Here is a 56232-nt window from a genome sequence, read left to right as displayed (position 1 = left end):
CAGGCCGGTCAGGCGCTCGCCCTTCTTGATGTTGGGAAAGGCCGCTTTCATCGTGGCCAGCCACTGTGCGCCCTGGGCCTCGCTGAAGCCGCCGACCCGCTTCATCTCGCTGAGCGAGCGGTCGGCGATGTCGGCGCCTGCAAAGTCACGCTGGTACTCCAGCTCCAGCGCAAACGGCTGGGCCGTCAGCTCGGCGGGCTTGAACTGCGGTGACACCCACAGCCGGGCGGTGTAGACCGCAAAGCCGAAGTAACGGAACAGGCGCTCGCCGCTGAGCTTGGCCTCGGGCACCACACTGGCCACGGCCGGCGGGGTGGTCTGGGCCTGCGCCGTGGCCAGGCCCAGCGCCAGTGCGCAGGCCAGGGTCAGCGCTTGCGCAGCGTGTACTGAACCACGTCGGTGCTCGATTTGGCGAAAGCCGCTTCGCAGTAGGCCAGGTAGAACTCCCATATGCGCATGAACCTTTCGTCGAAACCCACTTGCAGAACCCGTTGCTTCTCGGCCATGAACTTCACGCGCCAGCGCTTCAGCGTTTCAGCATAGTCCAGGCCGAACGAGAATTCGTCCACCACATCCAGTCCGGCGGCGTTGGCCTGCTTGCGGAACTCGCTGGGGCAGGGCAGGCAGCCACCGGGGAAGATGTACTGCTGGATGAAGTCGGTCGATGCGATGTACTGGTCAAAGTGCTTGTCGTCGATGACGATGCTCTGGATGCAGGCCTTGCCACCGGTCTTCAGCAGCCGGGCGATGGTCTGGAAATAGGTGGGCCAGTACTCGCGGCCCACGGCCTCGACCATCTCGATGGAGCACACCGCGTCATACGGGCCGTCGTTGATGTCGCGGTAGTCCTGCAATCTCAGGTCGGCCTTCTGGGCCACACCGAACTTCGCCATGCGCTGGTTGGCAAAGGCCAGCTGCTCGTGGCTCAGCGTCACGCCGGCGATGCGGGCATTGAATTCGGTGGTGGCCATCTCGGCCAGCGCGCCCCAGCCGCAGCCGATCTCCAGCACCCGCTCGCCCGGCTTCAGGTCCACCATGCGCAGCGCGCGCCGCACCTTGGCGTGCTGGGCCTCGCGCAGCGGTTTGTCCAGGTCGCCCTCGAACCAGGCCGACGAGTAGTTCATGGTGTCGTCCAGCCACAGCTCGTAAAAGCTGTTGCCCAGGTCGTAATGGGCCTGGATGTTCTTCTGGCTGTTGGCCTTGGTGTTGCGGTTCAGCAAATGCTTGATGCGGTAGATGAAACGGCCGATCCAGGTGCCGTAAATCATCTCCTCGATTTCGCTGCGGTTGCCCAGAAACACCTTCAGCAGATCGGTCAGGTTGGGGGTGGTCCAGTCGCCGGCGATGTAGGTTTCGGCAAATCCGATGTCACCCGATTTCAGCGCCGCGCCGCAGACGTTCCAGTTGTGCAGTGTGATGCTGGCCGCTGGGTGGTCGCCCGACAGGTCGGCCTGGCCGAAGCGGTAATGGGCCCCGTTGGGAAAGTGCACAGTGAGGCTGCCATGGCGCAGCCGCTGCAGCAGCTTGATGGTGGCCCGGGCCGCGGCCGGCGCACCCTGGGGCAGGGCGAAGGGGGAGGCGCTGGTGGTCGTGTTCATGGCAGTGGGGCCTTGTCGGAGGAAGGGGCGGGTTAGCGGGTGACAAACTGTTCGGGCGGCTGCGGCTTGCTGAAAAAGCGCACCCGCTTTTTCCACAGCTTGAAGGCCTGCCAATGGATACGGGCCATCACGCCCAGCGTCATGGCCGGGTGGGTCCACAGCGCGCGGCGCAGCACCGGCCGGGTGAGCGGCGCCAGCGTGCCACTGACGCTGGTCTGGATCAGCAGGCCGTCGTTGTCGTGGTAGTCGATGCGGGCCACGGTGCGGGCCACACCAGCCTGTTGTGTGCACATGAAGCGAAAGCGGTACTGGCCTTCGACATTGCAGAAAGGCGAGACATGGAAGACCTTGTCGGCCTGCAACTCTTTGCCGTAAGCCGGCTCGTTGAGCAGATAGCAGTGACGTTCGCCAAAGGTGTTGTTCACTTCGACGACGATGGTGCGCAACGTGCCGTCGGGGCGGTGGCAGTACCAGAAGCTCACCGGCTTGAAGGTGTAGCCCAGCACCCGGGGATAGCAGTGCAGCCAGACCTCGCCGGTGGCGTCCAGCACGCCTTCCCGCCGCAGCAGTTCGTCCAGCCAGGCCAACGCACCCCCGGCCGCCGCCTCGCGGCCGTCGCCATGGTCGCGGTCGAAAAAGCTCAGCCAGCCGGCCCGGTTCCAGGCCAAGGCGCCGGCGCCTTCGCGGGCGATCTGCCGCATCGGCAGCAGCAGAAAGTAGGTCGGGTAGGCAAAGGCGTTGCGTGCCGGCCGCACCCGGGTGTGGCGCACCTGGCCAAAACCCACCAGGGGCTGGGGCTGGGCGATCCACGGGGTGAGGACGGGCGCGGCGGCTTGCATGGGGTTCAGGCGCGTTGCTCGATGTCGACCAGCAACCGGCGGGCCGCGGCCAGGCCAGACTTGAGGCCGTCTTCGTGGAAGCCGTAACCCAGCCAGGCGCCACAGAAATGGGTGTGCTGCTGGCCTTGCAGCTCGGCGATCTGGCCCTGGGCGCGGATGGCGGCGAGGTCGAACACCGGGTGGGCGTACTCGAAGTCGCCCAGCACATGCCGCTTCGGAATCTCGCGCAGCGGGTTCAGCGACACCACCACCGGCTGCTCGAAGGGAATCGGCTGCAGCATGTTGATCAGGTAGTGCAAACACACCCGGGCCGATTCGCGGTCGGTGTTCTGGGCGCGCTCGTAGTTCCAGGCCGCCCAGGCCATGCGCTTGCTCGGCAGCACCGAGGCGTCGGTGTGCAGCACCGCGCGGTTGGGGTGGTAGCGGATGGCGCCCAGGGCCGCCTGCTCGGCGTCGCTGGGCTGGCGCAACAAGGCCAGGGCCTGGTCGGAATGGGTGGCCAGCACCAGCTTGTCGAAGCGCTCGGCGCGGCCTTCGGTGATGACGCGCACGCCCTCGCTGTCGCGCTCGATCAGCTGCACCGGGGTGTTGAGCCGCTTGTCGGCGATGCCGGCGACGATCTTGTCCACGTAGTGCTTGGCCCCACCGCGCACGGTGAACCAGCGCGGCCGATTGCTGACCTGGATCAGCCCGTGGTTGTGGCAGAAGCGGATCATGGTGGCGATCGGGAACCGCAGCATCTGGTCGGTTGGGCAGCTCCAGATGCAGCCGATCATGGGCAGGAAATACCAGTCGCGGAATTCGTTACTGAAGCGGTAATCACCAAGGAAGTCGCCCAGCGGTTGGGCCAGCTCGGCCTCCTGGCCGCTCTCGGCCAGCCGGGTGGCCAGCTTGTTGAAACGCATCAGGTCGGCCAGCATGCGCAGAAAGCGCGGGTTCAGCAAGTTGCCGCGCTGGGCAAACACGGTGTTGAGGCTGGAACCGCTCCATTCCAGCGTGCGCCCGCCCAGGGCCTGCGGCACTTTCACCGAGAACGACATGTCCGACAGCGCGGTGTCGACCTGCAGTTCGGCAAACAGGTTGATCAGATGGGGGTAGGTGCGCTCGTTGAAGACCAGAAAGCCGGTGTCCACCCCGTGGGTGATGTTGCCGCGCGTCGTGGGCAGCGTGATGTCCACCGTGTGGGTGTGGCCGCCGAAATAGTCGCCGGCTTCGAACAGCGTGATGTCGGCGCGGTCTTTGAGGGTGTGGGCCGCGGCCAGGCCGGAAATGCCCGAGCCGATGATCGCGATTTTCAGGGGGGCGCTCATGCCGCAGCCCTGGAGAAGAAAAAGGTTGCGAAGCGCCCCGACGCGAATGAAGGAGGGAGGGAGGAGGAGACACGCCCCGGGATTGCATCCAGGCAACTGTGGCCAGGAAGGCTTCGCAACACAGAAAACGCAGGCAAGGCCATCACACCCTTGCCCTTGCATGGGAGCGCCGCCGCGCGTGAAAAGTTCCGCCCCCGGTGCGGAACCGCAGGGGCTGACAACAAACGAACCGCGGGATGCGCCATGAGATTCCAGAAAATTACTGATTAGTCACATTATGACTGATTAGTAATTTATTGGGCAAGCAAGCGGTTCTCGATCTCGGCGAGGAAGCGTTTGTCCAGCGGTTCCACCGCGCTGGGGAAGCTGGTCACGCTGCTGCCATCGCGGGCAATCAGGTATTTGTGGAAGTTCCAGCCCGGGCGCTGGCCGGTCTTGGCGGCGAGCTGCTGGTACAGCGGGTTGGGGTTGTTGCCGCTGACCGTGCTCTTGGCCAGCATGGGGAATTTCACGCCAAAGGTGTTCTCACAGAAGTCGGCAATCTTTTTGTTGTCGCCCGGCTCCTGGCCGCCAAAGTCGTTGGACGGAAAGCCCAGCACCACCAGGCCGCGGTCCTTGTACTTGCTGTACAGCGCCTCCAGGCCCTGGTACTGCTGGGTGTAGCCGCAGTAGCTGGCGGTGTTGACCACCACCACCACCTTGCCGGCGTACTGGCACAGGTTCTGTGGTTTTTCGTCCTGCAGCCGGGGGAAGCTGTGCTGCATCAGCGCCGGGCAGGCGGCCGGCGTGGCGGCGGGGGCGGCCTGGGCCACGCGGGCAGCGGGCAGGGCCAGCAGGCCGGTCAGCAGGGCGGTGGTGGCAAAGGTGGCGGCAATCCGTTGGACAGACATGGAGGGCTCCTGGGGTGTGTGAAGGGCAATGCAAGGCCGGACCCGCGTCCTGGGGCCATGCGCCATCGCAAAGGATACGCAGCCCGGAGCGGCTTGGAGTCAAACCGGCCGCCGAATCCAGCGCCGTGGCCGGTGCGTAAAACAAAAGCGGAGTGAAAAAAGTGAGCAGATGCAAGCCTGCTTGACCCGGGCGTCACCCGCATGACATGTGAATTGCTTAAAATCTCAGCAGTTTCGAAAGAACCCGATGCTGTACCCAGAACTCTTCAAACAACTCGAGTCCGTCCGTTGGGACATGGACAAAGACATTCCCTGGTCGTCGTTCGACCCCTCCAAGCTCAGCGACGAGCAGGCGCAAACCATCAAGATGAACGCCATCACCGAGTGGTCGGCCCTGCCCGCCACCGAGATGTTTTTGCGTGACAACAAGGACGACAGCGACTTTTCCGCCTTCATGTCGATCTGGTTCTTCGAAGAGCAGAAGCACTCGCTGGTGCTGATGGAGTACCTCAAGCGCTTCCGTCCCGACCTCGCCCCCACCGAGCAGGAATTGCACGACGTGCGCTTCGAGTTCGAGCCCGCGCCGCCGCTGGAAACCCTGATGCTGCATTTCTGCGGCGAAATCCGGCTCAACCACTGGTACCGCCGCGCCAGCGAATGGCACACCGAGCCGGTCATCAAGCACATCTATACCACGCTCTCCCAGGACGAGGCCCGCCACGGCGGCGCCTACCTGCGCTACATGAAGCGCGCCATTGGCAAGTTCGGCAACGAAGCCAAGGCCGCCTTCACCAAGGTCGGTGTGCTGATGGCCAGCGCCCGTCGCACCGCGCAGGCCCTGCACCCCACCAATTTGCACGTCAACAAAAACCTGTTCCCGCGCGACACCATCCAGAGCCGGCTGCCCAACCCCGAGTGGCTGGAGCATTGGCTGGACACGCAGATCAAGTTCGACGCCGTGTGGGAGACCAAGGTGGTTGAGCGCATTCTGCACAACATGAGCTTGCTGATGGAGCGCAGCTTCGGCACCGTGCAGGAGCTCAACCGCTACCGCAAGGAACTGGTCAAAGACCTGGCCACGCTGTCGGGCCCGGCCGCTGGCGCGCAGCCGGCGTGACGCTGCCCGCCTTCTTCGCCAAGCTCAGCGCCCGCGCCGAGCTGCCCGCCCGGGCGGCGCTGTTGCCCCGGCCACTGGTTTTCACCAACGGCGTGTTCGACGTGTTGCACCGCGGCCATGTGAGCTATTTGGCCCAGGCCCGCGCCCTGGGCGGCAGCCTGGTGGTGGCCTTGAACACCGATGCCTCGGCCAAGCGCCTGGGCAAGGGACCAGACCGCCCGCTGAACAACGCCGACGACCGCGCGGTGGTGATGGCCGCGCTGGGTGCGGTGGACCTGGTGACCTGGTTCGACGAAGACACGCCGCTGGAACTGATCACCGAGCTGCGCCCCGACATCCTGGTCAAGGGCGGCGACTACGACATGCAAACCCTGGCCGAAACACGGGTGGTCGAGTCCTACGGCGGCCATGCGCTGGCCATTCCCTTTGTGGACGGTTACTCCACCACCGCGCTGGTGGCCAAGATCCGCGCCCACCAGCCCTGAGTCGGCCGCCGCTGTCGCGGTCGGTGCCTCACACCCCCATGGCCGCGTGCCACAAGGCCTGGATGGCCGCCCGCTGGCTGGCCACCGAGTCCGGCGCCACCTCGGCAGGCGCCTCGTTGAGCCGGGCCGCGTGCTGCATGCGCCGCAGGTCGCGGTAGGCGTCGGCCGCCGCCTGGCCCACCCCGGTGGGCAGCAGCCCACATTGCTCGGCCCGCTGCATCAGCGCGATGTTGCCCACGTTCGGCAGCAGCGCCGGGTGCTGAGCGGCGCTGGACAGCAACAGAAACTGCACCGCAAACTCCGCGTCCACCATGCCGCCGGGGCTGTACTTCACGTCGAACTGCTGGCCCCTGACCGGGTGGGCCGCCAGTACCTTGTCGCGCATGGCGACGATCTCGGTGGCCAGCGCGGACCGCTCGCGCGGCGCGGTGATGACGTTCTCGCGCACCGCATCGAAGCGTTCGCGCAGGGTGTCGCTGCCCAGCACGAAACGGGCGCGCGTCATGGCCTGGTGTTCCCAGGTCCAGGCGGTGTTGCTGCCGCGCCGCTGCTGGTAGTTGGCATAGGCCTGGAAGGTGGTGACCAGCAGGCCCGAGCTGCCGTTGGGCCGCAGCGCGGTGTCGATTTCGTACAGGTCGCCCTCGGCGGTTTTCACGCTCAGCCAGTTGATCAGTTTGCGCACCAGTGCCGCATAGGCCTCGGGCGCACGCTCGTCCTCGTCTTCGTAAACAAACACGATGTCGAGGTCGCTGCCGTAGCCCAGCTCCTTGCCGCCCAGCTTGCCGTAGCCAATGATGGCAAACGGCGGCTCAAAGCCCGGCTCGGTGCGGTGCTTGTTGCGCAGCCGCTGCCAGCACCAGCGGGTGGTGGTGCGCAGAATGCTGTCGGCCAGCGCACTCAGGTCGTCGGCCACCTGCTCCACCGTGATGCGGCCTTCGACGTCGCGCGCCAGGGTGCGGAAGACCTCGGCGTGGTGGGCCCGGCGCAGCAGATTCATCAGGGTCTCTTCGTCGTCCTCGTTGGTCGACTGCAGCGCGGCCAGCCGGCGCGCCAGCTCGCCCTCGAAGTCGCTGGCGCTGAAGCGCTCGGACAGCATGTCGGCGCTGGCCAGCTCGTCGATCACCCCGGGGTGCTGCATCAGGTAGCGTGCCGGCCATTTGGCCGCGCCCAGCAGCCGCAGCAGCCGCTCGTGCACCGAGGGGCGCTCCAGCAGCAAAGCCAAATAGCTTTCGCGGCGCAGCAGCGGCTCTATCCAGTCGGCGATGCGCACCGCCGCGGCCTCACTGACCTTGCCCTCGCGCAGCCACTGGCCGGTGCGTTGCACCAGCCGCACCAGCCGTTGCCTGGTCTCCTCGCGCAGCGCCAGCACCCGGGGGTGGGCGCTCCACAAGGCCACCCGTTCGCGAAAACCATCGGGCAGCTGGGCCAGCAGGTCGGCCAGCTCGGGCAGGGCGGCGCTGCCGTCTTTTTTGCAGCCCTTGCATTCCGGCTTGCCGGCGCCGGCCAGCAGGCGGTCGAACTCCTGGGCGACCAGCTCGCGGTGGGCATCAAGCTCGGTCAGAAAGGGGCAGCAGCTGGCATAGCCCATGGTCTGGGCGATCCAGTGCAGGTCGTCGTCGCGGGTGGGCAGCACATGGGTCTGCTGGTCGTCCAGGTACTGGATGCGGTGCTCGACCCGGCGCAAAAACACATAGGCCCGGGCCAGGGCCTCGGCGGTCTCGACCGGCATCAGCCCGGCCCGGCTGACCCGCTGCAGCGCGTCCAGCGTGGGCCGGGTGCGCAGCTCGGGGAACTGGCCGCCGCGCACCACCTGCAGCAGCTGCACGGTGAACTCGATTTCGCGGATGCCGCCACGCGACAGCTTCACGTCGTTGGCCCGTTCCGGGTGGCCGGCGGCCCTCTGGGCGGCCTGGCTGCGGATCTGCTGGTGCAGGCTGCGCAGCGAATCGAAAACGCTGTAGTCCAGGTAGCGGCGGAACACAAAGGGCAGCACCACGCCGCGCAAGGCCGTGGCGGTGGCCTCGTCGATGGGCCCGCCCGAGGCCACGACCCGGCTCTTGAGCCAGGCAAAACGCTCCCATTCGCGGCCCTGGACCAGGAAATACTCTTCCAGCGCGTCCAGCGACACCGCCGGTGGGCCGGAGTTGCCATTGGGCCGCAGCGCCAGGTCGACGCGGAACACAAAGCCGTGCTCGGTGGTGTCGCCCACCAGCGCATGGAGCTGCCGCACCATCTTGCCGAAGTACTCGTGGTTGCTGATGCGGCCGCGGCCCTCGGCGCTGCCAGTGGTCTCACCGTCCTCGTCGTAGACGTAGATCAGATCGATGTCGCTGGACACGTTGAGCTCGCGTGCGCCCAGCTTGCCCATGCCCACCACCCACAGCTGGGCGCGCTGGCCGTCGGCCCGCAGCGGCCTGCCGTGCACCGCGTCGAGCTCGCGCTGCGACTCGGCGCAGGCTTCCTGCAGGGCCAGCTCGGCCAGCTCGGTCACGCCGCGGGTGATGACGGCCAGCTCGGCCTGCTCGTCACAGTCCAGCGTGGCCAGCCGTTCCATCACCAGCTGGCGCAGCACCCGCAGCGCGGTGCCCAGCGCGGGATGGTCGGTGCGCAGCGTGGCCAGCGCGGCCTGCATGGTGGCCAGCACCGGCGGGCCCGGCGGCAGGGCGGCAAAGTGGTCGGCGTAGCGGCGCCGCAGGCGCTGCACAAAGCGGGCATGGGCCGACGGCGGCGACGCCAGCGTCAGCGGAGTGGAAAGCGAGGGGGTGGGTGCCATGCCGGAATGGGTTCTTGTCACAATGCTTCACCGTCGGGAGACGCGTCCGCGGGGTCGCTGCGGGTCATAATTCGCGCCACATTCCGGCTTTGATGAACGTCTTCTCAACACTGTTGTCCCGTCACCTCAAGCCCCTTTCGCGGGCGGTGCAGATTCTGGCCGGTTTGGTGCTGACCGCATGGGGGGTGTTGGCGCTCGGCTGGATCGTGCTTCACCAAGTGATTGTGCCGCGAATCGGCGAATTCCGTCCGCTGCTCGAAGCGCGCGCCACCCAGGTGCTGGGCGTGCCGGTGCGCATCGGTGCGGTGGTGGCCCAGTCCACCGGCCTGCTGCCCACCATCGAGCTGCGCGACGTGGCCTTGATCGACGAGCAGGGCCGCACCGCGCTGGCCCTGCCGCGGGTGCTGGCGGTGTTGTCCCCTCGGGCCTTGTGGAATTACGGCTTTGAGCAGGTGGTGATCGAGCAGCCCGGGCTGGACATCCGCCGCAACGCGGCCGGCCACATCACCGTGGCCGGGCTGGACATGGCCCGCGGTGCCGAGGCCGACGCCGGCGCCGCCGACTGGTTTTTCTCCCAGACCGAGTTCATCATCCGCGGCGGCACGGTGCGCTGGACCGACGAGCTGCGCCGCGACGCCCCCACCGTCACGCTGGACCAGGTGGACTTCGTCATGCGCAACACCCTGCGCCGCCACCAGCTGCGGCTGGACGCCACACCGCCGCCGGCCTGGGGTGAGCGTTTCAGCGTGCGTGGCGCCTTCTCCGAGCCGCTGTGGCTGGTCAGCCCCGACCGCTGGCGCGGCTGGCGCGGCCAGGCCTATGTGGAATTCCCCAAGGTCGATGTGGCCCAGCTGCGCCGCCATGCCGACCTCGGCCTGGACCTGGTGTCCGGCCAGGGCACGCTGCGGGCCTGGGTGGACCTGGACCAGGCCCGCATCACCGGCGGCGTGGCCGACCTGGCGCTGGCCGACGTCGACGCCCGGCTGGGCCGGCACCTGCCGGCGCTGGCCTTGCGCTCGGTCACCGGCCGGCTGGGCGGCCGGCTGCAGACCGACGGCTTTGAGCTGTTCACCCAGGGCCTGCAGTTCCGCACCAGCGACGGCCTGGTCTGGCCCGGCGGCAACGCCAGCCTGCGCTACAGCGAGGCCAGCGGCAACCGGTCGGCGCAAGGCCAGTTCAGCGGCGACACCCTCGATCTGGCGGCCTTGGCCGACATCGGCCAGCGCCTGCCGTTGGGCAAGGAGGCCCATGCCGCCCTCACCGCCTACGCGCCCACCGGCGTGGTCGAGACGGTGCAGGCCCAATGGCAGGGCAGCCTGCCCCAGCTCAAGCAGCTGCAGGCCAGTGGCAAGGTGCGTGGCCTGGGCCTGGCGCCCGAGGTGCTGCCAGCGTCGGCGTCTCCCTCCACCTCGCCGGTGCTGGGCCGGCCGGGCCTGCAGGGTGCCCAACTGAGTTTCGAGCTGACCCACACCGGCGGCCAGGCCAGCCTGCGCATGGACGGCGGCTGGCTGGACTTTCCCGGCGTGTTTGAAGAAGCCCGCGTGCCTTTCGACCGGCTCGCTGCCGATGTCAACTGGCGGCTGGACGGCCCCCGCATTGCGCTGCAGGTGGCGCAGCTGAACTTCGCCAACGCCGACACCGAGGGCCAGGCCCAGGCCCGTTGGCAGACCGGCGAGGGCGCTCAGCCGCGTTTCCCCGGCGTGCTGGACCTGCAGGGCAGCCTGAGCCGGGCCGACGCCACCCGGGTCCACCGCTACCTGCCGCTGGGCATTCCCAAGCCGGTGCGCGACTATGTGCGCGAGGCCATCAGCCAAGGCCGCGCCAGCGCGGTGAGCTTCAAGGCCCGCGGCGCCATCCACGACATGCCGGCCCGCGACGACGCCGCCGGCGAATTCCGCATCGCCGCCCAGCTGCAGGACGTGGTCTACGACTACGTGCCGCCGTCGCTGGCCGGTGCCGACGGCGCGCGCTGGCCGGCGCTGACCCAGCTTCGCGGCGAGCTGGTGTTTGACCATGCCAGCATGGCCGTCAACAAGGCCCGCGCCCGTTTTGCCGGTGCCCCCAACCTGGAGCTGCAGGGCATCGAGGCGCGGATTCCCGACCTCGGCCACCAGCCGGTGGTGGCGGTCAGCACCGGTGCCCGCGGTTCGGTGGGTGAGCTGCTGGGCCTGGTTAAAACCTCGCCGCTGAACCGCATGACCAGCCAGGCCCTGGCCCGCGCCACCGCCTCGGGCAATGCCGACTACAAACTGAAGCTGACGCTGCCGCTGAACAGCCTGCAGGAGTCCAAAGTCCAGGGCAGCGTGGTGCTGGCCGGCAGCGAATTGCAGGTCACGCCGGACACGCCGGTGTTGTCCAAACTGCAGGGGGTGCTGAACTTCAGCGACACCGGCTTCACCGTGCCACAAGCCCAGGCCCGCATGCTGGGCGGCGACATCCGTTTCGAAGGCGGCCTGACCCAGCCCGCCAACCGGCCGGCCGCGCCCGAGGCCGTGCTGCAGTTCCGCGGCCAGGGCACGGTCAGCGCCGAGGGCCTGCGCCAGGCCAGCGAGCTGGGCCCGCTGGCCAAGCTGGCCCAGCAGCTCAGCGGCAGCACCAGCTACAGCGCGGTGTTCGGTGTGCGCCGCGGCCGGCCCGAGCTCAACATCACCAGCAACCTGCAAGGCCTGGCCAGCAACCTGCCACCGCCTTTCACCAAGCCGGCAGAGAGCAGCTTGCCCGTGCGGTTTGACAGCGCGCTGCAGCGCGAGTCCATGGCGCCCGGCCAGCTGCTGCGCGACCAGTTGAGCCTGGAGATCGGCTCGCTCGCCTCGGCCCGCTACCTGCGTGATGTGTCGGGGCCTGAGCCGGTGGTGATGCGCGGCAGCCTGGGGGTGGGCCTGGCGGCGGGCGAGCTGCCGTTGGCCGAGGACGGCACGGTGGCGGCCAAGCTGCAGCTCGACACGCTGGACGTCGCGGCCTGGGAGCGGCTGGCGACCTCGGTGGCCGGCCCCGCCACGGCGTCGGCCGGCAGCGAGGGCGCGGCCTATGTGCCGGAGACGGTGGCGCTGCGCGCCAAGACCTTGCTGCTGGAGGGCCAGCGGCTCAACAACCTGGTGGTGGGCGGCTCGCGCGAGGGCGGCGTCTGGCGCGCCAATGTGGACGCGGCCGAACTGAACGGCTATGTCGAATACCGGCCCTCGGGCGGCCGGGCGGCCGGCCGGGTCTATGCGCGGCTGGCGCGGCTGAAGATGGCGTCGGCCGTGGCCAGCGAGGTGGAACAAATCCTGGACCGCCAGCCCCGCAGCATCCCTGCGCTGGACGTCGTGGTGGACGACCTGGAGCTGCAGGGCCGCAAGCTGGGCCGGGTGCAGGTCGATGCGGTCAATGTGGTGCGCGACAGCGGCGGCCGGGAGTGGCAGCTGCGCGAACTGAGCATCGCCGTGCCCGAGGCCACCCTCACCGCCCGCGGCAGCTGGGCGGCCAGTGGGCCCCGCAGCGGCGCGGCCCGGGCCGACCGGCGCGAGACCCGCATGGTCTTCACGCTGGACGTGGCCGATGCCGGCGAGCTGCTCAAGCGCTTCGGCATGCCCGGGGTGTTGCAGCGTGGCAAGGGCCAGCTGGAGGGCCAGGTGGCCTGGATGGGTTCACCGCAGTCCATCGACTACCCCAGCCTGGGCGGCGAGTTGAACCTGCGCATGGAATCCGGCCAGTTTCTGAAGGCCGACCCCGGCCTGGCCAAGCTGCTGGGGGTGCTCAGCCTGCAGTCGCTGCCGCGCCGGCTGACGCTGGATTTCCGCGACGTCTTCAGCGACGGTTTTGCCTACGACTTCATCCGTGGCGACGTGCGCATCAACCAGGGCGTGGCCACCACCAACAACCTGCAGATGAAGGGCGTCAACGCCGCCGTGCTGATGGAAGGCACGGCCGACATCGACAAGGAAACCCAGGACATCAAGGCGGTGGTGGTTCCGGAGATCAACGCCGGCACCGCCTCGCTGGTGGCCGCCGTCATCAACCCGGCGGTGGGCATAGGCACTTTCCTGGCCCAGGTGTTTCTGCGCCAGCCGGTCATCGAGGCGGCGACGCAGGAGTTCCACATCGAAGGCCGTTGGGACGACCCCAAGATCACCAAGGTCGACCGCAAACCCCGGGTGGCGCCATGAGGGTCGCGGCCTTGCAGATGGTGTCGGGCACCGGCCTGCAGGCCAACCTGGCAGCGGCTGGCGCGCTCTTGGCCGAGGCCGCTGCGGCCGGCGCCGAGCTGGCCTTGCTGCCCGAGCACTTTGCGCTGCTGGGCCAGCGCGACACCGACAAGCTGGCGATTGCCGAGCCCTATGCACCCACCCGGTCGGCCGACGGCAGTGCCATCCAGGCCTTTTTGCAGAACGCAGCCCAGGCCCACGGCCTGTGGCTGGTGGGCGGCTCCATCCCGCTGACCACCAGCGAGCCGGACAAGGCCCACAACACCACGCTGGTCTACAACCCGCAAGGGGCTTGTGTGGCGCGCTACGACAAGGTGCATTTGTTCAACTTCGACAACGGCCGCGAGCGCCACGACGAGGCCCGCACGCTGGTGGCCGGCCGCGAGCCGGTGGCGTTTGATTTGCCGTCGCGCGACGGCCAGGTCTGGCGGGTCGGCTTGAGCATTTGCTACGACCTGCGTTTTCCCGAGCTGTACCGGGCCCTGGCGGCCGACCTGCTGCTGGTGCCCAGCGCCTTCACCCACACCACCGGCCAGGCCCATTGGGAGGTGCTGCTGCGCGCCCGCGCCATCGAGAACCAGGCCTATGTGTTGGCGGCCGCCCAAGGCGGCCGCCACGAGAACGGCCGCCACACCTGGGGCCACAGCCTGCTGGCCGACCCCTGGGGCGTGTTGGTGGCGCAGCGGCCCGAGGGCCCGGGCGTGGTGCTGGGCGATTGCGAGCCGCAGCGTCTGGCCGAGGTGCGACGCCAGCTGCCGGCCTTGCGCCACCGGGTGTTCTGATGCCCAGCGCCCGCCCGGCCGACCGTCCCGCCCCGCGCTGGGGTTTGTGGGTCTGGCTGGTGGGTTTGGTGGCGGTGGTGTTGGCCACGCTGATCTGGCTGGCCGGGCGCTACGAGATCGCCCGCGAACAGGCCCGGCTGGAAGACGACCTGAGCCAGGTGGTGTCGGAATTGCACAGCCTGCTGGCGCGCGACCTGCAAGGCCTGCAGGCCTTGCATTTCGGCCAGCCCACGGCCGGTGCCTGGGGCCAGGACGCGGCCGAGATGCTGCGCCAGCACCGCGAGCTGTGGCGGCTGGATTGGCGCGACGCCGCGCTGGCCCCGCTGGCCGCGGTCGATTCCCCCTACCGCGCGCCCCTGTCCGACAAGCCCTGGCCCACCGCGCTGCCGGCCGAGGCCGAGCAGGCCTGCGCCGCGGCCCGCCGGCTGGGCAGCCCGGTCTACGGCGCCAGCCATTTCGTGGCCCAGGCCGATGGCCTGGGGGTGGAGGTGATGGCCTTGTGTGTGCCGCTGCTGCGCCATGGCCAGCTGAGTGGCCACCTGGTGGCCACGTTGGGCCTGCAAAGCCTGCTGGCCGAGCTGCCCACGCTGCCGCAAACGGCCGGGCGCTGGCTGTCTTTCCTGGAGCCTGACGGTTCCCGACTGGCCGTCACCGGCCAGCCGCTGCGCAGCGGCCGGGCCTACACCGCGCAGAGCCTGTTCGACCTGCCGGGCAACACCCTGGTGCTGCGGCTGGACAGCTGGCGCGGGGCACCCGCACTGCTGCCCAATGTGCTGACCGCGATGGCCGTGGCTTTGTCGCTGGCCCTGCTGGCGGTGCTGGCGCTGCTGGCCCGCGACACGCGCCGGCGCCAGGCGGCCGAGCAGGGCCTGGCCGACGCGCTGGCCTTTCGCAAGGCCATGGAGGATTCGCTGGTCACCGGCCTGCGAGCCCGCGACCTGCAAGGCCGCATCACCTACGTCAACCCGGCCTTTTGCGTCATGGTGGGCTTCGAGCCTGCCGAGCTGCTGGGCAGCCTGGCGCCGGCGCCCTACTGGCCGGTGGAGCAGGTGGCGGCCTACCAGCAGCGCCAGGCGGTGCGGCTGGCCGGCCAGCTGCCGCCGCGCGAGGGCTTCGAGTCGGTCTTCATGCACAAGGACGGCCGGCGTTTCCCGGTGCTGGTGATCGAGGCACCGCTGATCGACGCCCAGGGCCAGCAAACCGGCTGGATGAGTGCCTGTGTGGACCTGAGCGAGCAGCGCCGCGCCGAGGCCTTGTCGCGCGCCAGCCAGGAGCGGCTGCAGGCCACCGCCCGGCTGGCCACGCTGGGTGAGATGGCTTCGCTGCTGAGCCATGAGCTGAACCAGCCGCTGGCGGCGATTGCCAGCTACGCCAGCGGCTCGCTGAACCTGCTGCAATCGCCCGCGCCGCCGCCCGACCGGCAAGGCTTTCTGAGCGAGGCCATGGTGCGCATCGCCGAGCAGGCCGAGCGGGCCGGCCGCACCATCAAGAGCGTGCACGACTTCGTGCGCCGCAGCACGCCGGTGCGCGAGGCGGTGGCGCCGCGCAGCCTGTTCGACGCGGTGCTGCCGCTGGTGGGCCTGCAGGCCCGCCAGCACGGCGTGGCGGTGCAGGTGGACTGCGCGACCGAGCTGCCGCCGGTGCTGTGCGACCGCACGCTGGTGGAGCAGGTGCTGCTCAACCTCAGCCGCAACGGCCTGCAGGCCATGGCCGAGCCCACGCCCGGGCTGGCGATGGTGCTGAGTCTGGCCGCGGCGCTGGAATCTGGTGCCGAGGGCGCAGCGCCTCGGGTGGTGTTCAGCGTGGCCGACCTGGGGCCCGGCATTTCCGATGCGGTGGCGGCCCAGCTGTTCACCCCCTTCTTCACCACCCGGCCCGATGGCATGGGGCTGGGCCTGAGCCTGTGCCGCACGGTGGTGGAGCAGCATGGCGGCACGCTCAGCCATGGGCCCCAAGCGCCGCGCGGTACGATCTTCCGGTTCTCTTTGCCCACCGTGCCATGAAGCCTGCCTCCGCCGCCACCGTGTTCATCGTCGACGACGATGGCGGCGCCCGCGATGCGCTGGCCTGGTTGCTGCGCACCCGCAGCGTGGCCAGCGAGGCCTTCGACAGCGCCGAGGCGTTTCAGCGCCTGGTGCTGCCGCGGCTGACCGGGGCCGGCCCCCGGCTGACCGGCCCCTGCTGCGCGGTGCTTGACGTGCGCATGCCGGGCCTCAGCGGGCTGGCGTTGTTTGACCATTTGCTGGCCGCCGGCGTGCTGGCCGAGATGCCGGTGATCTTTCTCAGCGGCCATGCCGACCTGCCCACCGCGGTGGACGCGGTGCGGCGCGGTGCCTTTGATTTTTGCGAAAAGCCGTTTTCCGACAACGCCCTGGTCGACCGCATTGAGCAGGCCTTGTCGGCGTCCGCACAGGCCCAGGCCCGGCGGCAGCAGCGCGAGGCGGTGTTGGCCCGGGTGGCCGAGCTGACCGAGCGCGAACGCGACGTGATGCGCTGCGTGGCCGAGGGCCTGTTGAACAAGCTGATCGCCGACCAGCTGGGCATCAGCGTGCGCACGGTGGAGGTGCACCGCTCCCGGGTCTTCGAGAAGCTGGGCGTGCGCTCGGCGGTGGAGCTGGTGAATTTGCTGCAGGGCCTGGGCTGAGGCCCAGGCCAGCGGTGGCGCTTCAGGCCGGCGGGTCTTGCGGGTCTTTGGAGGGGGTGCCGGCCGATGGCGGCTCACCGTTCTTGCGGCCCGAGAACATGGTCCACCAGACGATCAGCACCAGCAGGGCGCCGGCGGCCAGGGCTTCAAGCAAAATCAAGGTCATGAGCAACTTTCTCTGGCGGCCAATCGGCGCCCTGCTGTGGCGAGCGCTGATTGTAGGAACGCTGGCCGGCTGTGCCAGCGCGCCGCCCCCAGCGCCTGTGCGGCCTTTGCCACCTGCGCCCGCGGTGGCCGCGCCGCGTCCCGCGCCGGCCGACCCCGGTTTGGGTGAGCTGCCGCCGGTCTCGGGCAGCCCCATGGTGCGTGGCAAGAGCCGCTGGGTGCCGGTGCCCTGGACGGATTTGCCCGGCCTGGCCGACGACAACTACTTCGAGGCCTGGAACGCCTGGATCAAAAGCTGCGAACGCCCCGGCCCGACCTTTGCGCCGCTGTGCAGCGAGGTGCGCCAGCTCAGCATCGCCGACGAGGGCGCCCAGCGCCGCTGGATGCTGAACCGCCTGCAGCCCTACCGGGTCGAGGCCATGGACGGCAACGCCGAGGGCCTGCTGACCAGCTACTACGAACCGCTGCTGGTGGCGCGGCGCCAGCGCAGCGCCGAGTTCAGCATCCCGCTGTACCGGCCGCCGGCCGGGCTGGCCACCCGCAAGCCCTGGTACAGCCGGCAGGAAATCGACACCCAGGATGCGCCGCAGGCGGCGCTGCGAGGCCGCGAGATCGCCTGGCTGGCCGACCCGGTGGATGCCCTGCTGCTGCAGATCCAGGGTTCGGGCCGGCTGCAGCTGACCGAGGCCGACGGCCAGTCGCAGCTGGTGCGGCTGGCCTATGCGGCCACCAACGAGCAGCCTTACAAAAGCGTGGCCCGCTGGCTGATGGACCGCGGCGAGGTGCGCGAGGGTTCGTGGCGGGCCATCCGCGACTGGGCGGCGCGCAACCCGCAGCGGGTGCAGGAGCTGCTGTGGAGCAACCCCCGGGTGGTGTTTTTCCGCGAAGAGGCCTTGCCGGCCTTCGAGTCGGCCTTCGGCCCGCGCGGCGCCCAGGGCGTGGCGCTGACGCCGGGCCGCTCGATCGCGGTGGACCGCGACAGCATTCCCTATGGCACGCCGGTGTGGCTGGCCTCGCCCGGGCCGGTGCTGCGGCTGAACCGGTTGGTGTTGGCGCAGGACACCGGCGGCGCCATCGTCGGCGCGGTGCGGGCCGATTACTTCGCCGGCTGGGGCGACGAGGCCGGCGAGCTGGCGGCGCGGGTCAAGCAGCCGCTGCGGCTGTGGGCCCTGTGGCCACGCTGACGCCGCCAAGGGCCATCCGACCCGGGGCCAGCGCGGCGCGGCGGCTGGTCTTATAGTGCGGGCTCACTGCGGCCACGCCGTCTTCTTTCCGCCCTGAACACAAGGTCCACCGATGAAAACCAAAGCCGCCGTTGCCTGGCAAGCGGGCCAGCCCCTGACGATTGAAACCGTGGACCTGCAAGGCCCCAAGCTGGGCGAGGTGCTGGTGGAGATCAAGGCCACCGGCATCTGCCACACCGATTACTACACGCTCTCCGGCGCCGACCCCGAAGGCATCTTCCCAGCCATCCTGGGCCACGAGGGCGCGGGCGTGGTGGTCGACGTCGGCCCCGGCGTGACCAGCCTGAAAAAGGGCGACCATGTCATTCCGCTGTACACGCCGGAATGCCGCCAGTGCAAGTTCTGCCTGAGCCGCAAAACCAATCTGTGCCAGCTGATCCGCGGCACCCAGGGCAAGGGCCTGATGCCCGACGCCACCAGCCGCTTCAGCCTGGACGGCAAGCCGATCTTCCACTACATGGGCACCAGCACCTTCAGCAACTACACGGTGGCGCCGGAGATCTCGCTGGCCAAGATCCGCAGCGACGCACCGTTTGACAAGGTCTGTTACATCGGCTGCGGCGTCACCACCGGCATTGGCGCGGTGCTGTTCACCGCCAAGGTGGAGGCGGGCGCCAACGTGGTGGTGTTCGGCCTGGGCGGCATCGGCCTGAACGTGATCCAGGGCGCCAAGATGGTGGGCGCCGACAAGATCATCGGCGTCGACATCAACCCGGCCCGCGAGGCCATGGCGCGCCAGTTCGGCATGACGCATTTCCTGAACCCGAAGGACATCGAGGCCGCGGGCGGCAACATCGTCGACGCCATCGTTCAGCTCACCGACGGCGGTGCCGACTACAGCTTCGAGTGCATCGGCAACACCCAGATCATGCGCCAGGCGCTGGAATGCACCCACAAGGGCTGGGGCCGCAGCATCATCATCGGCGTGGCCGAGGCGGGGGCCGAAATCAGCACGCGGCCGTTCCAGCTCGTCACCGGTCGCAAATGGGAAGGCTCGGCCTTTGGCGGCGCACGTGGCCGCACCGACGTGCCCAAGATCGTTGACTGGTACATGGAAGGCAAGATCAACATCGATGATCTGATCACCCACACCATGCCGCTGGAAGACATCAACAAGGGCTTCGATCTGATGAAGCGCGGCGAGAGCATTCGCGGCGTGGTTCTGTTCTGAGCTGGAGAGGGCAGTGTTCATCAACTTGCTCAGCCAGCACGCCTGCTTCGGCGGTGTGCAGCGCTTCTACCAGCACGAGTCGCGCGAGATCGGTTTGCCGATGCGCTTCGGCGTGTTTCTGCCGCCGGCCGACAAGATCGCCGCCGCCGGTGGCCGGGTGCCGGCGCTGGTCTTCCTGGCTGGCCTGACCTGCAACGAGGAAACCTTTGCCATCAAGGCCGGCGCCCAGCGCTGGGCGGCCGAGGCCGGGCTGGCGCTGCTGATGCCCGACACCAGCCCGCGCGGCGCCCAGGCGCCGGGCGAGGCCGACAGCTGGGACTTTGGCCTGGCCGCTGGCTTTTACCTCGACGCCACCCAGGCCCCCTGGTCCACCCATTACCGGATGGACAGCTATGTCGTCCGCGAGCTGCTGGGGCTGATCGAACCCGAGTGTGAAGAGCTGCCCATCGACCCCGAGCGCATCGGCCTGATGGGCCATTCCATGGGTGGCCATGGCGCGCTGACGCTGGCGTTGCGGCACCCGGGCCGCTTCCAATCGCTGTCGGCGCTGGCGCCGATCTGTGCGCCCATGGACTGCCCTTGGGGCCAGAAGGCGTTTGCCGGCTACCTGGGGCCCGACCGCACGGCCTGGGCGGCGCACGACGCCAGCCGCTTGATGGCAGCGCAGGTCCGCGCCCCCTACCCGGGCGGCATCCTGATCGACCAGGGTCTGGACGACAAATTCCTGGCCGAGCAGCTGTACCCGCAGCGGCTCGAGGCGGCCTGTGCCCAGGTGGGCCAGCCGCTCACGCTGCGCCGCCATGCCGGTTACGACCACGGCTACTACTTCATCCAGAGCGTGATGGCCGACCACATCGCCCACCACGCGCGGCAGCTGGCGGCCTGAGCCACCCGGCCATGAAAAAAGCGGCGGGCCCTTCCGGGCGCCGCCGCTTTTGTTGGGGGCTGGGCTTTTACAGGCCGATGATGCCGCCGTCGTTTTTGGTGATCATCACCGTGGCTGAGCGCGGACGGGCGCTGGCACCGCCCGCACCGTAGGCCGCCACGCCGCCGCCGTTGCCGGGCCAGTGGCTCTCGTACTTGGTCGGGTCGCCGATGTTGGCCACGGCGGTGTTTTCACCCGGGTGCTGGATGTTGATGAACAGGGTCTTGCCGTCCGGCGTTTCGGCCACGCCGGTGACCTCGGCGCCCTTGGGTGCAACCAGGAAGCGGCGCAGCTTGGTGTCGCCCAGCTTCTTGCCCATGCGGGTGGCCACGCTGACGTCGGTGGTCACGGCCGCGTTGGGGCTGCCGTTGGCCTTGTTGACCACGGTCACTGCGCCGCCATCACCCAGCGTGCCGGGCAGGGCGGCCAGCAGCATGCAGTTGGTGACGTCGGTGTAGGTGTTGTCGTCGGTCTCTATCCACAGAATGCCGCTGGCGCGCGAGAACCAGCAGCCGTCGGGCTTGGACAGGTCGTTGGCATCCGTCAGGCCGGACAGGTTGACGTTGGCCTGGTAGTTGACGTCGTCCAGGCCGGTGTCGGCCTTGGCCTGGGCGCCGAACAAAAAGATGTCCCAGGCGAAGCTGGTGGCGGCGGCATCGTCGCCGGTTTCACGCAGCCGCATGATGTGGCCGTTGATGTTGCCCTTTTGTGGCGTGCTGCCCTTGTTGTCCAGCCAGTAGCGCGGGTTGGCCGCATCCGCCGCCGGGTTGGGGTTGTTGTTGCTGCTGGTGCCGGTGTTGCCGCGGTCCGGGTTCTCGGTGCAGGTGATGTAGACCTCGCCGGTCAGCGGGTTCACCGCGGTCCATTCCGGGCGGTCCATCTTGGTGGCGCCGGCGGCGTCGGCGGCGATGCGGGTGTGAACCAGCACCTCGGCCAGGCTGGCAAAGCCGAAGCTGGCACCGGCCACCGCGGCGTTGCTCAGGTCCAGCTTGAGCCAGCTGCCGGTGCCGTCGGCGTTGAACTTGGCGGCGTACAGCGTGCCGGTGTTCAGGTATTTGTCGCCGGCGTTCAGGCCGCCGGTGGAATCGGCGGCGCTCCAGTTGGCGGTGGAGACGAACTTGTAGATGTACTCGCCGCGCGAGTCGTCGCCCATGTAGAAGGCCAGCGGCTTGCCCACCACCGGGTTGCTGGGCCAGGCGCCTTCGTGGGCGAAGCGGCCCAGTGCTGTGCGCTTGCGCGGCACCGACAACGGGTCCAGCGGGTCGATCTCCACCACCCAGCCGAAGGTGTGGGCGGCGTTGCGGAAGTCGTCCGTGCCGTCGGTGGAGACACCGGTCTTGCTGGTGTTCCAGCGGCTGAACTCGGTGCTGCTGGGGTCGGCCGGCACCACGCTGGTCCAGCGGTTGTTGCCGGCGTTGCCCGGGCGCAGGCCCACGCGCAGAAAGCCGGCGTTTTCCTTGGCGGTGCGCACCGTGTCGTCACCGGTCACGCGCTGGAAATAGCCGGCCCAGTTTTCTTCGCAGGTCAGGTAGGTGCCCCAGGGTGTGTAGCCGTTGGCGCAGTTGTTGACGGTGCCGCGGGTCAGGCTGCCGGTGGGCGAGTAAACGGTTTTCACCAGGTCGGTGCCGTTCACCGGGCCGGTGATCGCCATCGGTGTGCGGGCGGTGATGCGGCGGTTGTAGCGCGAGCCCTTGTTGAGCGCGAAGGCGCCAGCGGTTTTCTGCAGCTCCACCACCGAGACGCCATGGGCCTCGATTTCTTTGAGGGCTTCGGCTTCGGGGCGGGCGCCGCTGCCGGCGTTGGTCTGGCCTGCGGGGTGCATGAAGACCACCGTGCCGGCGATGTTCTCGTGGTTCATCACCACCAGCGCGCGGTCGCTGCTGGTCGGGTCGTAGCGGGTGCCGTCTGCGCTCAGGCCGTAGTACTGGATGCCGTCGTGGTGGTCGCCGCTGCGGCGGGCGAAGTTGTCGTCTGTGCCGTCGTTCTTGTAGTCGGTCACGGCCGGGTCGATGCTGTCGCCGGTGGCGTACAGCACGGTGGCGGTGTAGCCGGCGGGCACGGTCACCTGGTCGGTCAGGGCCTTGGAGACGGCGGCAAAGCCCAGGGTCTTCTCGGGGGCCACCGGCGGAGCGGTGGGCGCGGGGGTGGCCGAGCCGCCACCGCCACAGGCCGACAAGGCCACGGCACTGAAGCCGGCGGTGGCCAGTGCACCCACGCCGCCCTTGAGCAGGTGGCGGCGGTGCAGGCGGGCGGCCATCACCTCGTGGATGGAGGCGTTGGCGCTGGCGTTGTTGTCCAGGTCATCGGGATCGATGAACGGGGCGTGAGGGGGCAGGGGGGAATGCGACATGGAAACTCCACAGTGGTGAACCCAGTGAAGTTAGGGGTGCGGCATGACAGGGGTGCGACGGCCCCGTGACAGTCTGGTGACGTGCCGGCGGGCGGCCTTCAGCGCCCAGGCGTCAAATGCCCCAGCGGCAGCGCGCTGCTGGCCTTGACCTCGCCCAGCGAAAAGCTGGTGTGGATGTCTTTGACCTTGGGCAGGTTGATCAGCACCTCGCGCGCAAACCGGCTGAAGGTGTTGAGGTCGCGGCTCACCACCTGCAGCTCGAAGGTGCCCGTGCCGCTGATGTAGTGGCAGGACACGATTTCCGGGATCTTGCGGATCGCCTCTTCCAGCTCGCGGGTCACGTCGCCGGTGTTGCGCTCGGCGTCCAGCCGCACAAAGGCCAGCACGTCCAGACCGATCTTGTGCCTGTTGATCTCGGCCCGGTAGCCGGTGATGAAACCGGCCTCCTCCAGCGCCCGCACCCGCCGCCAGCAGGGGGCGGCGCTCAGGCCCACACGGCTGGCCAGCTCGGTGTTGGTGAGCCGGGCGTCGGTTTGCAGTTCATGCAGGATGGCCAGATCAAACTTGTCGATTGTTTCCACAATGGCTATTTGACAGCAATATTCTTTCGTTTGGTTCGGTTTTACAGGAAAAGAACGCAAAGACTTATCGGCCAGGGAGGCCTACACTTTCCGGCATCAGGAGACGCCCACCATGAACGCCCCTTTGCCCGAGCACATCCGCCAAGCGCTGGAGACCGTCACGCTGGACGACAAGTACAGCCTGGACCATGGCCGCGCCTTCATGAGCGGCGTGCAGGCCCTTGTCAAGCTGCCCATGCTGCAGCGCCAGCGCGACGCGCTGGTGGGCAAAAACACGGCCGGCTTCGTCAGCGGTTACCGGGGCTCGCCGCTGGGCGGTTACGACCAGGCGCTGTGGAAAGCCGCACCTTTCCTGAAGGCGCAGCACATCGTGTTCCAGCCCGGCGTCAACGAGGAGCTGGCGGCCACCGCGCTGTGGGGCACGCAGCAACTGGGTTTTGCGCCGCCGGGCAGCCACAAATTCGACGGTGTGTTCGGCATCTGGTACGGCAAGGGGCCGGGGGTGGACCGCTGCGCCGACGTCTTCAAACATGCCAACATGGCCGGCACCACGCCCTGGGGTGGCGTGATCGCGGTGGCCGGTGACGACCATGTGGCCAAGAGCAGCACCGCAGCCCACCAGAGCGACCACATCTTCAAGGCCTGTGGCCTGCCGGTGTTCTTCCCGGCCAGCGTGCAGGAGATCCTTGATTTGGGCCTGCACGCCTGGGCCATGAGCCGCTTCTCCGGCGTCTGGGCCGGCATGAAAACCATTCAAGAGATTGTGGAGTCCAGCGCCACCGCGATGATCGACCCGGAGCGGGTCAACATTGTGTTGCCCGAGTTCACCATGCCACCGGGCGGGGTGCACATCCGCTGGCCCGACAACGCGCTGGACCAGGAGGCGCGGCTGTTCGACTTCAAGTGGTATGCCGCACTGGCCTACATCCGCGCCAACCGGCTGAACTACAACGCCATCGAAGGCGCCAACGACCGCTTTGGCCTGATCGCCAGTGGCAAGGCCTACAACGACACCCGCCAGGCCCTGCTCGACCTGGGCCTGGACGACGCGGCCTGCCGCCAGCTCGGTATCCGACTGCACAAGGTGGGGGTGGTCTGGCCGCTGGAGGCCCAGGGCACACGCGAGTTCGCCACCGGTCTGCGGGAAATTCTGGTGGTGGAGGAAAAGCGCCAGGTCATCGAGTACCAGCTGAAGGAAGAGCTGTACAACTGGCGCGCCGACGTGCGGCCCAACGTGGTGGGCAAGTTCAACGAGGTCGAGGGCGATTTTTCCGGCGGCGAATGGAGCATGCCCAACCCCAGCGCCAACACCCTGCTGCGCGCCAACGCCGACCTGTCGCCGGCCATCATCGCCCGGGCGATTGCCCAGCGGCTGAAAAAGCTGGGTGTGGACGGCGACATGGCCGCCCGCATCGACGCCCAGCTGGCGATTCTGGACGCCAAGGAGCGCGCCATGCAGGTGCTGGAACTGGGCGGCAAGGGCGCCGACCGTCCGCCCTGGTTCTGCTCGGGCTGCCCGCACAACACCAGCACCAAAGTGCCCGAGGGCTCGCGCGCCATGGCCGGCATCGGCTGCCATTTCATGGCGCTGTGGATGGACCGCAGCACCACCGGCTTCACCCAGATGGGTGGCGAGGGCGTGCCCTGGGTGGGCCAGCAGCCCTTCAGCCACGAGCGCCACATGTTCGCCAACCTGGGCGACGGCACCTATTTCCACAGCGGCATCCTGGCCATCCGCCAGAGCATCGTGGCCGGCGTCAACATCACCTACAAGCTGCTCTACAACGACGCCGTGGCCATGACCGGCGGCCAGCCGGTGGGTGAACGACCGGAAGGGCATTCGGTCGTGCAGATCGCCCAGAGCATGCGGGCCGAGAGCGCGGCCAAGATCACCATCGTCACCGACGAGCCGGAGAAGTACGAGGGCGTGGTCGGCCTGCCCGAGGGCATCGCCATCCAGCACCGCGACACGCTGGACGCGGTGCAGCGCGAATTCCGCGAGATCGCCGGCACCACCGTCATCATCTACGACCAGACCTGTGCCACCGAGAAGCGGCGCCGCCGCAAACGCGGCACGCTGGTCGATCCGGCGGTGCGGGTGGTCATCAACGAGCTGGTGTGCGAGGGCTGCGGCGACTGCAGCACCCAGAGCAACTGCCTCAGCGTCGAGCCGCTGGAAACCCCGTTGGGCCGCAAGCGCACCATCAACCAGAGCACCTGCAACAAGGACATGAGCTGTGTGAAGGGCTTCTGCCCCAGCTTTGTCACCGTGGAAGGCGGCCAGCTGAAAAAGCGGGCCAAGACCGCCACGGCGCTGTCGCCTCATGACGATGCGCTGTTTGGCCGCCCACTGCCCGAGCCGGCGATTCCCAGCCTGGACGCCCGCAAAGAAGGGGCTTGGGGCATTGTGGTGGCCGGTGTCGGCGGCACTGGCGTCATCACCATCGGGCAATTGCTGGGCGTGGCCGCCCACCTGGAAGGCAAGGGTATCGTCACCCAGGACGCCGGTGGCCTGGCGCAAAAGGGCGGCGCCACCTGGAGCCATGTGCTGATCGCCGCCCACCCGGACGACATCCGCACCACCCGCGTGAGCATGGCCGGGGCCGACCTGGTGATTGGCTGCGACCCCATCGTCGCCGCCGGCAAGGAAACCGCGCTGCGCATGCGGGCCGGCCGCACCCATGTGGCGCTGAACAGCCATGGCACGCCCACCGCCGCCTTTGTGAAAAACGCCAACTGGGCCAACCCGGCCGAGGACTGCGCCCAGGCCATTGCCCAGGCCGTGGGCCCGGAGGCGGTGGCCCGTTTCGACGCCGACGCGGCCGCCGTGGCCTTGATGGGCGACAGCCTGTACACCAACCCCATGCTGCTGGGCTATGCCTGGCAAAAGGGCTGGGTGCCACTGGCGCTGGCTTCGCTGCAGCGCGCCATCGAACTCAACGCGGTGGCGGTGGACGCCAACAAGGCGGCCTTTGCTTGGGGCCGCCGCGCCGCGGTGGACGAGGCCAGCGTGGCCCGGCTGCTGCAACCTGCCCAGACCGTCACGCTGCACAAGCGCGAGGGCCTGGCCGACCTGGTCGATCGCCGGGTGGATTTCCTCACCGCCTACCAGAACGCCGCCTACGCCGCGCGCTACCGCGCCTTCGTCGAGCAGGTGCGCCAGGCCGAGGCGCCGCTGGGCAAGACCACGGTGGCCGAGGCGGTGGCGCGCAATTTGTTCAAGCTGATGGCCTACAAGGACGAGTACGAAGTGGCCCGGCTGCACACCGACAGCGCGTTCCATGCCCGCATCGCGGCCCAGTTCGAGGGTGATTTCAAGCTGCGCCATCACCTGGCCCCGCCGCTGCTGGCCAACAAGAACGCGCAAGGCGAGTTGCAGAAAAAGCCCTATGGCCCCTGGGTGTCGACCGCCTTCCGGCTGCTGGCGCCACTGAAGGTGCTGCGTGGCACGGTGTTCGACCCCTTTGGCCACACCGAGGAGCGGCGCACCGAGCGGGCGCTGGTCGCCGAGTACCGCGAGGCGGTGGCCGGCCTGCTGCCGCGGCTGGGCGCCGCCAACCACGCCGCCGCGGTGGCGGTGGCCAGCCTGCCCGAGGGCATCAAGGGCTTTGGCCATGTCAAGGCCCGCCACCTGGCGGCGGTGAGGGCGGTCTGGCCCGAGCGGCTGGCCGCCTTCCACGGCGCACCGCCAACACCGGCGGCGCCCCTGTCTCCGGCTTGACCATCCCATCTCCCGCTGACCACCGCCCGCTCTGGGCTTGATGCTCCTGAAGCGGGAGCGGCGGTGGCCCGCCAGGGCCATGTGCGTCACCGCGCTGAACCCCTGTTCGGTGTGGTGTTGAGTGGCCGGGCCGCCGAAAGGGGGCGGCATACAATCCGGGATTGCCTGCCTCCGCGCCGTCCAGTGTGGTCTGGCCGGCGTTCCGACCGTCTTTCTGGAGAGTTCCCTTGTTCATTTCTTCCGCTTTTGCCCAGGCCGCCCCGGCCGCCGCTGCCGCCGGTGGCTTCGACATCGCCCAACTGGCCCTGCCGCTGCTGATGATTGGCGCGCTGTACTTCATCATGATCCGCCCCCAGATGAAGAAGCAGAAGGAAGCCGCGGCCATGATCGCCGCGCTTGCCAAGGGCGACGAGGTGGCCACCGCCGGTGGCCTGCTCGGCAAGATCACCAAACTCAGCGACCACGCCGTCACGCTGGAAATCGCGTCTGGCGTCGAGGTGCAGGTGCAGCGCAGCGCGGTGGTGCAGGTGCTGCCCAAGGGCTCCATCTAACCCGCCCGGCGAGTCGCCATGAACCGTTACCCGGTCTGGAAGTACGCGATCATCCTGTTCGCGCTGTTGGTGGGTCTGGTCTACACCCTGCCCAACCTGTTCGGCGAGGCGCCCGCGGTGCAGGTGTCGAGCGCCAAGGTCACGCTGAAGGTGGACAGTGCCACCACCGACCGGGTGGCCGAGGCCCTGAAAGCGGCCAATGTCGCCACCGACGGCCTGAGCTTTGACGGCAACTCGGTCAAGGCGCGTTTCGCCTCCACCGACCAGCAGCTCAAGGCCAAGGACGCGATCGAAAAAGCGCTCAATGCCAACCCGGCCGACCCCAGCTATGTGGTGGCGCTGAACCTGTTGTCGCGCTCACCGGCCTGGCTGACCGCGCTGCACGCCGCGCCCATGTATTTGGGTCTGGATTTGCGCGGCGGCGTGCACTTCATGCTGCAGGTGGACATGCAGGCGGCGCTGACCAAAAAGGCCGATTCGCTGGCCGGCGACCTGCGCAGCGTGCTGCGGGAGAAGAACATCCGCCACAGCGGCATCGCCCGCAACGGCCAGGCCATCGAGCTGAAGTTCCGCGAGGCCGCCACGCTGGAGGCCGCCAAGGGCCTGTTGGCCGACCAGTTCCCCGACCTGCAGACGCTGGGGGCGCCCGACGGCGCCGAGTTCAAGCTCACCGCCAGCATCAAGCCCGAGGCCGCCCGAAAGGTGCAGGACCAGGCCATCAAGCAGAACATCACCACGCTGCACAACCGCATCAACGAGCTGGGCGTGGCCGAGCCGGTGATCCAGCAGCAGGGCCTGGACCGCATCGTCGTGCAGCTGCCCGGCGTGCAGGACACCGCCAAGGCCAAGGACATCCTGGGCCGCACCGCCACGCTGGAAGTGCGCATGGTGGACGACAGCGCCGAGGCCCGCAACGCCGAGCTGAACAACGGCGCCGTGCCCTTTGGCGACGAGCGTTTCCTGGAGCGCAGCGGCCAGCCAGTGGTGGTGAAGAAGCAGGTCATCCTGACCGGCGAGAACCTCACCGACGCCCAGGCCGGCTTTGACAACCAGACCCAGGAGGCCGCGGTGCATCTGACGCTGGACGCCAAGGGAGCCCGCATCTTCCGCGACATCACCCGCGAGAACATTGGCAAGCGCATGGCCATCCTGCTGTTCGAAAAGGGCAAGGGCGAGGTGGTGACGGCGCCGGTGATCCGCAGCGAAATCGGCGGTGGCCGGGTGCAGATCTCGGGTCGCATGAGCACCGCCGAGGCCAGCGACACCGCGCTGCTGCTGCGCGCCGGCAGCCTGGCCGCGCCGATGGAAATCATCGAAGAGCGCACCATCGGCCCCAGCCTGGGCGCCGACAACATCACCAAGGGTTTCCACAGCGTGGCCTGGGGCTTTGGTGTCATCGTCGCCTTCATGGCGGCCTACTACATGCTGTTCGGCCTGTTCTCCGGCGTGGCGCTGGCGGTCAACCTGCTGCTGCTGATCGCCGTGCTGTCCATGCTACAGGCCACGCTCACCTTGCCCGGCATGGCCGCCATGGCGCTGGCCCTGGGCATGGCCATCGACTCCAACGTGCTGATCAACGAACGGGTGCGCGAAGAGCTGCGCCTGGGCGCCTCGCCGCAGGCGGCCATCAACGCCGGCTACGAGCGGGCCTGGGCCACCATCCTGGACTCCAACATCACCACGCTGATCGCCGGTGTGGCGCTGCTGGCCTTTGGCTCGGGCGCCGTGCGTGGCTTCGCGGTGGTGCACTGCATCGGCATTCTGACCAGCATGTTCTCGGCGGTGTTTTTCTCACGCGGCCTGGTGAACTTCTGGTACGGTCGGCAGAAGAAACTCAAAAGCGTGTCGATCGGCACGGTGTGGCGCCCGAATGGTGCTGTGGCCAAGCCTGAATAAGCGGACGGAGACAACAAGCCATGGAGTTTTTCCGCATCAAAAAAGACATCCCGTTCATGCGGCATGTCCTGGTGTTCAACGCCGTTTCCTTCATCACCTTCCTGCTGGCGGTGTTCTTCCTGTTCTCGCGCGGCCTGCATCTGTCGGTGGAGTTCACCGGCGGCACCGTGATGGAGGTGGCCTACACCCAGTCGGCCGATCTGGGCAAGGTGCGCGACGTGGTGTCCGGCCTGGGCTACACCGACGTGCAGGTGCAGAACTTTGGCACCTCGCGCGACGTGATGATCCGCCTGCCGGCGCAAAAGGGCCAGACCTCGGCGCAGCAGAGCGACGCGGTGCTGGCGGCCCTGACCAGCGCCGACAAGACGGTCAGCCTGCGCCGCACCGAGTTTGTCGGCCCGCAGGTCGGCAAGGAACTGGTGGAAGATGGCCTGAAGGCGCTGGCCTTTGTGGTGGCCGGCATCATGCTGTACCTGGCGCTGCGCTTCGAGTGGAAGTTCTCGGTCGCGGCCATCGTGGCCAATTTGCACGACGTGGTCATCATCCTGGGCTTTTTCGCCTTCTTCCAGTGGGAGTTCTCGCTGTCGGTGCTGGCGGCGGTGCTGGCGGTGCTGGGCTATTCGGTGAACGAGTCGGTGGTGATCTTTGACCGCATCCGCGAGAACTTCAAACGTTTCCGCAAGATGAACACGGTGCAGATCATCGACAACGCCATCACCTCCACCATCAGCCGCACCATCATCACCCATGGCAGCACGCAGATCATGGTGTTGTCCATGCTGTTGTTCGGTGGCCCCACGCTGTTCTATTTCGCGCTGGCACTGACCATCGGCATCTGCTTCGGCATCTACTCGTCGGTGTTCGTGGCGGCTGGCATCACCATGTGGCTGGGCCTGAAGCGCGAAGACCTGATCAAGGTCACGGCGGCGAAAAAGGGCGAGGCCAACCCCGACGACCCCAACGCCGGCGCCACGGTCTGATGCCCTGACGGTGTGAGCCCCTCGCCCACGCCCGCCCCCACCCTGGCCTTGCAGGCCAGAGAGCGCTTCGTGGCCGCGGCGCTGCCGGCGCTGGACGGCCTGGTCGCCGCCATGCAGGCGCGGCTGGACCAACTGACCGACCAGCCGGCCAACGCCCGCGACGCCCAAACCCACCGCGACACCCGCACCGCCTTCCTGAGCCACGCCGCCGGCTGGACCCGCGGCGTTGCCCAGGCCTGGCAAGCGGCGCTGAACCCCACCGCCAGCGAACCCGTCACCACCCGCCGCGGCGCGCTGGAACTGATGGGCAAGGACGCAGTGGAGACCCGCATCCTGTGGTCGCGCCTGAGCCTGGGCCTGCTCGACCTGGTGTCCTGGGAGTTCAACGACCTGCGGCTGCGCGTGCGCCACCTGCAGGGGTTGGCCGAGCTGCCCGCGCGCGACCTGCTGCGGCCCGAGGTGTTGAGCCAGCTGCTGGTGGAGCAATGGCTGGCCCATGGCCTGAGCGCCGAGGCCTGGGCGCTGGTGCAAGACCTGCCGCCGCAGCACCTGGCCCCCGGCCTGGTGTTGGCTTACCACGAGGCCAACGCCTTTCTGATGGGCCAGGGTGTGATGCCCGAAATCGACCTGCGGCCGCTGGTGCGGGTGACCGGCACCGTCACCCGGCCGTCCAGGCTGGCCCCTGCGCCCTCGCAGCCCGCCCCGCTGAGCCGTTCGGGCGGCCTGCCCACCGAACCGGCCACGCTGTCCAGCGGCATGATGATGGCGCGCGAGCGGGCCGAGAGCGTGCTCAGTGAACTGATGCAGGTGCTGGGCAGCAACGCCAGCGGCTTTGACGCCACCCAGCCCCAGCCGCCGTCGCCGGCCCTGGCGCGGGCGCTGGCCGAGCCGGCGGTGCTGCCGTTGCTGGGTTCGGCGCCGCCCGACGACGACTACTCACCGGCCCATGTGGCCCAGGTGGCGCAGCAGCTGCAGGTGCGCAGCCAGCAACTCAAGGCGGTGGCCGGCACGCCCACCGAGAAGGCCACCATCGAGGTGGTGGCGCTGATGTTCCAGAGCATCCTGACCGAGGAGCGCATCCCGGCCGCCATCCGCGTGTGGTTTGCGCGGCTGCAGATCCCGGTGCTGCGGGTGGCGGTGTCGGAGGCCGATTTCCTGAAAACCGCCACCCACCCGGCGCGTTTGCTGATCGACCGCATGGGTGCCTGCGTGATGGGCTTTGACGCCAGCGCCATCAGCGGCCATGCGCTGGAAACCGAGATCAGCCGCATCGTGCAGGTCATCGAGCAATACCCCGAAACCGGCCGGCGCGGCTTTCAGCTTGTGCTGGGCGAGTTCGAGAAATTCCTCACCAAACACCTGGTGGCCCAGGCGCCGGCGCAGCGGGTGGTGAGCGTGGCGCGCCAGGTCGAGCAGCGCGAAACCATGACGGTGCAGTACACCATCGAGCTGCGCAACCTGCTGCGCGACATGCCGGTGCGCGATGCCATTCGCGACTTCCTGTTCAAGGTCTGGGCCGAGGTCATGGCCCTGGCCTCGGTGAAGTACGGCGCCCAGCATGCCGACACGCTGGCCCTGAAGCGCACCGCCACCGACCTGGTCTGGGCCGCCAGCGCCAAACCCAGCCGGCACGAGCGGGCCCAGGTGATTGCCGGCATGCCCGACCTGCTGGCCAAGCTGCGCCGCGGCATGGCCTTGCTGAACCTGGCCGAGGACAGGCAGCAGGTCCACATCGAGGCCATCAGCGCCACGCTGGCCGAGGCCTTCAACGACCGCACCGACGCGGTGGGCGCTGGCCAGTTGCAGGCCCTGGCCGCGCGCCTGGCCAACCTGGAAGACTGCCTGGGCGACGAGGAACTGGACGGCTTGCCGCTGGACGCCGAGAGCATCGAGCTGATGGTGGGCATCGACGCCTCGACCCTGGAGGTGCTGGCCGATGACGGCTTACCGGTCGACGAACTGGCACTGGCCGCGGTGGGGCGGCTGGCCCTGGGCACCTGGCACCAGCTGGTGCTGGGCCCGCGCAGCCGCCAGGTGCAGTTTGTCTGGCGCAGTGAGCGGGGTCAGTTGTTCTTGTTCGCCTCGGCCGATGGCCGGATGAGTTTGCTGCAACGGCGTCGGCTGGCGGCCTGCCTGGCCGCAGGCCAGCTGCTGCCGGAGGAGAACGACGCCCTCACCGTGCGCGCCACCCGCGAGGCCATGCAGCAGATCGAGGCCGATCCGGCGCGTTTGCTGGGTTGAATCCCACCGCAGGCGGGCAGGGGCGCTCAGTGCGCGAGGCGGGCGCTGCGGTCGTCGGTGAGCTCGTCCAGCACCAGCGCGTCGGGCGCCTGGCCGAAGCGCCAGTAAACCATCATCACGATGATCTTCAGGTCGTCCACCGACACCGGGCCGCCGGGGGCGGCCATGGCGCGGTCGATGACGATCTCGCGCAGCGAGGCGGTCATCACGCCGGCCGATTCCAGAAAGCTCACGAAGCCCAGGCATTTGGCGCCCAGGTGGTCTTGTTCCTGCGCGGAGTAGACCCGCAGGCTGTGTGCCGACTGGGGGTGGACCGGGCTGTTCGAGGCCTCGGCCACCGCAGCCAGGTTCAGACCGTCCAGCCAGTGCAGCGCGTCTTCGATCTCATGAGCGTCAAAACCCACCGCGCTGAGTTTGCGGCCCAGCTGGGGCAACTCGGGGCAGGCGTCACCACGCCAATAGTTTTCGTAGACGAACACAAGCACTTCAAACATAGCTCCGATGGTATCGCACATGGGCTGGGGCAGCCCTGGTGGCCGGCATCAGCCCTGGGCCTGACGTTGGAACAGGCCGCCCGGCAAGCGCGCCACCTGGCCGTCCAGCTCCAGCGTCAGCAGCCCGGCCTGCAGACGGGCGGTGGGCAGGCCGGTGCGGGCCTGCAGCGCGTCCAGGCTCACCGGGTCGTGGCCCAGCGCGGCCAGCAGCGGGTCTTCCTGGCCATTTTGGTCGCTCACCGCTGCGGGTTCATGCATGGTGGCCTTGGCGGTGAACAAGGGCAGTTCCTCCAGCACATCTTGCGCCGACTCCACCAGCTTGGCGCCCTGGCGGATCAGCGCGTGGCAGCCGCGCGACTGCGGCGCATGGATGGAGCCGGGGATGGCAAACACCTCGCGGCCCTGCTCCAGCGCCTGTTTGGCGGTGATCAGCGAGCCCGAGGCGAGCGCGGCCTCGACCACCAGCGTGCCCTGGCTCAGCCCGGCAATGATGCGGTTGCGGCGCGGGAAATGGTGGGCCAGCGGCGGTGTGCCCAGCGGAAATTCACTCACCAGCAAGCCGCAGCGCGCGATGCGGTGGGCCAGCTCGCGGTGCTGGCGTGGGTAGACCCGGTCCAGCCCGGTGCCCACCACCGCCACCGTGGCGCCACCCACCGCCAGCGCCCCGCTGTGGGCCGCCCCGTCGATGCCCAGTGCCAGGCCCGACACCACCGTCAGTCCGGCCTGGGCCAGGGCGCTGGCAAAGGCCTGGGCGTTGGCCGCACCCTGCGGCGTGGGGTTGCGGCTGCCCACGATGGCCATGGCCGGGCCGATCTCGGCCACCGCCACGCTGCCCTGGGTGTACAGCATCAGCGGCGGGTCGGCGGTCTGCAGCAGGGCGGTGGGGTAGGCCGGGTCGGCCAGGGTCAGCAGCTGGCGCGGGATGCCGGGCTCGGCGCCGGCCAGCCAGGCCTCGGTCAGCGCCACCTGCTCGGTCAGGGTGGGGGGTTCTGTCAGCAGCGCCTGGGCCTGGGCGGCGCTGACCAGCTGGCGCAAGGCGGTGAGGCTTTGGGAAAAGACCGCCTCCGGGGGACCGAAGGCGGCCAGCAGGCGACGGGCGGTGTCGTTGCCAATGCCCTCGGTGAGCGCCAGCCTGAGCCAGGCGGTGCGCTCGGGGAGGGCCATGGGGCTCAGCGTGGGTTGACCAGCCGGTCGCCCACCTTCACGCCTTCGGCGATCTGCAGCACCAGCGCGTAGGACACCCGGTCGAAGGTGCGGAACACCATTAGCAGGCCGTTGCGTTCGTCGGGCAGCTTGATGGTCGGCCGGCTGGGGTCGGTCTTGTCGACGATGCGACCGCCTTCCTTCAGGATGGCCAGCACATGGCCACGCTCGACGCCGTCGCGCTGGCCTTTGTTGATGGTCACGACCTGGTTTTGCGCCGCGTAGCGCACCGCGCTGCCGTAGATCGACACCACCTGGGCGTTGATGGGGGTTTCAGGGGCCCGGGGCGCGTAGACGAAGAAGTCGCGCGGCGGCTCGGGCAGCAGCCGGTCGCCGACCCGCATTTCTTCCTTGGCGGCCAGGATGTCGATGGTGGCCGGCACGATTTCCGTGCCCTTGTCGCTGCCTGGAATGGGCTGGCTGCTTTCGCTGCGCACCAGCTCCGAGCGGCCCACCAGCATGGCCTCGTAGCCCAGGATTTCGCCGGTGGTCGGGTCCTTCAGCGGGGTAGCGTTGCGGAAGATGCGGTGGTAGCGCGGCGCCTGGTCGCCGGCCATCAGCTTGCCACGGGCATAGGCGCGGTCACCGCGGGTCAGCATGACCCGGCCATCGGGGGCGGCCACGATGCGCGGTGCGGCCTCGATGTCGGCCGGTTCGATGATGGTGGCGTCGGCCAGGAAGGGCTCGATCAGGTTGGGCGACAGCGTGGGAATGGCGTCGCCCGGCGCCGGTGTGCTGCGCACCCGCGGCGAGAGCCGCACCGTGCCCGACGCGTCGGTGGCGTCGGACGCGCCGGCCCGGCCCATGCGCAGCCGGGCCCGGCCGCCTGTTTTGTCCAGGTAGAGCTCCTGGCCCGGGTAGATCAGGTGGGGGTTGCGGATGTCATCCAGGTTCATGCCCCACAGCTCGGGCCAGCGCCACGGGCTTTTGAGGAACAGGCCGGAGATGGCCCACAGCGTGTCGCCTTTTTTGATGACGTAGGTGTCGGGCGCGTTGGGGGCCAGCTCGCTCAGCGGCACACCGGTGCTGGCCACCTGCTGGGCGGTGGCGCGTTGCCCGGCGGTGATGGGGAAATTCGGCACCGCCTGCGCCAGGGCGGTGGTCAGACCGCCAGCGAAGAGGACGGCGGCGGTGGTGCGCAGGGCCCACAGCGGAAACGTTTGGTGCGATTGGGTGTGGTGCTTTTTCAAGAGTTGCCCCCGGCGGACCCGGTCTCCAGGCCCTGGTGACAGGGTCTGGCGTGGTTGAAAACTTTTACAAATTGGCTCGAATTTTGCGCCCAAGCCCTGGATTGGGCAACGCTTATCGGGCTGGCAATGGGCCAAACCATCCCAAAGTAGCGAAAATACCCACACCGATTCTCTCTTCATTCCATGGCCCTCCTGCCCATTCTTTGTTATCCCGATGCCCGCCTGCACAAGGTGGCCCAGCCCGTGGCCGCCGTCGACGGCCGCATCCGCACCCTGGTGGCCGACATGCTGGCCACGATGTACGACGCCAGTGGCATCGGCCTGGCCGCCACCCAGGTCGACGTGCACGAGCGGGTGGTGGTCATCGACACCAGCGAAGAGCGCGACCAGCCGCTGGTGCTGATCAACCCCGAGCTGGTGTGGGCCAGCCCCGAAACCCAGGTCGGTGACGAAGGCTGTCTGTCGGTGCCCGGCATCTACGACGGCGTGGCCCGCTCGGTGGCGGTCAAGGTCTCGGCGCTGGACCTGAATGGCGAGCGCCGCACCGTGGAGGCCGACGGCCTGCTGGCGGTGTGCATCCAGCACGAGATGGACCACCTGCTGGGCAAGGTGTTTGTGGAGTACTTGTCACCGCTCAAGCGCAACCGCATCAAGACCAAGATGGTCAAGGCGCAGCGCGAGGTTGCGCGTTGAGGGTCGTCTTCGCGGGCACCCCGGAATTCGCCCGCGTCGCGATCGAGGCCTTGCACCGCGCGGGCTTCAGCGTCCCGCTGGTGCTGACGCAACCCGACCGGCCGGCCGGCCGCGGCATGAAGTTGCAGGCCTCGGCCGTCAAGCAGTTCGCACTCGACCACCACCTGCCAGTGGCCCAGCCGCGCAGCCTGCGGCTGGACGGGAAATTCCCTGAAGACGCCGCTGCGGCCCGCGAGGCCATCCTGGGGGCGCAGGCCGACGTGATGGTGGTGGCCGCCTATGGGCTGATCCTGCCGCAGTGGACCCTGGACGCCCCCCGGCTCGGCTGCCTGAACATTCATGGTTCGCTGCTGCCGCGCTGGCGCGGCGCTGCGCCCATCCACCGGGCCATCGAAGCCGGTGACACCGAGACCGGCATCACCATCATGCAGATGGACGCCGGCCTGGACACCGGCGACATGCTGTTGGTGGAGCGCCTGGCCATCCGGCCCACCGACACCACCGCCACGCTGCACGACCGCCTGGCCCATCTGGGCGGCCGGCTGATCGTCGAGGCGCTGGAGATTGCCGCCTGCGGTGGGTTCCATCCCGTGAAGCAGCCTGAAGCCGGTGTTTGCTACGCCCACAAGATCGAGAAACACGAGGCGCTGGTGGACTGGGCTTTGCCGGCCGGACAGATCGCCCGCCAGCTGCGGGCCTTCGACCCCTTCCCGGTGGCCGCGACCACGCTGGACGGGGTGGCCATCAAGCTCTGGTGTGCCGAGGTCGAGGTCGACCATGGCGACCTCGCCGCCGCCCCGGGGCAGATCCTGGCGGTGAACCCGCAGGGCGTGACGGTGCGCTGCGGCCAGGGCGCACTGCGGCTGACCGCCTTGCAGCGGGCCGGCGGCAAGCGGCTGCCGGTGGCCGAGTTTCTGCACGGTTTCCCCTTGCAAGCGGGCCAGCGGCTCGGCGGCTGAATGGCCCCGCTGCGGCAGGCCCTGGCCAACCCGTCCTTCCGCGACGGCGCGCGGGACATGATGGCGGTCGCACCCGGCATGGCGGCCTGGGGGCTGATGACCGGCGTGGCCATGGTCAAGTCGGGCCTGAGCCTGGTCGAAGCGGTGGCCATGACGCTGCTGGTGTTTGCCGGCAGCTCGCAGCTGGCCGCGATGCCGCTGATTGCCGCCGGTGCGCCCATGCTGGTGATTCTGGTCACCGCCTTTTGCGTCAACCTGCGCTTTGTGGTGTTCAGCGCCCATTTGCGGGCCTACATGATGCATTTGCCGCTGGCCCGCCGGCTGGCCACCGGCTACCTGACCACCGACCTGAGCTATGTGCTGTTCACCCGCCGCCACCCGCGGCCAGCCACAGACCCCGCCGGCCGGGCCAGCGAGCAGGCCTACCTGGCCGGCGGCAATGTGCTGAACTGGTTCAGCTGGCAGGGCGCCAGCCTGTTGGGCATTGCGCTGGCCCATTCGGTGCCCATGGCCTGGGGCCTGGGCTTTGCCGGCATCCTGGCGCTGCTGGGCATCGGTTGTTCGCTGGCCACCAGCCCGCTGCGTGGCGTGGCCGCCGGGGTGGCCGGGGCGGCGGCGGTGGCGGCCTTTGCGCTGCCGTTCAAGCTCAACATCGTGGTGGCGATCGCCGCCGCCGTGGCGCTGTGCCTGGTGCTGGAGCGCGCCAGGCCGCCCGCCGAGGCCCCGCCACCATGAGCACGCCCGGCGTCACCGACCTGTGGACGCTGACGGTGATCGCCGGCCTGGCGGTGGTGACGGTGGTGTCGCGCGCCTTCTTTTTCATCTCCAGCCGGCCCTGGCGCCTGCCGGACTGGGCCCAGCGGGGCCTGCAGTACGCACCGATCGCCGCGCTGGTGGCGGTCATTGCGCCCGAGGTGGTGATGCAGAACGGTGGCCTGCCCACCACCTGGCAGGACGCGCGGCTGTTCGGTGCGGCCGCCGGGGCCTTGTTCTTTTTCTGGCGTCGGGGACGGGGCCAGGCGGTGCTGGGCACCATTCTGGCCGGCATGGCGGTCTACCTGCCGCTGCACCTGCTCTGGGGCTGGTGAAGCGGCCGTTCAGCCCAGGCGGTGAGCCGGGCGGCGGGCCAGCCACTGGCAGGCCCGCCAGCTGGCTTCGCTGACGGTGGCGCACAGCCACAGGCTCCACAGCGTGTGGCTGGGGAAATGCGCACCGCGCAGGGTTTGCGACAGCCCCAGCACCAGGCCGAACAGCACCAGGCCGCCCAACAGCGATGCGCCCAGCCGCTGGCTGCGCGCATCGCGGCGGGCCAGCCAGGGGAAGGCCAGGGCGATGAACCCAAAGGCCGACGACACATGGCCACCGGGAAAACAATGGCCGGTGCCACCGTCGCTGACGCCCCAGGCCCAGTGCGACACATAGGCCGCCGGGCCACCGAATTCGATCAGGCTGGAGGGGCAGCTGGTGTGGCTGAATTGCTTGAGCCCGCTGATGGTGGCCAGCGCCAGCGTGACGCTGACGGCCACCGCCAGCCGTTCCGGTCGGGACCAGGCCCGGCAGGGGCCCAGCGGCCAGACCACCGTCAACCACATGGCCACAAACACCAGCGTGCTGAGCTTTTGCACACTCTGGTGCAACACGGTTTGCAGCAGCCAATGGTGGGCCAACGGGAAGCCGGTTGGGCCACCCAGGCCGCGCATCACCTCGATGTCCAGCCCCGACGCGTCCCAGGCCATGGTGAGAAACAGGCACGCCAGCCAGGCAATGCCCAGCCGCCGTCGCAGCGGCGACGGCGCTTCCGCCGGCCAGGAGGTGGCGGCGGACAGAAGCGGGGAGGAGGGGGCGGGCATGGGAAAATTCGAACTGGCGTTCGAGATAACCTGCGAGTGTAGTGAGCGCTTGCTGAAGCCGATCTGAAGCCAGACCCCCGGGTTTCGCCTTATCCTTCTCGTTTTACCCCCGTTGCGCGGCCAACGCGCCCCCTGTCATGCAATTCATCCGCTTCTCCGACCTCTGTGCCCAGGGCCAAGCCACTGGCAAACGTGTTTTCATCCGTGCCGACATGAACGTGCCGCAGGATGAGGCCGGTCACATCACCGAAGACACCCGCATCCGCGCCTCGGTGGCCTGCATCCGCATGGCGCTGGACGCCGGTGCGGCGGTCATGGTCACCTCGCACCTCGGCCGGCCCACCGAGGGTGAGTTCAAGCCCGAGGACTCGCTGGCCCCGGTGGCCAAGCGGCTGGGCGAGTTGCTGGGCCGGCCGGTGCCGCTGGTGGCCAAATGGGTCGACGGCGTGACCGTGGCGCCCGGCGAGGTGGTGATGCTGGAGAACTGCCGCCTCAACCCCGGCGAGAAAAAGAACAACGAGGCGCTGGCCCGCAAGATGGCCGCGCTGTGCGACATTTTTGTGCACGACGCCTTTGGCACGGCCCACCGCGCCGAGGCCAGCACCTATGGCATCGCCCAGTACGCACCCGTGGCCTGTGCCGGCCCGCTGCTGGCGGCCGAGATGGACGCCATCTCCAAGGCCTTGCAGGCGCCCAAGCGCCCGCTGGTGGCCATCGTCGCCGGCTCCAAGGTCAGCACCAAGCTGACCATCTTGAAAAGCCTGGCCGCCAATGTGGACCAGCTCATCGTCGGCGGTGGCATCGCCAACACCTTTTTGCTGGCCGAGGGCTTTCCCATCGGCAAGAGCCTCGCCGAGCCCGACCTGGTGGGGGAGGCCAAGGCCATCATCGAGATGATGCGGGCCCGCGGCGCCGAGGTGCCGATTCCGGTCGACGTGGTGGTGGCCAACGAGTTCGCCGCCATGGCCCGGGCCAACAAGGTCGCCGCCACCGAGGTCCGTGAGGACGATTTGATTCTGGACATCGGCCCGCGCACCGCGGCCCAGCTGGCCACCATCATTGCCCAGGCCGGTACCGTGGTGTGGAACGGCCCGATGGGTGTGTTCGAGTACGACCAGTTCGCCGGCGGCACCCGCACGCTGGCCGCGGCCATCGCCCATTCGCCGGCCTTCAGTATCGCCGGCGGCGGTGACACGCTGGCCGCCATTGCCAAGTACGGCATCGAGAAGGACATCGGCTACATCTCCACCGGTGGCGGCGCCTTTCTGGAGGTGCTGGAGGGCAAAACCCTGCCGGCCTTCGAGGTGCTGCAAAAGCGCGCCAGCTGAGTCCGGCCGGGCCGTCCGGGCCGGTGGCCTTGCCCCCGGGCCGGACGGTGTCACACCGTCGGTGCCAGAATCAGTGCCCGAGGCGCTGTCTGGCGCCCCACCGATTTCCCCAGGAGTGTTCCCCCATGGCCCAACGCGCCACCAAGATTGTTGCCACCCTCGGCCCCGCCTCCAGCGACCCGGTGTTGCTGGAGCAGATGATTCGCGCCGGGGTCAACGTGGTGCGGCTGAACTTCAGCCACGGCTCGGCGCAAGACCACATCAACCGCGCCACGCTGGTGCGCGAGGTCTCGCAACGGGCCGGCCGCGAGGTGGCCATCATGGCCGACCTGCAAGGCCCCAAGATCCGCGTCGGCAAGTTCGCCGAGGGCAAGGTGATGCTGGTGTCGGGTGCGGCCTTTGTGCTGGACGCCTCGCGCAGTACGCCAGGTGATTTGTCGGGCGTGGGTCTGGACTACAAGGAGCTGCCACGCGATGTGAAGCGCGGCGACCTGCTGCTGCTGAACGACGGCCTGATCGTGCTCACCGTGGACAGCGTGCAGGGCGACGCGGTGCACACCACCGTCAAGGTGGGCGGCGAGCTGTCCAACAACAAGGGCATCAACAAGCAGGGCGGCGGCCTGACCGCGCCGGCCCTCACCGCCAAGGACATGGAAGACATCGTCACCGCGATGAGTTTCCAGGCCGACTATGTGGCGGTGAGCTTCCCCAAGAACGCCACCGACATGGCCATGGCCCGCCAGCTGTGCAACGTGGCGGCCGCGCCCTATGGCCACCGGCCGCACCTGATTGCCAAGATCGAGCGCGCCGAGGCCATCCCGCTGCTGGAGGAAATCCTCAAGGCCAGCGACGGCATCATGGTGGCCCGCGGCGACCTGGCGGTGGAGGTGGGCAACGCGGTGGTGCCGGCGCTGCAAAAACGCATGATCAAGCTGGCCCGCGAGATGGACAAGGTGGTCATCACCGCCACCCAGATGATGGAGAGTATGATCTCCGCGCCGGTGCCCACCCGCGCCGAGGTCAGCGATGTGGCCAATGCGGTGCTGGACGGCACTGATGCGGTGATGCTCAGCGCCGAAACCGCGTCCGGCCGCTACCCGCTGGAAACCGTGCTGGAGATGGCCAAGATCTGCTCGGTGGCCGAAGAGGCCGAGCATGTGGAGCTGGACGCCGATTTCACCGGCCGCACCTTCCGCAGCATCGACCAGTCGATTGCCATGGGCGCGCTGTTCACCGCCCACCACCTGGGCGCTAAGGCCATCGTGGCCATGACCGAGAGTGGCTCCACCGCGCTGTGGATGAGCCGCCACCGCATCCATGTGCCCATCTACGCGCTGACGCCCAAGATCGCCACCCAGCGCAAGATGGCGCTGTACCGCAACGTGCGGCCGCTGCTGATGGACACCAGCATCGACCGCGACACCGCGCTGGCCCAGGCCGAAGCCCATTTGAAAAGCCGTGACATCGTGCAAAGCGGCGATGTCTACGCCATCACCTGCGGCGAGCCCATGGGCGCACCGGGCGGCACCAACATGCTGAAAATCTGCCGCGCCGGCTGAAACCACCGCATCGCCGGCGCCGTACTGTCCCCATGACCCTGGTTCTTCCTGTCCCCCCCGCCTCGCGCCGCCGCTGGTTGCGCTGGGGCGCACTGTGGGCGGCGCTGATGGCGCTGCTGTCCGGCTGCTCGTCCACCGCCATCCTCGACAAACTGGTGCCCACCAGCACCTATGTGTCGCGGCCCAGCGCAGCCTACGGGCCTGACCCGCGCCAGCAGCTCGACATCTACCTGCCGCTGCCGGCCACTGTGGGCGCCACCAAGCCGCCGCTGGTGGTGTTTTTCTATGGCGGCAGCTGGACCACCGGCGACCGCGCCGACTACCGCTTTGTCGGCGAGGCCCTGGCCTCGCGCGGCATTGCCACGCTGGTGGCCGACTACCGGCTCAGCCCGGCGGTGCGTTACCCTGGCTTTGTGCAGGACAGCGCGTCCGCGGTGAAGTGGGCCTTTGACCACGCCGCCGAGCTGGGGGCCGACCCGCAGCGCATCTTTGTGGTGGGCCACAGCGCTGGCGGCTACAACGCCGCCATGGTGGCGCTGGACCCGCGCTGGCTGGGCGCGGTGGGTTTGCAGCCCGCGCAGCTGGCCGGCTGGGCCGGCATTGCCGGCGCCTACGAGTTTCTGCCCATCGGCATCCCCGAGGTGCAGGTGGCCTTCAACTGGCCCGACACCCCGGCCGACTCGCAGCCGGTGGCGCACACCAGCCCGGCGGCGCCCAAAACCCTGCTGCTGGCGGCCCGCGAGGACAAGCTGGTCAGCCCCAGCCGCAACACCCTGGCGCTGGCGAACCGGCTCAAGCAGGCCGGCGTGGCCACCACGGTGCAGCTGTTCGACAGCGTCAACCACATCACCATCCTGGGGGCGGTGGCCACACCGCTGAACTTCCTGGCGCCAGTGGCCGACATGGTGGCCCGCTTTGTGCGCGGCGAGCCTGTCAGCGAGGCCGGGGTGGCGGCCAAGTAAAATCGGGGGAGTTTCAATCCGGGGGCGCCCGCCCCTTCCCTCAAGGACCCACCACCATGGCACTCGTCTCGATGCGCGAGCTGCTGGACCATGCCGCCGCCAACGGCTACGGCATTCCGGCTTTCAACGTCAACAACCTGGAACAGGTGCAGGCCGTGATGGCCGCCGCCGACGAAGTGGGCGCACCGGTCATCCTGCAGGCCAGCGCTGGCGCCCGCAAATACGCCGGCGAGTCCTTCATCAAGCACCTGATCCAGGCCGCCTGCGAAGCCTACCCCCACATTCCGCTGGTGATGCACCAGGACCACGGCACCAGCCCCAAGATCTGCGAAGGCGCCATTGGCCTGGGCTTCGGCTCGGTGATGATGGACGGCTCGCTGCGTGAAGACGGCAAGACCCCGGCCGACTTCGCCTACAACGTTGACGTGACCCGCAAGGTGGTCGACATGGCGCACAAGGTTGGCGTGACCGTCGAGGGTGAACTGGGCTGCCTGGGCAACCTGGAAACCGGCGAGGCCGGCGAGGAAGACGGCGTCGGCGCCGAAGGCAAGCTGGACCACAGCCAGATGCTGACCGACCCCGAAGAGGCGGCCCAGTTCGTCAAGGCCACCCAGCTCGACGCGCTGGCCATTGCCATTGGCACCAGCCATGGCGCCTACAAGTTCAGCCGCCCGCCCACCGGTGACATCCTGGCGATTTCGCGGGTCAAGGAAATCAACCGCCGCATTCCCAACACCCATTTGGTGATGCATGGCAGCTCCAGCGTGCCGCAGGACCTGCTGGACATCATCAACCAGTACGGCGGCAAGATGAAGCAGACCTATGGCGTGCCGGTCAAGGAAATCCAGGAAGCCATCCGTTACGGCGTGCGCAAGATCAACATCGACACCGACATCCGCCTGGCCATGACCGGCGCGGTGCGCAAGTTCCTGGCCGAGAACCCCGACAAGTTCGACGCCCGCGAATGGCTCAAGCCGGCCCGCGAAGCCGCCAAGGCGATCTGCAAGCAGCGCTACATCGAGTTCGGCTGTGAAGGCCAGGGCGCCAAGGTCAAGGGCCACAGCCTGCAGGTGGTGGCGGCGCAGTACGCCAAGGGTGAGCTGGCGCAGGTGGTGAACTGAGCCACAAACCCACCCATGCAAAACGCGGCTTCGGCCGCGTTTTGCATGGCATCGGCGATGGGGGCTGCAAACGCGCGGCAATGCTCGTAAAGTAAAGGGTCGGTGGCACGCGGCCGCCTGCGAATTGAGGAAACACCCATGACCCCCACGCACATCGTCGGTTGGCTGGTGGCCGGGCTCATCACCCTGGCCGCACCCGCCCAGGCCCAGGTCTACCAGTGCCGCAACGGCGCCGGCCAGCTGACCTACACCGACCAGCCCTGTGCCAGCGGCAGTGCCGGCGGGCGGGTGGAGATCACGCCCAACGCCATCGACATGTCGGCCGGCCGCGAGGCGGCCTTGCGCGAGGAGAACCAGCGCCTGCGTCAGCAGCTGGAGCAGCGGCAAACACCGGCTGCGATCCCGGCGGCGGCGCAGGTGGGTCGCACCGCGGCCGACCTGCAGGCTGAGAAATCGGGCAGCCCGGAATGCCGGCAGGCGGCCCGGGAGCAGGAGCTGGTGGCCGGCTCGTCGGCCGGCCCGCGCCGCCAGCGGGCGGCCGAGCAGGCCATGCGGGTGGCCTGTGGCCTGCCCGAGCCGACCCATGAGGGGGTGCGTGAAGTGGTGCGCGAGGTGGGGCCAGCGCCCTACCCCGCGCCTTATTCGGCGCCGCTGCTCATCCGGCCGCGCCCGCAGGCCGGGCCCCAGCCGCAATCGCTGCCCGCCACCCAGCCCGCGGTGGGCGGCTTCGTCACCTCCACCGGCCAGTTCTGTGCCAACGCGGTGGGCGGCGTGGCCTGCTCCACCGGCAACACGCTCCCCCCCGCCCCGCGCCGCTGAGTTGGCGCGGCTACTGCGCCAGCACCCGCGCCATCGCCACCAGGCCGAGGTCAATCGGTTTGGTTTGGCCGGCCACCTCGGCCAGCGGCGTGGCCACGATGGCGGTGCCGCGCAGGCCCATCAGCCGGCCATGGTCGCCACGCGCCAGGTGCTCGACCGCGGCCGCGCCCAGCCGGCTGGCCAGCACCCGGTCGGCGGCGGTGGGGATGCCGCCGCGCACCACATGGCCCAGCGTGGTGTGGCGCAGCTCGAAGCCCAGCCGGTCGCGGTGCTCGGCAAAGTGCTTCAGCATGGCCTGGGCGCCGTGCTTCGCGCCCTCGGCCACCACCACGATGGCGTGGGTCTTGCCGCGCTGGTAGGCGGCCAGCAGGCGCTCGGCCACGCTGTGGGGGTCGACCTCGCATTCCGGCGTGGCAATCACCTCGGCACCGCCGGCAATGCCGGCCATCAGCGCGATGTAGCCGCAGTCGCGGCCCATGGTTTCCACCAGAAAGCCACGCTGGTGCGAGGAGCCGGTGGTGCGCAGCCGGTCAATGGCCTCCAGCGTCACGTTGATGGCGGTGTCCACGCCGATGGTCACGTCGGTGCCCAGCAGGTCGTTGTCGATGGTGGAGGCCACGCCGGCCACCTGCAGGCCAGCGGCTGACAACGCGTGGGCGCCGGTTTGCGAGCCGTTGCCGCCCACCACCACCAGCTTGTCGATGCCAAGGGCGGCCAGGTGGGCCAGCGCGCGGGCCTGGCCCTCGGGGGTGCGGAATTCGGGGCTGCGGGCGCTGCCCAGCACCGTGCCGCCCTGGTTGATGATGCCGCCCACGTCGCGGGCGGTGAGCGGGGTCAGGGTGTTGGTGATCAGCCCGGCGTAGCCGTGGCGCACCCCAAACACCTCCCAGCCCTGGGCCAGCGCGGCCCGGGTGGCGGCGCGGATCGCCGCGTTCATGCCGGGGGCGTCGCCGCCGCTCGTGAGGATGGCCATGCGTTGCATCGCGCCAGTGTAGCGGCGGCCCCCGGGGGCCGGCAGGCCGTTCAGCAAGCCATGCGATGATTGTGCTTTTGGCCTGTTTGCACTCCCATGAGCCCCTCGCTGCACACCTCCACCCTGACCTCTTTGCCGCTGCTGGCGCGCGGCAAGGTGCGTGACAACTACGCGGTGGGCGACGACCGCATCCTGATGGTGGCCAGCGACCGCATCAGCGCCTTCGACGTCATCATGGGCGAGCCGATTCCCGGCAAGGGCGCGCTGCTGACGCAGATGGCGCTGTTCTGGTTTGGCAAGCTGGGCCACATCTGCCCCAACCACCTGACCGGCCAGGCGCCCGAGAGCGTGGTCAGCCCCGCCGAGGTGCCGCAGGTCAAGGACCGCGCCATGCTGGTCAAGCGCCTGAACCCCATCCCGGTGGAGGCGGTGGTGCGCGGCTACCTGGCCGGCAGCGGCTGGAAGGAGTACCAGGACAGCCGCTCGGTCTGCGGCGTGCCGCTGCCCGAAGGCCTGCAGAACGCCAGCAAGCTGCCCCAGCCCATCTACACCCCGGCCGCCAAGGCCGCGGTGGGCGAGCACGACGAGAACATCACCTTCGAGCGCACGGTGGAGATGATCGGCCTGGACCTGGCCACCCGCATCCGCGACCTGAGCATCGCGCTGTACAGCGCGGCCAGCGAGATCGCCGCCAAGAAGGGCATCATCATTGCCGACACCAAGTTCGAGTTCGGCCTCGACAAAGACGGCACGCTGGTGCTGATGGACGAGGTGCTGACACCCGACTCCTCGCGCTACTGGCCGGCCGACCGCTACGTGGAAGGCAGCAACCCGCCCAGCTTCGACAAGCAGTTTCTGCGCGACTGGCTGGAGACCGCCCAGGTCAACGGCCAGCCCTGGGACAAGTCGCCACCGGCCCCCACGCTGCCGCCCGAGGTGGCGCAGAAAACCGCCGCCAAGTACTTCGAGGCCATGCAGCGGCTGCTGGGCTGAGCGGCACCGAATGGCCCAGCCGTCCCTGACCTGCTGGCTGGCCGCCGGCCTGCTGACCCTGGCCAGCCTGTCGGCCGCGGCCGCCACCGTCACGCCCGACAGTGTGGACACCGCCGACGGCGCGCGGGCCTTTCTGCTGGGGCGGCCGCAGGCCACCACCACGGCCAGCCCGCGCCCGCTGGTGCTGCTGTTGCACGGCCATGGCGGCAATGCCGCCCAGGTGCTGGGTCAGCGCCGCAGTGCCGCGCCGATGGCGGTCTGGCTGCGCATTGCCGACCGCGAAGGCTGGCTGGTGGCCGCGCTCGACGGCCTGCGTGGCAGCGACGGCCAGACCGGCTGGAACGACTGCCGGCGCGACGGTGAGGGCCGGCCCGCCTCCGACGACGTGGCCTTTGCCCGCGCGGTGGTGAACAAGCTGGTGGCCGCTGGCGAGGTCGACCCCCGCCGTGTGTACGCCATGGGCATGTCCAACGGCGCGATGATGGTCTTGCGGCTGGCGCAGGAACTGCAGCCGGCGCTGGCCGGTTTTGCCGCAGTGTCCGGGCTGATGGCCGCCGACAGCGTTTGTGCGTCACCCACCCAGGCCGTGCCGGCTTTGCTGTTCATGGGCACCGACGACCCCATCGTGCCCTATGGGGGCGGCCAGGTGAAAGCCGGTCGCTCGCAGCGCGGCGGCGTGCTCAGCGCCGAACAGACGGCCGCAGCCTGGCAGGGCTTCAACCAGGCCCCTGGCCCGGCCCGCCGCCTGACCGTGCCGGCGAGTGAGCCGGACACCCGGCTCGAGCGCCTGGCCTATGGTCCCGAAGCGGGCTCGGCGGCCCGGGTGGCGCTGGTGACGGTGCAGGGCGGTGGCCATGTGGAGCCCAGCCGCAGCGAACGCATCGGCAAGCTTTACCAGAAGCTGGTGGGGCCGCAGAACCACGATGTCGAGGCCGCCGAGGTGGCCTGGCGCTTTTTCAGCGGCTGGCCGCTGGCCTCCCCGGTAAAAGACGGCCGTTGAGTTTGCTCAGCTGAGCACCACGCTGCTGAGGCGGCGGCGGTAGCTGGCCACGGTGGGGTCTTGTGGCGGGATCTGGCCGTCGGCCACCTTGGCCTTGGGCGGCTCGATCAGCGCCAGGATGGCGATGAAGGTCTTGCGCGCCAGGTCCTCGTGCCAGGCCTTGTCGCGCATCAGGATGTCGAGCAACTCGTCCATCGCCTCGGTCCAGCGCTGCTGGGCCATCAGCAGCTGGGCGCGGGCAAAGCGGGCGTCAAAGTCACGCTTGTTGGCGGCAATTTTTTCATCAAAACCGGCCAGGGCCGTTGCCAGGTCTGGGAGCGCTGCTGCGAAATCAGAGGCATTCATCCAGCGCTGCAAGGCATCCAGCGGCTGGCTCTGGCTGGCCTTGGCGATCACCGGGGCAAAGGCCACCTTGGCGTCGTCGCTGCGGCCCAGCTGCATCAGCAGCTTGACGCAATCGAAGCGCACGCCGTCGTTGGCCGGGTCGGCGGCCAGCGCCTGCTGCAGCTTGGCCAGCGCGGTGTCGATGTCACCGTCGGCCAGCTCGTCCAGCGCCTCTTCTTCCAGGTCTTCGGCGGCCAGCTCGGCCTCGGTGGGCACATGCTTGTCGAGGAACTCGCGCACCTTGCCTTCGGGCAGCGCGCCCATGAAGCCGTCCACCGGTTTGCCGTTCACCACCAGGATGCAGGTGGGCAGGCTGCGCACACCAAAGGCGCTGCACAGCTCCTGCTCCTGGTCGGCGTTGACCTTGACCAGCGTGAAGCGGCCGTCGTAGGCGGTTTCCAGCTTTTCCAGGATGGGGCCCAGGGCCTTGCAGGGGCCGCACCAGTCGGCCCAGAAGTCCACCAGCACGGGCGTGGTCTGGGAGGCGACGATCACGTCGGCCTCGAAGTTTTGCAGGGTCACATCGGTCATGGAAAAAGGGGGCGGAGCCAAAAAGTAAAATCGGGGGTTTCCGCGGGGCGCCGATGCGCCCATTGAGCGGTGTTCTTCAGGTTGGGGCCTATGACTCTAATTCAAATCGGCGTGGTGATGGGTTCCAGCAGCGACTGGGACACGATGCAGCACGCGGTGCAGATTCTGCAGCAGTTCGGCGTGGCGCACGAGGCCCGGGTGGTCTCGGCCCACCGCATGCCCGACGACATGTTTGCCTATGCCGAAGCCGCCGAGTCGCGTGGCCTGCGCGCCATCATCGCCGGCGCCGGCGGCGCGGCGCATTTGCCCGGCATGCTGGCAGCCAAGACCCCGGTGCCGGTGTTGGGCGTGCCGGTGGCCAGCAAGCACCTGCAAGGCGTGGACTCGCTGCACAGCATCGTGCAAATGCCCAAGGGCGTGCCAGTGGCCACCTTCGCCATCGGTGCGGCCGGTGCCGCCAACGCGGCCCTGTTCGCGGTGGCCCTGCTGGCGCACGGCAACCCGGCCTTGCGCGAGCAGCTGAACCGCTTCCGCGCCGAGCAGACCGAGGTGGCGCGGGGCATGAGCTTGCCGCCGGTCGCATGAACGATCCCGTCATCCTGCCGGGGGCCACACTCGGGGTCATGGGGGGCGGCCAGCTGGGGCGCATGTTCGTGCACGCCGCCCAGGCCATGGGCTACCAAACCGCGGTGCTGGACCCGGACCCGACCAGCCCGGCTGGGCTGGTCAGCCACCACCATGTTTTGACCGCCTACGACGACCCGGCCGGCCTGCAGCAGCTGGCCGCGCTGAGTGCGGCCATCACCACCGAATTCGAGAACGTGCCGGCACCGGCGCTGGCCACCCTGGCGGCCCGCCGGCCGGTGGCGCCCGGCGCCGACGCGGTGGCCATCGCCCAGGACCGGGCCCAGGAAAAAGCCCATTTCCAGCGCTGCGGTGTGCCCTGTGCGCCGCACGCGGTGGTGAGCGACGCCGCCAGCCTGGCCGCGGTGGGCGACGGGCTGCTGCCCGGCATCCTGAAAACCGCCCGCATGGGCTACGACGGCAAGGGCCAGGTGCGGGTGCGCAGCCGCGACGAATTGGCCGCCGCTTGGCAGCGCCTGGGCGGTGTGGCCTGTGTACTGGAGAAGATGCTGCCGCTACAGGCCGAGTGCTCGGTCATCGTGGCCCGGGGCCGCGACGGCCAGGCCGTGTTTTTCCCGCCGCAGCGCAACCTGCACCGCGACGGCATCCTGGCCGTGACCGAGGTCCACGAGGGCAACCTGCCGGCCGAGCTGGCCGCCCAGGCCATCGCCGGTGCGCTGGCGGTGGCCCATGGCCTGGCCTATGTGGGCGTGCTGTGTGTGGAATTCTTTGTGGTCGAGGGCGCCGATGGCCAGCCCACGCTGGTGGTCAACGAGATCGCGCCGCGGCCACACAACAGCGGCCATTACACGATGGACGCTTGCGATGTGTCGCAGTTCGCGCTGCAGGTGCGCACCATGGCGGGCCTGCCGCTGGCCATGCCGCGTTTGCACAGCCCCGCCATCATGCTCAATCTGCTGGGTGACTTGTGGGCGGCGGGCACGCCGCCCTGGGCCGAGTTGCTGGCGCTGCCCGGCATGCATTTGCACTTGTATGGCAAGACCGAGGCGCGGGCCGGCCGCAAGATGGGCCATCTGAACATCACCGGTCCCACGGTGGCGGTGGTGCGCGAGCGGGCGCTGCAGGCCGCCGCGCTGCTGGGCATCGCGCCGTTCTGAGCGCACCCACCATGATCCGGCCCGGCCACGACCCTGCGGCGATTGCCGACGCCGCCGAGCGGCTGCGCGCTGGTGGGCTGGTGGGCTTGCCCACCGAGACGGTGTATGGCCTGGCGGCGGACGCCAGCAACCCGGACGCGGTGGCCCAGATTTTTGCCGCCAAGGGCCGGCCGGCCGACCACCCGCTGATCGTCCATGTGGCGAACGCCGAAGGCGCAGCCGCCTTCGCCGCCGAGGTGCCGGCCTTTGCGCGCCAGCTGATGGCGGCCTTCTGGCCTGGCCCGCTGACCCTGATCTTGCCGCGCCGCCCCGAGGTGGCCGCGGCCGCGGCCGGCGGCCAGGCCTCGGTCGGCCTGCGCTGCCCCAATCATCCTGTGGCGCTGGCCCTGCTGACCGCCTGTGCCCAGCGTGGCGTGGCCGGCCTGGCCGCGCCCAGTGCCAACCTGTTCGGTCGGGTCAGCCCCACCACCGCCGCCCATGTGGCGGGAGAGTTCGGCGACGGGCTGCTGGTGCTGGACGGCGGCCCCTGTGCGGTGGGCATCGAGTCGGCCATCGTTGACTGCACCCGCGGCGCGCCGGTGCTGCTGCGGCCGGGGGTGCTGACGGCCGGGCAGATTGAGGCCGTGTGTGGCCTGCCGCTGGTGGGCAACAACGGCCTGGCCGCCGCGCCCCGCGCCTCCGGTACGCTGGAGGCTCATTACGCGCCGCGTGCGCCGGTGCGGCTGATGGACGCCGCCGCGCTGCAGACCGCGGCCGACCTGCTGGCCGGCAGCGAGGCACCCGTGCCGGGCGCCATCGCGCTGTGGTCACGCACAGGCCTCAAGCTGCGGACCGAGGCGGTGCGGGCCCGGCGCATGCCCGACGACCCGCTGGCGGTGGCGCAGCTGCTGTTCGGTGTGCTGCGCGAGTTCGATGACCAGGGGGTGCGGCTGATCTGGGTCGAAACCCCACCCGACACGCCGGAATGGGCGGGTGTCGCCGACCGACTGCGGCGCGCCGCGGCAAGTTGACAGGGGCACGTTAAGATGGTCGGCCTTGCCCGCTGCGCCTTGGGTGCCGCCTCGCGGGCCGTTTTTTGTTTGGAGAGTGCATGATGAATTTCCCGGTTTTGCGCCGTCTGGTGCTGGCAACAGCCGCTGTCGCAGGGGCTGTGTTGGCCGGTTGCGGCGGTGGCTCGGTGGTGGGCCAGGTCACCCCGACCCGCCTGGTGGTGTTCGGTGATGCCTTCAGCGATGCAGGCCAGGTGGGCGGCGTCAAGTACACCGTCAACGACGGCAGCGTCAACAACTGGACCTTGGAACTCGCCGCACGGTATGGCCTGACGCTGACGCCCAAGTCCGCCGGCGGCACCAGCTACGCCCAGGGCAATGCCCGCGTCACCGCCACACCCGACGCCGGCGGTGGCAGCAGCCCCACCATCACCGCCCAGGTCGATGCCTTTCTGGCCAGCGACTCGCTCAAGGCCACCGATTTCGTGGTGATCAGTGGCGGTTTCAGCGACCTGATTGCCGAGACTGTCAACACCGGCCTGAGCGATGCCCAGCGCCTGGCCAACGTCAAACAAGCCGGCCGTGAGCTGGCCGCGCAGGTGGTGCGGCTGATCAACGCCGGCGCCAAGCAGGTGGCGCTGGCCGGTGTGTATGACCTGGGCAAAACCCCCTGGGCCACGGCCACCGGTCAAAACGCGGCATTGAGCGCCCTGGCGATTGCCTTCAACGCCGAGCTCATCACCTCGGTGCCTGTCAGTGCGCCGGTGCTGTATGTGGACGCCGCCAACTACTTCAACCTGATGACCAACCAGCCAGTGAACTTCGGCTTCGACACCTCCGTCGCGGTGGCTTGCACCAGCACCGGCAGCGGCACCGATGGCATTGGCATCAGCGCCGGCGCCCACGTGACGTCCAAGCTGTGCAACACCGGCACCATCGCGTCCGGTGTCAACTACCTCCGCACCGTGTACGCCGACTCGGTGTACGCCACCCCGCTGGCCCACCGCTTGTTCGGTGATTTCGCCTACGAGCGGGTGCGCAACCGCTTCTGAGCGCGCTGGCGCCCCGAAAAAAAGCCGACCGTTGGGTCGGCTTTTTTCATGGCGCGCCGGTCCAGCCAGGGGCGAGGTGTCAGCGCCGGGGCGGGCGGCGGCCGTAGCGCAGCTTCATCACCAGGATGGCCAAGGCCAGCACCAGCGTGACGGCGTTGGCCACCACCACCGGCCAGGCCGACAGCAGCAAGCCATAAACCAGCCACAGCGCCACGCCCAGCGTGAACACGCTGTACATGCCCAGCGAGATGCCACTGACGTCGCGGCTGCGCCAGGTCATCCAGGCCTGCGGCAAAAAGCTGAGGGTGGTCAGGCAGGCGGCCAGGCTGCCCACCAGTTCGGTGCTGTTCATGGCGGGCTCACTGGTCGCGCGCCGCCCATTCCACCAGCGCGTCCAGCACCGGGCGGGCGGCGTTGGCGTTGGGGTGGTTGACCAGGGCCACCAGCACCACCCGCTTGCCGCTGGCGGTGTCCACATAGCCGGCGATGGCCACCACGTCGCGCAGGCTGCCGGTTTTCAGGTGGGCGGTGCCGGGCAGGCGCAGCTTGCTGCGGCGCAGGGTGCCGTCCACGCCGGTGATGGGCAGCGAGGCCATCAGCTCAGGCATCACCTGGCTGGCCCAGGCGTGCTGCAGCAGCCGGCCCAGCGCCTGCGGGCTGATGCGCTCCTGGCGCGACAGGCCGGAGCCGTTGTCCAGCACCGGAAGCTCGGTCTCGCCAAAACGCTCGCGCCACCAGTTGCGCACCACCGCCCGGGCTCCCTCCAGCGTGCCCACGCTGCGCGGCGAATTGGCCAGGCCCAGCGTCAGAAACAGCTGCTGGGCCATCACGTTGTTGCTGAACTTGTTGATGTCGCGCACCACCTCGGCCAGCGTGGGCGAGGCCAGCTCGAAGGCCGGTTTCAGCGTGGCTGGTACCAGGCCGTCGCGGACCTTGCCACCGAGCTGGCCGCCGAGGTCGCGCCACAGGCCTTCCACCGTGCGGCGGGCGTGGCTGGCCGGGTCGGTGTAGGCCATCGGCCAGGCGCGTTCGCCGCAAGCCACCGGGTAGCTGCCGGCCATCCGGATGCGGCCGGGGTCGCTGAAGTCGGCCTTCAGGCCGCCGCGCCAGTCCCCGCAGTCGGCCGCTGACAGCGGCACCTGGCTGGGCACCTGCAGCCCGGCCAGCCGTGGCTCCACCGTCACGCTGGCCGTGCCGGCGCGCCGGTCGGGCACGAAGGTCAGCACCAGCGACTTGAAGTTGAGCAGCAGCGCGTCGGGGCTGGCGTTGTAGGGCCGCAGCCGCTCGCCGTCGAACTCACCTGGGTCTTGCTCGGCCACCTCGAAGGCGCTGTGGTCGAGCACGATGTCGCCGGCCACCGTGTGGATGCCCAGCCCTTGCACCCGGCGCAGCAGAAGCCACAGCCGCTCGACCACCAGCTTGGGGTCGCCCTGGCCTTTGATGTACAGATTGCCCTGCAGCACGCCGTCGCGCAGCGCGCCATCGGTGTAGACCGTGGTGGGCCAGGTGTAGGCCGGGCCCAGCTGGTCCAGCGCCACGTAGGTGGTGAGCAGCTTCATCACCGAGGCCGGGTTCATCGCCTGCCCGGCCTGGAAGGCCAGCCGGGGGGTGGCCTTGGTGTCGGTGTCGACCACCAGCAGGCCGAAGGCCTCGCGTGGCAGCTTGCTGCGGGCCAGGGCCGTCTCGACCTCGGCCGGCAGCGGCGCGGCGGGGGTCTGGGCCAGGGCCGGCAGGCTCAGCAGCGCGGCCAGCAGCCACAGGCCCAGCCGCCAAAGGTTGCGGTGCAGGGTAGGGCGGGGGTGTGACATGGCGACCTGAGTCTAGCGCGGCGATCTGGCGTGCTGTGCAGGGCCGGGCCGCGGTCGGGATAATGGTCGGATGCGTTCCCCCTTTCACTGGTCGCCCCGGGCCATCGGCCTGCTGGCGGCGGTGGTCACCGTGGTGGTGTGGACCGCCTTCATCGTCATTGCCCGCGCCTCGGCGCAGCGCAGCCTGCACCCCTTTGACATTGCCCTGTGCCGCATCGTCGGCGCCAGTCTGGTGTTGGTGCCTTGGGGTTGGTGGTTGACTCGGCGCCAGCAGATGGCCGGCAGCCCTGCCACTGGATGGCTCGGCCTGTCGCCGCTGTCGCGCCGCGTCACGGTCTCAGTGGGGCTGTTCGGTGGTCTGGGCTACGCCATGCTGGCCTACAGCGGCTTCTTTTTTGCCCCCGCCGCCCATGCCTCGGTGCTGATGCCGGGCAGTCTGCCGCTGTGGACCGCGCTGCTGGCCGCGCTGGTGCTGGGCGACCGCATCACGCCTTTCCGCGCCGTGGGGCTGGCGCTGATTGTCGGTGGTGACCTGCTGGTGGGTGGGGCCAGCCTGTTGCGCGCCTTTGACGGCGGTGAGGTCTGGAAGGGTGATTTGCTGTTCATGTCGGCCGCGGCCTGCTGGGCGGTTTACAGCGTGCTGGCCCGCCGCCATGGCCTGGACGCGGTGCGCGGCACGATCGCCATCACGGTGTTTGCCTGCGTCAGCTTTGTGCCGGCCTACGCGGCGCTGGGGCTGCTGGGCCTGAGCCCCAGCCGGCTGGCGGTCGCGCCCTGGAGCGAAATCCTGTTCCAGGTGCTGTTCCAGGGCCTGGGCTCGGTGGTGGTGTCGGGCATTGCCTTCACCCGCATGATCCAGCACTACGGCCCGGTGCGCTCCACCATGATCACCGCGCTGGTGCCGGGGCTGTCGGCCTTGGGGGCGGTGGTGTTTCTGGGTGAACCGCTGTCGTGGAATTTGTGGGCTGGCCTGGGGCTGGTGACGGCCGGTATTTTGTTCGGTGTGCAGGCGGTGCGCCAGTCCCTGCCCGGCGGCGGCCAGGGGCCGGACGGGGCACAGGCGGTGCGTGGGGCAGTGCCAACGTCGGCGGGACCGGCCGCAATTGGTGCAAAAATCGGTGACACATGAAGATCCTGGCCTTTGACACCAGCACCGAGACCCTGAGCATCGCGGTCGGCCGCGGCCTGGGCGCCGCCGGAGCGGGCCAGGTCTGGTCGCGCAGCGGGCCCGGCGGCGCGCTGGCCTCCAGCCAGCTGATCCCTGCCATCCTGGCCTTGCTGGCCGAGGCTGGCCTGACGCTGCGTGAACTCGACGCGATTGCCTTTGGCCGCGGCCCCGGTTCCTTCACCGGCCTGCGCACCGCCTGTGCCGTGGCCCAGGGTCTGGCCTGTGGCGCTGCGGTGCCGGCGCTGCCCATGGACACCCTGCTGGCCGTGGCCGACGAAGCCCGCCATCGCCACGGTGCGCTGCAGGTGGTGGCCGCGCTGGACGCCCGGATGGACGAGGTCTACACCGCCACATATGACTTCACCATGGCCTGCAACGGTGGGCTGCCGAAATCGGTTGCCCTGGTGGCGCCCGAGCGGCTCGCCGTGCCGGCGGGCTGGGCGCTGGCCGGCAACGTGGGCGGCCCCTACGCCGGGCGGCTGCCCAGCGGGGTGGTCTGCCTGCCGGCCCTGCCCACCGCCGAGGCCATGTTGCGGCTGGCGCCCGGGCTGATCGCCGCCGGCCAGACCCTGCCGGCCGACCAGGCCTTGCCGCTGTACCTGCGCGACAAGGTGGCGCTGACCACCGCCGAACGCCAGGCCAAGGCCAGCGCAGCGGCTCCGGTGGTGACCCAGGCGGTGGCGCCATGAGCGCGGTGGCTGCTCCCCGCGAGGCCTGGTTCGAGCCGCTCACCGTGGGCAAGCTGGATGCGGTGCTGCCCATCGAGCAGGCCTGCTACACCCACCCCTGGAGTCGGGCCAATTTCAGCGACTCGCTGGCCAGTGGCTACGAGGCCCAGCTGCTGCGCGCCGGCGACGAGGTGCTGGGCTATTTCGTGGCCATGCTGGGTGTGGACGAGGTGCACCTGCTCAACATCACCGTGGCCCCCGGCCACCAGCGCCAGGGCTGGGCCCGGGTGATGCTGGAC

General features: G+C 69.0%; 49 protein-coding genes (2 of these 49 running past the window's edge). 32 read left to right on the top strand and 17 right to left on the bottom strand.

The window, feature by feature from the left end:
* The 5 genes from AC4BAR_RS11945 to AC4BAR_RS11925 form a co-directional block, all read right to left on the bottom strand.
* Positions 1-303: the 5' portion of a chalcone isomerase family protein gene (locus AC4BAR_RS11945; RefSeq protein ID WP_490628090.1), read on the bottom strand. It extends 159 nt beyond the left edge of the window; only the first 303 of its 462 coding nucleotides appear in the window; the start codon lies at positions 301-303; its stop codon lies beyond the left edge, outside the window.
* Positions 304-365: 62 nt separating this feature from the next.
* A complete protein-coding gene (locus AC4BAR_RS11940; RefSeq protein WP_490628089.1) occupies positions 366-1598 on the bottom strand; it encodes a class I SAM-dependent methyltransferase in 1233 nt (410 codons plus the stop codon).
* A gap of 32 nt (positions 1599-1630) precedes the next feature.
* Positions 1631-2437 (bottom strand): DUF1365 domain-containing protein, encoded by an 807-nt coding sequence (locus AC4BAR_RS11935; protein WP_490628088.1) that lies wholly within the window; start codon positions 2435-2437, stop codon positions 1631-1633.
* A 5-nt stretch (positions 2438-2442) separates the two neighbouring features.
* Positions 2443-3735 carry an NAD(P)/FAD-dependent oxidoreductase gene (locus tag AC4BAR_RS11930; RefSeq protein ID WP_490628318.1) on the bottom strand — a complete coding sequence of 431 codons (1293 nt, stop codon included), beginning with the start codon at positions 3733-3735 and terminating at the stop codon, positions 2443-2445.
* Positions 3736-4040: 305 nt separating this feature from the next.
* Positions 4041-4637, bottom strand: coding sequence for a glutathione peroxidase (locus tag AC4BAR_RS11925; protein ID WP_490628087.1), 597 nt, complete (start codon positions 4635-4637; stop codon positions 4041-4043).
* Positions 4638-4884: 247 nt separating this feature from the next.
* Here AC4BAR_RS11925 and AC4BAR_RS11920 point away from each other — a divergent pair, with 247 nt between their 5' ends.
* Positions 4885-5754, top strand: a complete 870-nt coding sequence (locus AC4BAR_RS11920; protein WP_490628086.1) for a ferritin family protein — start codon at positions 4885-4887, stop codon at positions 5752-5754.
* On the top strand, positions 5751-6239 hold the full coding sequence (rfaE2, locus tag AC4BAR_RS11915; RefSeq protein ID WP_490628085.1) for a D-glycero-beta-D-manno-heptose 1-phosphate adenylyltransferase: 489 nt from the start codon (positions 5751-5753) through the stop codon (positions 6237-6239). The genes AC4BAR_RS11920 and rfaE2 overlap by 4 nt, the downstream gene beginning before the upstream one ends.
* A 28-nt stretch (positions 6240-6267) precedes the next feature.
* Here the strand turns inward: rfaE2 and glnE are convergent, their stop codons facing one another.
* The gene (glnE, locus tag AC4BAR_RS11910) at positions 6268-9012 is read right to left on the bottom strand and encodes a bifunctional [glutamate--ammonia ligase]-adenylyl-L-tyrosine phosphorylase/[glutamate--ammonia-ligase] adenylyltransferase (RefSeq protein WP_490628084.1); all 2745 of its coding nucleotides are present in this window, start codon (positions 9010-9012) and stop codon (positions 6268-6270) included.
* A 92-nt stretch (positions 9013-9104) separates the two neighbouring features.
* Between glnE and AC4BAR_RS11905 the strand changes: the two genes are divergently transcribed.
* From AC4BAR_RS11905 to AC4BAR_RS11890, 4 genes are read left to right on the top strand one after another with little or no spacing between them, the layout of a single operon-like run.
* On the top strand, positions 9105-13157 hold the full coding sequence (locus AC4BAR_RS11905; RefSeq protein WP_490628083.1) for a YhdP family protein: 4053 nt from the start codon (positions 9105-9107) through the stop codon (positions 13155-13157).
* Entirely contained in the window at positions 13154-13978 is an 825-nt protein-coding gene (locus AC4BAR_RS11900) for a carbon-nitrogen hydrolase family protein (RefSeq protein WP_490628082.1), read from the top strand. The genes AC4BAR_RS11905 and AC4BAR_RS11900 overlap by 4 nt, the downstream gene beginning before the upstream one ends.
* Complete coding sequence (locus AC4BAR_RS11895) at positions 13978-15981, top strand: sensor histidine kinase (protein WP_490628081.1); 2004 nt, start codon at positions 13978-13980, stop codon at positions 15979-15981. Before AC4BAR_RS11900 ends, AC4BAR_RS11895 begins: the two co-directional genes overlap by 1 nt.
* The gene (locus AC4BAR_RS11890; RefSeq protein WP_490628080.1) at positions 15978-16622 is read left to right on the top strand and encodes a response regulator transcription factor; all 645 of its coding nucleotides are present in this window, start codon (positions 15978-15980) and stop codon (positions 16620-16622) included. The genes AC4BAR_RS11895 and AC4BAR_RS11890 overlap by 4 nt, the downstream gene beginning before the upstream one ends.
* A 22-nt stretch (positions 16623-16644) precedes the next feature.
* On the opposite strand, the gene AC4BAR_RS11885 is transcribed toward AC4BAR_RS11890, so the two are convergent.
* Positions 16645-16788, bottom strand: coding sequence for a hypothetical protein (locus tag AC4BAR_RS11885; RefSeq protein WP_490628079.1), 144 nt, complete (start codon positions 16786-16788; stop codon positions 16645-16647).
* Between AC4BAR_RS11885 and mltA the strand changes: the two genes are divergently transcribed.
* The 3 genes from mltA (at position 16721) to fghA (ending at position 20088) form a co-directional block, all read left to right on the top strand.
* The gene (mltA, locus tag AC4BAR_RS11880) at positions 16721-17971 is read left to right on the top strand and encodes a murein transglycosylase A (RefSeq protein WP_490628078.1); all 1251 of its coding nucleotides are present in this window, start codon (positions 16721-16723) and stop codon (positions 17969-17971) included. The genes AC4BAR_RS11885 and mltA overlap by 68 nt on opposite strands.
* A gap of 112 nt (positions 17972-18083) precedes the next feature.
* Entirely contained in the window at positions 18084-19202 is a 1119-nt protein-coding gene (locus AC4BAR_RS11875; protein WP_490628077.1) for an S-(hydroxymethyl)glutathione dehydrogenase/class III alcohol dehydrogenase, read from the top strand.
* Positions 19203-19215: 13 nt separating this feature from the next.
* The gene (fghA, locus tag AC4BAR_RS11870) at positions 19216-20088 is read left to right on the top strand and encodes an S-formylglutathione hydrolase (protein WP_490628076.1); all 873 of its coding nucleotides are present in this window, start codon (positions 19216-19218) and stop codon (positions 20086-20088) included.
* Between the two features lie 67 nt (positions 20089-20155).
* Here fghA and AC4BAR_RS11865 read toward each other — a convergent pair whose 3' ends face one another.
* Together AC4BAR_RS11865 and AC4BAR_RS11860 are read right to left on the bottom strand one after the other, a co-directional pair.
* Entirely contained in the window at positions 20156-22477 is a 2322-nt protein-coding gene (locus AC4BAR_RS11865; RefSeq protein WP_490628075.1) for a PhoX family protein, read from the bottom strand.
* 98 nt (positions 22478-22575) lie between these two features.
* A complete protein-coding gene (locus AC4BAR_RS11860) occupies positions 22576-23058 on the bottom strand; it encodes an Lrp/AsnC family transcriptional regulator (RefSeq protein ID WP_490628074.1) in 483 nt (160 codons plus the stop codon).
* Between the two features lie 112 nt (positions 23059-23170).
* Here AC4BAR_RS11860 and AC4BAR_RS11855 point away from each other — a divergent pair, with 112 nt between their 5' ends.
* The 5 genes from AC4BAR_RS11855 to AC4BAR_RS11835 all read left to right on the top strand — a co-directional run bounded on the left by AC4BAR_RS11855 (position 23171) and on the right by AC4BAR_RS11835 (position 32447).
* On the top strand, positions 23171-26779 hold the full coding sequence (locus AC4BAR_RS11855; RefSeq protein ID WP_490628073.1) for an indolepyruvate ferredoxin oxidoreductase family protein: 3609 nt from the start codon (positions 23171-23173) through the stop codon (positions 26777-26779).
* A 227-nt stretch (positions 26780-27006) separates the two neighbouring features.
* Positions 27007-27330: a preprotein translocase subunit YajC gene (gene yajC, locus AC4BAR_RS11850; protein WP_490628072.1), complete on the top strand. Its 324-nt coding sequence runs from the start codon at positions 27007-27009 to the stop codon at positions 27328-27330.
* Positions 27331-27348: 18 nt separating this feature from the next.
* Entirely contained in the window at positions 27349-29226 is a 1878-nt protein-coding gene (gene secD / locus AC4BAR_RS11845) for a protein translocase subunit SecD (RefSeq protein ID WP_490628071.1), read from the top strand.
* A 20-nt stretch (positions 29227-29246) separates the two neighbouring features.
* Positions 29247-30206 carry a protein translocase subunit SecF gene (gene secF, locus AC4BAR_RS11840; RefSeq protein ID WP_490628070.1) on the top strand — a complete coding sequence of 320 codons (960 nt, stop codon included), beginning with the start codon at positions 29247-29249 and terminating at the stop codon, positions 30204-30206.
* A gap of 12 nt (positions 30207-30218) precedes the next feature.
* Positions 30219-32447, top strand: a complete 2229-nt coding sequence (locus AC4BAR_RS11835; RefSeq protein WP_490628069.1) for a DUF1631 family protein — start codon at positions 30219-30221, stop codon at positions 32445-32447.
* A 26-nt stretch (positions 32448-32473) separates the two neighbouring features.
* On the opposite strand, the gene AC4BAR_RS11830 is transcribed toward AC4BAR_RS11835, so the two are convergent.
* Genes AC4BAR_RS11830 through AC4BAR_RS11820 form a run of 3 tightly spaced genes read right to left on the bottom strand, consistent with a single transcriptional unit; the run spans position 32474 to position 35334 of the window.
* Positions 32474-32941: a Smg family protein gene (locus tag AC4BAR_RS11830; protein ID WP_490628068.1), complete on the bottom strand. Its 468-nt coding sequence runs from the start codon at positions 32939-32941 to the stop codon at positions 32474-32476.
* Positions 32942-32989: 48 nt separating this feature from the next.
* Positions 32990-34105 (bottom strand): DNA-processing protein DprA, encoded by a 1116-nt coding sequence (dprA, locus tag AC4BAR_RS11825; RefSeq protein ID WP_490628067.1) that lies wholly within the window; start codon positions 34103-34105, stop codon positions 32990-32992.
* 5 nt (positions 34106-34110) lie between these two features.
* Complete coding sequence (locus AC4BAR_RS11820; protein WP_490628066.1) at positions 34111-35334, bottom strand: LysM peptidoglycan-binding domain-containing protein; 1224 nt, start codon at positions 35332-35334, stop codon at positions 34111-34113.
* A gap of 183 nt (positions 35335-35517) precedes the next feature.
* Between AC4BAR_RS11820 and def the strand changes: the two genes are divergently transcribed.
* The 4 genes from def to AC4BAR_RS11800 are packed head-to-tail and all read left to right on the top strand — an operon-like array spanning position 35518 to position 38074.
* Positions 35518-36027, top strand: coding sequence for a peptide deformylase (gene def / locus AC4BAR_RS11815; protein WP_490628065.1), 510 nt, complete (start codon positions 35518-35520; stop codon positions 36025-36027).
* Positions 36024-36986 (top strand): methionyl-tRNA formyltransferase, encoded by a 963-nt coding sequence (gene fmt / locus AC4BAR_RS11810; protein ID WP_490628064.1) that lies wholly within the window; start codon positions 36024-36026, stop codon positions 36984-36986. Before def ends, fmt begins: the two co-directional genes overlap by 4 nt.
* On the top strand, positions 36987-37721 hold the full coding sequence (locus AC4BAR_RS11805) for an AzlC family ABC transporter permease (RefSeq protein ID WP_490628063.1): 735 nt from the start codon (positions 36987-36989) through the stop codon (positions 37719-37721).
* Positions 37718-38074 (top strand): AzlD domain-containing protein, encoded by a 357-nt coding sequence (locus tag AC4BAR_RS11800; RefSeq protein ID WP_490628062.1) that lies wholly within the window; start codon positions 37718-37720, stop codon positions 38072-38074. The genes AC4BAR_RS11805 and AC4BAR_RS11800 overlap by 4 nt, the downstream gene beginning before the upstream one ends.
* A 9-nt stretch (positions 38075-38083) precedes the next feature.
* On the opposite strand, the gene AC4BAR_RS11795 is transcribed toward AC4BAR_RS11800, so the two are convergent.
* Positions 38084-38836, bottom strand: coding sequence for a phosphatase PAP2 family protein (locus AC4BAR_RS11795; RefSeq protein ID WP_490628061.1), 753 nt, complete (start codon positions 38834-38836; stop codon positions 38084-38086).
* Positions 38837-38973: 137 nt separating this feature from the next.
* On the opposite strand from AC4BAR_RS11795, the gene AC4BAR_RS11790 reads away from it, so the two are divergent.
* The 5 genes from AC4BAR_RS11790 (at position 38974) to AC4BAR_RS11770 (ending at position 44625) form a co-directional block, all read left to right on the top strand.
* On the top strand, positions 38974-40164 hold the full coding sequence (locus AC4BAR_RS11790; protein WP_490628060.1) for a phosphoglycerate kinase: 1191 nt from the start codon (positions 38974-38976) through the stop codon (positions 40162-40164).
* 125 nt (positions 40165-40289) lie between these two features.
* Positions 40290-41723: a pyruvate kinase gene (gene pyk, locus AC4BAR_RS11785; protein WP_490628059.1), complete on the top strand. Its 1434-nt coding sequence runs from the start codon at positions 40290-40292 to the stop codon at positions 41721-41723.
* A 32-nt stretch (positions 41724-41755) separates the two neighbouring features.
* Positions 41756-42685, top strand: a complete 930-nt coding sequence (locus AC4BAR_RS11780; RefSeq protein WP_490628058.1) for an alpha/beta hydrolase — start codon at positions 41756-41758, stop codon at positions 42683-42685.
* Between the two features lie 56 nt (positions 42686-42741).
* Positions 42742-43806, top strand: coding sequence for a class II fructose-bisphosphate aldolase (gene fba, locus AC4BAR_RS11775; RefSeq protein ID WP_490628057.1), 1065 nt, complete (start codon positions 42742-42744; stop codon positions 43804-43806).
* A gap of 138 nt (positions 43807-43944) precedes the next feature.
* Positions 43945-44625 (top strand): DUF4124 domain-containing protein, encoded by a 681-nt coding sequence (locus AC4BAR_RS11770; protein WP_490628056.1) that lies wholly within the window; start codon positions 43945-43947, stop codon positions 44623-44625.
* 10 nt (positions 44626-44635) lie between these two features.
* Here the strand turns inward: AC4BAR_RS11770 and AC4BAR_RS11765 are convergent, their stop codons facing one another.
* Positions 44636-45607, bottom strand: coding sequence for an ATP-dependent 6-phosphofructokinase (locus AC4BAR_RS11765; RefSeq protein ID WP_490628055.1), 972 nt, complete (start codon positions 45605-45607; stop codon positions 44636-44638).
* A gap of 87 nt (positions 45608-45694) precedes the next feature.
* Between AC4BAR_RS11765 and AC4BAR_RS11760 the strand changes: the two genes are divergently transcribed.
* On the top strand, positions 45695-46591 hold the full coding sequence (locus AC4BAR_RS11760; protein ID WP_490628054.1) for a phosphoribosylaminoimidazolesuccinocarboxamide synthase: 897 nt from the start codon (positions 45695-45697) through the stop codon (positions 46589-46591).
* A gap of 10 nt (positions 46592-46601) precedes the next feature.
* Positions 46602-47591, top strand: coding sequence for a CE1 family esterase (locus AC4BAR_RS11755; RefSeq protein WP_490628053.1), 990 nt, complete (start codon positions 46602-46604; stop codon positions 47589-47591).
* A gap of 6 nt (positions 47592-47597) precedes the next feature.
* On the opposite strand, the gene trxA is transcribed toward AC4BAR_RS11755, so the two are convergent.
* Positions 47598-48506 (bottom strand): thioredoxin, encoded by a 909-nt coding sequence (trxA, locus tag AC4BAR_RS11750; protein WP_490628052.1) that lies wholly within the window; start codon positions 48504-48506, stop codon positions 47598-47600.
* Positions 48507-48596: 90 nt separating this feature from the next.
* Between trxA and purE the strand changes: the two genes are divergently transcribed.
* The 4 genes from purE to AC4BAR_RS11730 all read left to right on the top strand — a co-directional run bounded on the left by purE (position 48597) and on the right by AC4BAR_RS11730 (position 52289).
* Positions 48597-49091, top strand: a complete 495-nt coding sequence (gene purE, locus AC4BAR_RS11745; protein WP_490628051.1) for a 5-(carboxyamino)imidazole ribonucleotide mutase — start codon at positions 48597-48599, stop codon at positions 49089-49091.
* Complete coding sequence (locus AC4BAR_RS11740; RefSeq protein ID WP_490628050.1) at positions 49088-50248, top strand: 5-(carboxyamino)imidazole ribonucleotide synthase; 1161 nt, start codon at positions 49088-49090, stop codon at positions 50246-50248. Before purE ends, AC4BAR_RS11740 begins: the two co-directional genes overlap by 4 nt.
* An 11-nt stretch (positions 50249-50259) precedes the next feature.
* On the top strand, positions 50260-51258 hold the full coding sequence (locus tag AC4BAR_RS11735) for an L-threonylcarbamoyladenylate synthase (protein ID WP_490628049.1): 999 nt from the start codon (positions 50260-50262) through the stop codon (positions 51256-51258).
* Positions 51259-51341: 83 nt separating this feature from the next.
* The gene (locus tag AC4BAR_RS11730; RefSeq protein ID WP_490628048.1) at positions 51342-52289 is read left to right on the top strand and encodes an SGNH/GDSL hydrolase family protein; all 948 of its coding nucleotides are present in this window, start codon (positions 51342-51344) and stop codon (positions 52287-52289) included.
* Positions 52290-52368: 79 nt separating this feature from the next.
* Here AC4BAR_RS11730 and AC4BAR_RS11725 read toward each other — a convergent pair whose 3' ends face one another.
* Entirely contained in the window at positions 52369-52641 is a 273-nt protein-coding gene (locus tag AC4BAR_RS11725) for a SemiSWEET transporter (RefSeq protein WP_490628047.1), read from the bottom strand.
* 7 nt (positions 52642-52648) lie between these two features.
* Positions 52649-54097 (bottom strand): D-alanyl-D-alanine carboxypeptidase/D-alanyl-D-alanine endopeptidase, encoded by a 1449-nt coding sequence (dacB, locus tag AC4BAR_RS11720; RefSeq protein WP_490628046.1) that lies wholly within the window; start codon positions 54095-54097, stop codon positions 52649-52651.
* Between the two features lie 70 nt (positions 54098-54167).
* Here dacB and AC4BAR_RS11715 point away from each other — a divergent pair, with 70 nt between their 5' ends.
* The 3 genes in view from AC4BAR_RS11715 to rimI are tightly spaced (each overlapping or abutting the next) and all read left to right on the top strand, a layout consistent with a single transcriptional unit that may run on beyond the window.
* Positions 54168-55226 (top strand): DMT family transporter, encoded by a 1059-nt coding sequence (locus AC4BAR_RS11715; protein WP_490628045.1) that lies wholly within the window; start codon positions 54168-54170, stop codon positions 55224-55226.
* Positions 55223-55954: a tRNA (adenosine(37)-N6)-threonylcarbamoyltransferase complex dimerization subunit type 1 TsaB gene (gene tsaB, locus AC4BAR_RS11710; protein WP_490628044.1), complete on the top strand. Its 732-nt coding sequence runs from the start codon at positions 55223-55225 to the stop codon at positions 55952-55954. Before AC4BAR_RS11715 ends, tsaB begins: the two co-directional genes overlap by 4 nt.
* On the top strand, positions 55951-56232 hold the 5' portion of the coding sequence (gene rimI, locus AC4BAR_RS11705; RefSeq protein WP_490628043.1) for a ribosomal protein S18-alanine N-acetyltransferase. 186 nt of this gene lie beyond the right edge of the window; the window shows 282 of its 468 coding nt (coding positions 1-282); its start codon is at positions 55951-55953; its stop codon lies beyond the right edge, outside the window. The genes tsaB and rimI overlap by 4 nt, the downstream gene beginning before the upstream one ends.

It is taken from the genome of Rhodoferax sp. SPJ4, assembly GCF_058216275.1.
The sequence above is the reverse complement of the archived record's forward strand: the minus strand, read 5'-3'. Positions and strand labels throughout refer to the sequence as shown.

What these genes read in the sequence shown, in the direction of transcription:
- AC4BAR_RS11890 (WP_490628080.1), top strand. Translation starts at nt 15,978, where the DNA reads ATGAAGCCTGCCTCCGCCGCCACCGTGTTCATCGTCGACGACGATGGC.
- AC4BAR_RS11765 (WP_490628055.1), bottom strand. Translation starts at nt 45,607, where the DNA reads ATGCAACGCATGGCCATCCTCACGAGCGGCGGCGACGCCCCCGGCATG.
- secD (WP_490628071.1), top strand. Translation starts at nt 27,349, where the DNA reads ATGAACCGTTACCCGGTCTGGAAGTACGCGATCATCCTGTTCGCGCTG.
- AC4BAR_RS11865 (WP_490628075.1), bottom strand. Translation starts at nt 22,477, where the DNA reads ATGTCGCATTCCCCCCTGCCCCCTCACGCCCCGTTCATCGATCCCGAT.
- glnE (WP_490628084.1), bottom strand. Translation starts at nt 9,012, where the DNA reads ATGGCACCCACCCCCTCGCTTTCCACTCCGCTGACGCTGGCGTCGCCG.
- fba (WP_490628057.1), top strand. Translation starts at nt 42,742, where the DNA reads ATGGCACTCGTCTCGATGCGCGAGCTGCTGGACCATGCCGCCGCCAAC.
- dprA (WP_490628067.1), bottom strand. Translation starts at nt 34,105, where the DNA reads ATGGCCCTCCCCGAGCGCACCGCCTGGCTCAGGCTGGCGCTCACCGAG.
- AC4BAR_RS11940 (WP_490628089.1), bottom strand. Translation starts at nt 1,598, where the DNA reads ATGAACACGACCACCAGCGCCTCCCCCTTCGCCCTGCCCCAGGGTGCG.
- AC4BAR_RS11920 (WP_490628086.1), top strand. Translation starts at nt 4,885, where the DNA reads ATGCTGTACCCAGAACTCTTCAAACAACTCGAGTCCGTCCGTTGGGAC.
- AC4BAR_RS11895 (WP_490628081.1), top strand. Translation starts at nt 13,978, where the DNA reads ATGCCCAGCGCCCGCCCGGCCGACCGTCCCGCCCCGCGCTGGGGTTTG.
- secF (WP_490628070.1), top strand. Translation starts at nt 29,247, where the DNA reads ATGGAGTTTTTCCGCATCAAAAAAGACATCCCGTTCATGCGGCATGTC.
- purE (WP_490628051.1), top strand. Translation starts at nt 48,597, where the DNA reads ATGACTCTAATTCAAATCGGCGTGGTGATGGGTTCCAGCAGCGACTGG.
- AC4BAR_RS11780 (WP_490628058.1), top strand. Translation starts at nt 41,756, where the DNA reads ATGACCCTGGTTCTTCCTGTCCCCCCCGCCTCGCGCCGCCGCTGGTTG.
- AC4BAR_RS11805 (WP_490628063.1), top strand. Translation starts at nt 36,987, where the DNA reads ATGGCCCCGCTGCGGCAGGCCCTGGCCAACCCGTCCTTCCGCGACGGC.
- AC4BAR_RS11935 (WP_490628088.1), bottom strand. Translation starts at nt 2,437, where the DNA reads ATGCAAGCCGCCGCGCCCGTCCTCACCCCGTGGATCGCCCAGCCCCAG.
- pyk (WP_490628059.1), top strand. Translation starts at nt 40,290, where the DNA reads ATGGCCCAACGCGCCACCAAGATTGTTGCCACCCTCGGCCCCGCCTCC.
- AC4BAR_RS11900 (WP_490628082.1), top strand. Translation starts at nt 13,154, where the DNA reads ATGAGGGTCGCGGCCTTGCAGATGGTGTCGGGCACCGGCCTGCAGGCC.
- def (WP_490628065.1), top strand. Translation starts at nt 35,518, where the DNA reads ATGGCCCTCCTGCCCATTCTTTGTTATCCCGATGCCCGCCTGCACAAG.
- AC4BAR_RS11800 (WP_490628062.1), top strand. Translation starts at nt 37,718, where the DNA reads ATGAGCACGCCCGGCGTCACCGACCTGTGGACGCTGACGGTGATCGCC.
- AC4BAR_RS11730 (WP_490628048.1), top strand. Translation starts at nt 51,342, where the DNA reads ATGAATTTCCCGGTTTTGCGCCGTCTGGTGCTGGCAACAGCCGCTGTC.
- AC4BAR_RS11790 (WP_490628060.1), top strand. Translation starts at nt 38,974, where the DNA reads ATGCAATTCATCCGCTTCTCCGACCTCTGTGCCCAGGGCCAAGCCACT.
- AC4BAR_RS11875 (WP_490628077.1), top strand. Translation starts at nt 18,084, where the DNA reads ATGAAAACCAAAGCCGCCGTTGCCTGGCAAGCGGGCCAGCCCCTGACG.
- dacB (WP_490628046.1), bottom strand. Translation starts at nt 54,097, where the DNA reads ATGTCACACCCCCGCCCTACCCTGCACCGCAACCTTTGGCGGCTGGGC.
- AC4BAR_RS11760 (WP_490628054.1), top strand. Translation starts at nt 45,695, where the DNA reads ATGAGCCCCTCGCTGCACACCTCCACCCTGACCTCTTTGCCGCTGCTG.
- AC4BAR_RS11735 (WP_490628049.1), top strand. Translation starts at nt 50,260, where the DNA reads ATGATCCGGCCCGGCCACGACCCTGCGGCGATTGCCGACGCCGCCGAG.
- AC4BAR_RS11725 (WP_490628047.1), bottom strand. Translation starts at nt 52,641, where the DNA reads ATGAACAGCACCGAACTGGTGGGCAGCCTGGCCGCCTGCCTGACCACC.
- AC4BAR_RS11925 (WP_490628087.1), bottom strand. Translation starts at nt 4,637, where the DNA reads ATGTCTGTCCAACGGATTGCCGCCACCTTTGCCACCACCGCCCTGCTG.
- AC4BAR_RS11795 (WP_490628061.1), bottom strand. Translation starts at nt 38,836, where the DNA reads ATGCCCGCCCCCTCCTCCCCGCTTCTGTCCGCCGCCACCTCCTGGCCG.
- AC4BAR_RS11855 (WP_490628073.1), top strand. Translation starts at nt 23,171, where the DNA reads ATGAACGCCCCTTTGCCCGAGCACATCCGCCAAGCGCTGGAGACCGTC.
- tsaB (WP_490628044.1), top strand. Translation starts at nt 55,223, where the DNA reads ATGAAGATCCTGGCCTTTGACACCAGCACCGAGACCCTGAGCATCGCG.
- AC4BAR_RS11885 (WP_490628079.1), bottom strand. Translation starts at nt 16,788, where the DNA reads ATGACCTTGATTTTGCTTGAAGCCCTGGCCGCCGGCGCCCTGCTGGTG.
- AC4BAR_RS11905 (WP_490628083.1), top strand. Translation starts at nt 9,105, where the DNA reads ATGAACGTCTTCTCAACACTGTTGTCCCGTCACCTCAAGCCCCTTTCG.
- AC4BAR_RS11830 (WP_490628068.1), bottom strand. Translation starts at nt 32,941, where the DNA reads ATGTTTGAAGTGCTTGTGTTCGTCTACGAAAACTATTGGCGTGGTGAC.
- AC4BAR_RS11755 (WP_490628053.1), top strand. Translation starts at nt 46,602, where the DNA reads ATGGCCCAGCCGTCCCTGACCTGCTGGCTGGCCGCCGGCCTGCTGACC.
- AC4BAR_RS11770 (WP_490628056.1), top strand. Translation starts at nt 43,945, where the DNA reads ATGACCCCCACGCACATCGTCGGTTGGCTGGTGGCCGGGCTCATCACC.
- trxA (WP_490628052.1), bottom strand. Translation starts at nt 48,506, where the DNA reads ATGACCGATGTGACCCTGCAAAACTTCGAGGCCGACGTGATCGTCGCC.
- AC4BAR_RS11715 (WP_490628045.1), top strand. Translation starts at nt 54,168, where the DNA reads ATGCGTTCCCCCTTTCACTGGTCGCCCCGGGCCATCGGCCTGCTGGCG.
- AC4BAR_RS11740 (WP_490628050.1), top strand. Translation starts at nt 49,088, where the DNA reads ATGAACGATCCCGTCATCCTGCCGGGGGCCACACTCGGGGTCATGGGG.
- mltA (WP_490628078.1), top strand. Translation starts at nt 16,721, where the DNA reads ATGGTCCACCAGACGATCAGCACCAGCAGGGCGCCGGCGGCCAGGGCT.